We start from the raw sequence: 57,451 nt of genomic DNA, 5'->3' as shown, positions 1-57,451 counted from the left end.
GCGTCCGTCGCGGGCATGCAGGGCCGCATCGCGATGTGGCACGCGCTGGGGGAGGCGGTGCAGCCGCTCAAGCTCGGCTGGGTCGCGTCCAACATCTTCACGGACCCGGAGGTCGCGTCGGTCGGCGTGACGCAGCACATGGTCGATTCCGGCGACGTCAACGCCCGGACGGTCATGCTGCCGCTGTTCACCAACGCGCGCGCCAAGATGCAGGGCTTCGAGGACGGTTTCGTCAAGGTGTTCTGCCGCCCGTCCACGGGGATCGTGCTCGGCGGCGTCATCGTGGCGCCGCGCGCCAGTGAGCTGATCCTGGCCGTGTCGGTGGCCGTCCAGCAGCACCTGACCGTCGACCAGGTCGCCCAGACGTTCGCGGTGTACCCGTCGCTGTCGGGCAGCATCACCGAGGCGTCCCGGCGGCTGATGGCCGAGCACGCCTACTAGAGGACGTGCCCGGCCCCAGCCCCGCGGAGCCGCGCTAGAAGTAGCGCAACGCCACGTACACCCACGCCATCAGCGTGCTCAGCACGGTGACGACGATGCCGTAGCGGGTGAACTGCCAGAAACTGATCGGGTTCCCGGTCCGGGCGGCGATGCCGATCGCGACGACGTTGGCGCTCGCCGCGACGGCGGTGCCGTTGCCGCCGAAGTCGGCGCCCAGCGCGAACGACCACCACAGCGCCTCGGCGGTCGTCGGGTCGGGGGCGCCCGCCGCCATCCCCTCCACGATCGGCGCCATCGTCGCCGCGTAGGGGATGTTGTCGAAGAACGCGCCGAGCACGGCGGACCCGAACAGCAGGCTGGTCGCGGCGGCGAAGTAGTTGTCGCCGACCGCGTCCGCGGCCCAGACGCCGATCTTCTCGATGACGCCGGTGTGCCCGAGGCCCGCCACCATCACGAACAGGCCGACGAAGAACACCAGGACGGGCCATTCGACCTCGTCCAGGACCTCCCCGACGTCGACCCGCGACACCAGCAGCATCACCCCGGCGCCGACGAGCGCGACGATCGACGGCTCCATGTGCACCACCGAGTGCAGCATGAACCCGACGATGACGAGCCCGAGCACCGCCAGGCACCGGACGAGCAGCGCCGGGTCGGTGATCGCCTTCCGCTCGTCCAGCGACATCACCTCGGCGACGTACCGCTCGTCGTAGGTGAACGACTTGCGGAACAGCACCCGCGCCAGCAGCACGAACGCGATGAAGATGACCACCACGATCGGCGCCATGTGGACGAGGAAGTCGTTGAACGTCAGCCCCGCCCGGCTGGCGATGATGATGTTCGGCGGGTCCCCGATGAGGGTCGAGGCGCCGCCGATGTTGGACGCCAGCACCTCGGCGATGAGGTACGGGTGCGCCGGGATCCGCAGCCGGTTGCAGACCACCACCGTCACCGGCGCCACCAGCATGATCGTGGTGACATTGTCCAGGAACGGGGAGGCGACCGCGGTGATCGCCATGAGCATCACCAGCAGCCGGTACGGCCGGCCCTTGGACCGTTTGGCCGCCCAGATCGCCAGGTAGTCGAACAGCCCGGTGCCCTTGATGACCCCGACGATGATCATCATGCCGAGCAGCAGGAAAATGACGTTCCAGTCGATCCCGTCGTGCTCGGAGAAGAAGACCCCGGCGCCGGGAGTGAGCCCCAGCACCGTCATGGCCCCGGCCGCGATGAGGACGACCTTGACCTTGTCGGCCTTCTCCGTGGCGATGAAGAAGAAGGCGACGACGAAGATGGCGAGCGCCGCCACCGCCGTCATCGCGGGTCCTCCGTCCGGAGGCCGCCGCGCGGCGGAGGGTCGGGGCGTTGCCGGAGGGTCAGTCGTCGGGCTGGCTGAGCGCCAGCGCCGACAGCAGCCGATCGAGGATCACCGCGCCGGTGAGGAGGCCGGCGTCGTCCACGACCGCCACGATGGGACTGCGCTGCCGGGCCATGAGCGCGGCGAGTTCCAGCAGCGTCGCGGAGGATTTCACGATGAACGGGCGGGGAGTGTGCGTGCCGAGGCAGTCGCCCACTTTCCTGTCGCGGATCTCGTGCCAGAAGACGTCCGCATGCGTCTCGTCCACGACCCGCGTCAGCGCCGGGTCCTCCTGGTAGGCGACGGGGACCGCCAGCCGCAGCACCTGCGTGCCGGGCAGGACGACCCGGGGGCGCTGCGCCTCGTCCACGACGATCAGTCCCGGCAGCCGGCCGAGCGCCATGACCTGTATCGCGTGCGCGATCGAGTCGTCCCGCGTCACGGTCGGCACCTTTATGGCGATGTCCCGCGCTTGCATTGCTTCCTTTCGGCTTCCGGAAAGCCTGGCTCTTCGGGTTGATAGATTCCTCCTTCTGACGCCGGGGGCGCTCCCTTCGCAGGACGGCCTCCGCGGCGCCTTGGGCGGGTGAAGGTGCCCGCCGGTCGTTCGGTGTGCCATGCGTCCGCCCCTTTCCGCGTACGGTGTCCAGTCTTTGTGCCGGGGGCCCCGCGCTTTATCGGGTCTGACCCCCATATCGGCGCCATGGAGCATGTATCTGCAGGTGGAGGAGAAGCTGCTCGCGGGGCCGCGCCTAGGATGGATCCGAGACCGGAGGTGATCGGGTGCACACTCGCGAGTCCGCCACCCGGATACTGCTGGCCGACGATCACGCGCTGGTGCGCCGCGGGCTGCGGCTGATCCTGGACGCCGAGCCCGACCTGACCGTGGTCGCGGAGGCGGCGGACGGGGCGGAGGCGATCGACGCGCTCGCCGCGGGCGGCGTCGACCTGGCGATCCTCGACATCGCGATGCCGCGGATGACGGGGCTGCAGGCCGCGCGGGAGATCTCCCGGCGCTTCCCCACCGTGCGGACGCTGATCCTGTCAATGTACGACAACGAGCAGTACCTGTTCGAGGCCCTGAAGGCGGGCGCCTCCGGGTACGTGCTGAAGTCCGTCGCCGACCGCGACCTGCTGCACGCGTGCCGCGCCGCGATGCGCGGCGAGCCGTTCCTGTACCCGGCGGCCGTGACGGCGCTGATACGCGAGTACCTCGGCCGGGAGCGGGACGGCGGCGGCCCCGACAGCATCCTCACCCCGCGCGAGGAGGAGATCATCAAGCTGATCGCGGAGGGGTACTCGTCCAAGCAGATCGCGGAGACCCTCACGATCAGCGTGAAGACGGTCGACCGGCACCGCGCCAACATCCTCGGCAAGCTCGGCATGCGCGACCGGCTGGAGCTGACGAAGTACGCGATCAGGGTCGGGCTCGTCGAGCCCTGACCCGGCGGCTCAGCCGGTCACCGCGGGCCGGGTGCCCTCCGGCGGCACCTCCAGCCGCACCTCGGTGCCGCCGCCGTTCGCCGGCCCGATCGTGAGCCGCGCCCCGATGAGCATCGCCCGCTCCCGCATGCCGTGGATGCCGGAGCCGACCTCGGTGGGCGGGCCCACGCCGTCGTCGACGACGCGCAGGACGACGCTCCCGTCCTCCTCCTGCGTGAGCGACAGCTCCGCGTTGCGCGCGCCCGAATGCCGCCACACGTTCGTGAGGCCCTCCTGCGCGATCCGGTAGATCACCAGTTCGGCGTCCGGGCCGAGGCCCTCCAGCCCCGTCTGGACGCGGCGCGTCACCCGCGGCCCGCCGGTCCCGGAGAAGTCCCCGGCGAGCGCGGTGAGCGCGCTGGTCAGGCCGAGGTCGTCGAGGACGCCGGGGCGCAGCCGCCGCGCCACGCGCCGCACCTCGTCCAGGCTGGACCGGACGACCTCCTGGACGCCCCGCAGCTCCTCCGCCACCTCCTCGGGCGCCCGGTCCACCACCGACTTCAGCTCCAGCAGCACCACGGTGAGGGACTGCCCGATCTCGTCGTGCAGTTCCTGCGCGATGCGGCGCCGCTCGGCCTCCTGCGCGTCCAGCACCACGGCGGTGCTGATGCTGCGGTCGGCCTCCAGCCGGTCCAGCATCGCGTTGAACTGGTCGACGAGGTGGAACAGGTCGCCGTTGCCGGTGGCGGAGAGCCGGTCGCGGGAGCGCAGCGAGTCCAGCCGCGCCATCAGGGCCGTGAGCCGCTCCAGCGGGGACAGGCTGGCGCGCAGCAGCAGCGCGTTCGCCGCCGTCATCACGACCAGCCCGACCACCAGGACGGGCAGCTCCCGCAGCAGGATCGGCGAGGATATGGTGACGGGCGCGACCGCCAGCAGAGCGGTGCCGATCGCGAAGATCAGCCCGTTGATGCCGAGGATGCGCCAGTACAGTGCCGAGGCGGGTGTCCTGCTCATGGGACCACGTCATCGCATGCGGCGCCCTTTTGTCCATGTGGGGCGGCACCCGTGCCGACCTGCATGTCCGTCCCCCTCTCTTATGGGCATCGGACCCGATGGCGGGCCCCCGCCCCATCGCCGACGGTGGAAGGTGAGAACAAGGGGGAGGAGGTCGGATGGTCCCGCTCGCCGCGCGAGAGAGCCCGCTGGCCCCGTCCACCGCGTTCCTGATCGTCCTCGGACTGGCGGTCGCCGTGGCCGCGCTCTCCGGGCTCCGGCGCGTCGGGTCGTGCGAACGGCTCGTCGTCCGGCGCTTCGGCAGGACGCGCGGGGTCCGCGGGCCCGGGCTGCGCTACCTGCTGCCGCTCGCCGACAGCGGCGTGCGCGTCCCGGTGGGCCCACGGCCGCACGACCTGTGGTTCCGGGCGATGACCAGGGACGGTGTGCCCGTGCGGCTCAAGGCCCACGCCCTGATGGGAGCCGACGACCCCGTCAGGTACGCCGCGGCCGCGGACACCTCGGGCACGCCGTCCTCCGCCGCGCAGGCGGTGACCGAGGTCGCGCTGCGCGGTCTGATAGCGGACCGGGACCTGGCGGACCTGCCGTCCCTGCTGGCGGGCGGGGACGACCCGGAGCTGGTCCGGCGCGTCGACGAGGCGGTCCGGCCATGGGGAGTGGCCGCGACCCTCGTCTCCATCACCGACGCGACGGTCCCGGTCCGCTCCGCCACAGGCAGTGCCACTGCCGCGACCGGCGGCGCCGCGCGCTGATCGCCGCGGCCCGCCGGGGCGGCGGCGGTCAGAAGCCGCCGAAGTCGCCACCGCCGCCGAAGTCGCCGCCGCCGAAGTCCCAGCCGCCGCCGATGTCGCCGCCGCCGTCGCCGAACCCGCCGTCCATGCCGCCGTAGCCCATGCCGCCGCCCATCATCGAGCCGAGCGCGGTACCGATCATCAGCCCGCCGAGCAGGTCGAACCCGCCGTAGCCGTAGTAGTAGCCGCCGGCGTAGGGCGCGTACGCGGGGCCGGCGTTCCAGTACGGCTCCCGCGCGCCCCGGTACGGGACCATCCGGATGTCGGGGTCGCCCCCGCGCAGGACGGCCTCCGCGTCGGCCTCGCACGCCGGGACCGAGCGGATGCTGCCGCCGGGCGGCGCCCACATGACGTCCCGCACGGACGGGCCGTGCTGCGGGTTGAAGAAGCAGGGCGCGCGCCGCTCGGGCACCGGGTCGCCGGCCAGCCGGGCGCGGGTGGCGGTCATGTAGTAGCGGCCGTCCTCCAGCGCCGTCGTCACCGACGACATGTCCTGCGGTCTGGCCGCGCGCTCCGTCGCCGCCTTCGCCTGGTCGTAGGAGTTCATGGCGTGCTCGTAGTCGGCGCGGATCGCCGGGTCGAGGCCCTTGTCCATGACGTTGAGGTCGAGGCGGGCGATGTCCTCGCCGAGCAGGGTGACGTCCTCCTGGACGCCCTGCTTGAGGTCCTGCATCTCACTGGCCTCGCGGGCCAGGCGCCGCTTGCGGGCGCCGAGGAACACGACCGTCGCCACCCCCACGACGAGCACCACCAGGCCGAGGGCGACGTATCCGATGAGCGCGCTGGACCGGGCGTTCTGGTCGACCTTCGTCTCCGCGCGGTTCCCGAAGTCGACCAGCCGCTGCTTGAGCGGCATGCCGTTCGTGCGGGTGACGATCTGGTTGATCTCGCGGGCGTCCAGCTTCTGGGAGATCGCCGCCATGCGGCTGCCGTCGGCGGTGACGGCGACGAACGTCTCGCCCTTGCCGACCCGCTGCGCGACGGCCGGGAGCAGCTGCCTGACCTGGCTCGCGGTCGCGCTGTTGCTGATCACCATGGCGCGGACGTCGGCGTCGTGGTCCCCGGCGAGGGACTGCTTGATCTGGTTCTGGTCGGCCGCCGACAGCACGTTCCCGGCCTCGCTCGTCACGTAGAGGCGGGAGTTGATGAGGCCGTTCGCGATCTGCCCGACCGTGTCGGCCCGGAGCTGCGCGGGCTGGGCCGCCCGGGCCGCCTGGGGCTGCGCGGCCTGCGGGTGGACGGCCTGGGCGGTCTGGGCGGTCTGGGCGGTCTGGACGGCGGCGGGCCGTGCCGGGGCGGCGGCGGACGCGGACGCGGACGCGGGGGCGGAGAAGGCGAACGCCGGCACTGCGACGGCGCCGATGATCGCCGAGACGGCGCCCCGGCGTGCCGCTCGGATGGCCCGGTTCTCGGTGCTCATACCTACTATCTGCCCACGTGGGCGGCCTGATGCCTCCTCCGTTGGACGGATTTGCACCGGCCCGGCATGGGGCCCGGCACCCATGCGGGCCGCCCGCTCCGCCCGGCGCCGACCGGGCGGAGCGGGCCGCCGGTCAGCTGTCCTTGATCTCGCAGATCACGGCGCCGGCCGAGACCGTCTGCCCGACCTCGGCGGACAGGCCGGTGAGCGTCCCGGCCTTGTGCGCGGTGAGCGGCTGCTCCATCTTCATGGCCTCCAGGACCACGATGGTGTCCCCGGCCGCCACGGTCGCGCCGTCCTCGACGACGATCTTGACGATGGTGCCCTGCATCGGGCTGACCAGGGAGTCGCCGGACGCCTGCGCGCCGCCGCCCTTCGTGCCGCCGCGCCGCCTGGCGGGCTGCGCCTTCCCGGCCGCGGGGGCCGCGGACGCGCCGAGCCCGGCGGGCAGCACGACCTCGATGCGCCTGCCGCCGACCTCGACGGTGACGCGCTCCCGCTCGCCCGCCTCGTCCTCGTCGCCCGCCGGGGCGTGCTCGAACGGCGGGATCCGGTTGTCGAACTCGGTCTCGATCCACCGGGTGTGGACGGAGAACGGCGTCTCGTCGTCCTCGGGGACGAACGCCGGGTCGTCCAGCACGGTCTGGTGGAACGGCAGCACCGTCGGCATGCCGTCGATGACGAACTCGGCCAGCGCCCGGCGGGACCGCTCGACGGCCTGCCGCCGCGTCGCGCCCGTCACGATCAGCTTGGCGATCAGCGAGTCGAACGCCTGCGGGACGGTCTGCCCCGCGCCGTACCCCGCGTCCAGCCGGACGCCGGGGCCGGTCGGCGGCTCCCACGCGGTCAGCGTGCCGACCGCCGGCAGGAAGCCGCGGCCCGCGTCCTCGGCGTTCAGCCGGAACTCGATCGAGTGGCCGCGCAGCTCGGGGTCGCCGTAGCCGAGCTCCTCGCCGTCGGCGATCCGGAACATCTCGCGGACGAGGTCGACGCCGGCGACCTCCTCGGTGACCGGGTGCTCGACCTGGAGCCGGGTGTTGACCTCCAGGAACGAGATCGTGCCGTCCTGGCCGACGAGGAACTCGCACGTCCCCGCGCCGACGTACCCGGCCTCCTTCAGGATGGCCTTGGACGAGCTGTACAGCAGTTCGAGCTGCTCGTCCGACAGGTAGGGGGCCGGGGCCTCCTCGACGAGCTTCTGGTGGCGGCGCTGCAGCGAGCAGTCGCGGGTGGATACCACGACCACGTTGCCGTGCTTGTCGGCCAGGCACTGGGTCTCGACGTGCCGGGGCTTGTCCAGGTACCGCTCGACGAAGCACTCGCCGCGCCCGAACGCGCCGACCGCCTCGCGGACGGCGGAGTCGTACAGCTCGGCGACCTCCTCCAGCTTCCGGGCGACCTTCAGCCCGCGCCCGCCGCCGCCGAACGCGGCCTTGATCGCGATGGGCAGCCCGTGCTCCTCGGCGAACGCGACGACCTCGTCCGCCCCGGACACCGGGTCCTTGGTGCCGGCGACCAGCGGCGCGCCGACCTTCTGCGCGATGTGCCGGGCCTGCACCTTGTCGCCCAGCGCGGTGATCGCGGCGGGCGGCGGGCCGATCCAGGTCAGCCCGGCGTTCTCCACCGCGGCGGCGAAATCGGCGTTCTCCGCCAGGAACCCGTAGCCCGGGTGGACGGCGTCGGCGCCCGCCTCGGCGGCGATCTTCAGCAGCTTCTCGATGTTCAGATAGCTCTCGGCGGCCGTCTGCCCGCCCAGGGCGAACGCCTCGTCGGCGACCCGAACGTGCAGCGCCTCCAGATCGGGTTCGGCGTACACCGCCACACTGGCCAGCCCCGCATCACGGCAGGCACGGGCTATACGGACCGCGATCTCACCGCGGTTGGCGATCAGGACCTTGCGCACGTGGGTCTCCTCCCTCAACCTCGCAGGCAGTCTAGATAACGGCCGAACCAGCTTTTCGTAAGGCCCTCCTTATAGGGCTCCATGTCCCGGATAGTGGGAGGTTTCGCGAGATAACGGTCTGGTGACCGGGGGAGCGCCACCGCGCCCGCCGCCGTCTCATCCGCGACCCGCACACCGACGGGGCGGGCGCGAGAGGAGTGGTCGTGGCCAAGAAGGAGTCGTCCGGCAAGGACCGGGCCGGAGCGGGCAGCCGGCTCTCGGGGCTCAGCAGGCCCCGGCGGCGCACCGCCGTCATCGCCGCCGTGCTGCTGGTCGTCGTCGGCTGGCCGGTGCTCAGCGCCCTGTTCGGCGGCTACGAGCGGACCAGCGGGGGCGAGATCGCCGTCATCCGCAACGGCGGGTTCTTCGACAACAACAAGATCCGCCAGGTGATCAATCCGGGTTCGGGCCGGGTCTGGATCGGCCTGTACTCCCAGGTCCACAAGTACCCGGCCCAGCAGCGCTTCTACACGATCACCTCGGACTCCAAGAAGGGCGACGAGACCGGCGTGGACGTCGTCACCGTGCCGAGCTCCGACGGCGTCAACATGGGCATCGAGGGCACGCTGTACTTCACCCTCAACCAGGACCACGCGGCGATCAAGGAGTTCGACGACAAGTACGGCACCCGCAAGTTCCGCAGCGCCGGCGGCGAGATGTACAACGTCTTCGACGGCGACAAGGGCTGGTCGGCGTTCCTCGACCAGATCGTCCGGCCGGTGATCGACAACGACCTGCGCAGCCAGATCAACAGCTTCCGGTGCGCCGAGCTCGTCTCCTCCTGCGCGCTCGTGCAGAACTCCTCCGCGCCGCGCGGCGTCCAGCCCGTCGGGGCGAAGGCGCAGAGCAACAACGCCAACATCGCCAAGGTGCAGAACGCGATCAACACCAGCCTGGCCGCCGACCTGGAGCAGACGCTCGGCGGCAAGTTCGTGACCAACATCCACTTCAACCTCGTCCGGATCACCCTGCCGGAGAAGGTGCAGGACGCCGTGGACCGCGCCCAGGCCGCGTTCGCGCAGGTCAGCGAGGCGCAGGCGAAGGTCGCCACGGCCAAGGCGGAGGCCGCCGCCAACAAGGCCCGGCAGGACGGCTACAACAAGTGCCCGACCTGCGCGAGGATCGAGGAACTGAAGGCGCTCCCGCAGGGCATCACCGTGTACGCGCCCGGCAACCCGAACGGGTCGCTCCTGCGGGGCCGGTGACGGGGAGGCGGTCATGCGGTTCCTGATCGTGCTGGTGGCGCTGGCGGTGGCCGCCGCCGTGGTCGTCCTGCTGGTGTACGCGTTCGCCGACCGCTCCGCCGCGGGCGGGGCGGCGCTGGAGCGCGGCGCCCGCTGGGAGACGCACACCGAGTCGTCCGGCGGCGTCACCACGGTCGTCGTCCGGCAGGTCACCCGCGACGACGCCGGCGACCTGCTCGCCGAACTCGGCCGGCAGACGGTCGCCGCCATCGAGGACGGCGACGCGGAATGGGAGGAGCGCTATCACGAGGCGATGGCGCAGGCCCGTTCCCGCGTCGCCGCGCTGCAGAGCGAAGCGAGCTGACCTGCCATTACCCGGAAATGCCCGCGCCCCTTGTGCGGGGGGCGCGGGCTTTGCCGCGAAAGGGCGCGCCCACCCGGTGTACCCTCGGCTCGAATCCGCTCGCACATGATCACTCACCGGAGCCGCCGATGGTGCGCCCCTGGCGCCGGGCCGGCCTGGCGGTGGTGCTGGCCGCCTGCCTGGTGGCGCCCTCGTCCGCCGTCCACCGGGAGCCCCCCGCCGTGGAGGACTACGTCACCGAGCAGCTGACCGTCGCCGCGCGGGCCTTCCTGGCACGCCGCTCCCAGGCCCTCGTCCACGCGCAGGACCGCCGCGCCATGCCGGTCGAGGTCCAGGGCGTGCGGATCTCCCCGACGCTGGCGCGCGCGCAGGAGCGGGCCGTCCGCGAACTGGAGACCCGCAACCGCGCCCCCGTGGCGGGCGGCCCCGCCTACACCGGCGCCCGCACCCGCCTGGACGCGAGCCGCGCCGTCCGCGACGGGAACCGCATCACGCTGGAGGCGGTCGAGCACACCGAGGTGAAGTACGGCGGCGGCAAGTTCACCCAGTCGGTGCGCCGCCGGTTCGAGTTCCGCACCCGCGGCGAGCAGATCATCATGGTCGCCGAGCGCGTCCTGGACCCGGGCGCCCGCCCGGTCAACGACCCCGTCACCCCGGACCGCTGACCGCGCTTTCGGCGCGATCTGAAATTCCCTTGACGCACAGTAAGTATGCGCGTCACAAGCCCGTGGTGGCCACATCCGGACAAGCCGAGATGGCGGGAATATGGCCGTTTCGGGGGAGGTGCGGCTGGATTGACGTGATCGATGGGGCGTAAGCTGGCGCCATTCTTTGCGCAGCACACGGCAAAACGTTCGGCGATCAGCGACGAAAGGGCCGGAGCGATGGGCGACAAGCGCGGAGCCAACCTCGGCGAACTCGAGGAACTGTCCCGCATCTTCAGCAAGCACTCCCGCAACCTCGACGCCCTGATCAAGGACCTCAACGGCCGCACGGTCAGCAGCAGCGCCGCCTGGTGGGGGCCGGGCGCCGACCGCTTCCGCGCCGCCTGGGCCGAGGCCAAGACCGCCTTCGACAAGATGGCGCTGGCCCTGGAGCAGGGCAGCCAGGACATCCGCAAGTCCCAGCAGAACATCGAGGCCGCCACCCGCTGACCTCGTCCTGAGCCGCGGGTCCCGGCCCATCCCCCCGAGGTCGGGACCCGCATTCAGCCCCCCGCCTTAGCTCCCGCTCCCGGCGACCCCGCGGCCGGACCCACGCCAGAGGGATCCTCGTGAGCACACCATCGCCGCTGCAACTGCAGTTCCTCCTCGGTCGCATCCAGATGCTGTCCGACGAGCACTGGCACCTGTTCACCGCGTCCCGCCGGGCCATGGACGACCACGCCTGGGTCGGCGGCACCGCCTCCCGGGCCTTCGCCCGCGAACTCGACCGGAGCGACGCCGCCCTGCACGCCGAACTGCGCAGGGCGCTCCAACTCGTCCGAGATGAACTGAACCGCCCGTGACCTGGTTAGACCCCGACACCTGCGGCGTGAAGCTGGCAGAGTTCGAACAGATGACCCGCCAGCTGACCCAGGCCGCCCCCAAACTGGCCGACCTCGCCGACGAACTCTGGCAGGCGCTGCACGCCGCCCAGGTCAGCACAGCCCCCGCGATGGAGATCAAACGCATCGCCGCCTGGGCCGACCGGGCCGCCTCCGACCTGCGCCGCCGCAACCAGCTCGCGCACGACCTCGACCGCCAGCGGCTCGCCTTCACGATCTGCCGCCCGGACGGCGACTACCTGAAGCTCCCCGACCGCTACACCGACCAGGTCGGCTACGCGGCCGGCCGCCGCAGCGCCGACCTCTTCCGCCGCGCCGCGTCCGGCGACCCCGCCGCCAAGGCCGCCCTGCGCGCCCTCCGCCCAGACGACATCACCCCGATGTTCGCCAAGGGCCTCCTGGAGTCCCTGGGCCCCGAGGCCCTCCTGAAGCTCCCGATGGACCTGACAGTCCCGCTCACCGCCGACGTCCGCCACGACCGCGAAGGCGTAGACGCACGGGCCGCCGAAACCCGAGCGATCCTGGCCCTGTGGGGCCGCAGCCTCGCCCTGTCGACCCGTCCAGGCACCGCCGCGTACCTGGGCGACGACTACCTGCGCAACCTCACCCGCGCGGGCCGCGCGAACTTCCCGCCCCTCAGCACACCCCCGCACGGCACGGCGGGCTACCAGTCCCTCTCAGCCCTCCTGGCCGCCGCCGGCGACACCCGCTTCTCCGCCCACTTCATCGACACCGTCGGCAGCGACATGATCGCCTACGACGGCCGCCTGCGAAAAACCCTCGGCGAAGAACCGCTCCCGACCCTCGCCGGCAAGGCGGGCCTGGGCAACGCCTTGGACCCGACCACAACAAAGGTCGTCCCCAACGACAACAAAACAGACTTCCTAGCGGCCCTCCTCACCGCCGCCGCCCACTCCGGCAAGGAAGCCTCCCAAGCCCTCCTCACCCACACCTACATGGGCCCCTTCGAGCCGGGCACCGAACCAGGCTTCAAGGCCACCACCCTCCAATACCTCCTCCACGACCGCCGCCCCGTCTGGTCCAAGACCGACCACGGCACCGCCCTAGGCGAAGCAATCCAAACCGCCGCCACCGGCCAGGACGCAGAGTCGACCCGCCTGGCCTTCGACGCCGCCAAGATCCTCATAGCCGACGCCCGCAAGAACTTCGTGGTCAAGAACGGGATCCTGCAGATCCCCGAACGGGGCCCGGCCGACGCCCTGGCGCATGGTGAACTGGGCGACGCGATCGCCCGCCCGAAGCACTACGACGAACTCTCCGGCCTGCGCCCCGCCATGGCGAACGTCCTCGTCGCACACCTGGAGAAACTGCACGAGATCGTCCAACTCTCCGAGTACACGGCCAAAGCGCCGCCGGGAGAGCTCACCGGTGATGATCTGGACTACCTTCTCCTGGACGTGACCCGGGACGCCGCCGCCTACGAGCGCCTGCTCATGGGCCAGATCGCCCATTCCAAACTCGCGATCGACCGGGCGGTCGCCGGCCACGGCAGCCTGTCCGACGCCATCGCGCACGAAGGGCGCATGTTCGGCCACCTGCTGGAAGCCCGCAACCAGGCGATCGGCGCGGAGGAGGCACGGCTGACTGAAGATCTCAACCGCATGCGCAAGTACGTCGGCACGGCGGTCGGACTGGTGCCGATCGCACCGACGCTGGTCGCTGAGCGACTCCCGGGCGCGGGCAAGGCAGCGGAAGCCACCATGCTGGCGATGACCGGAAAGTTGACCGATATCGCGGCGAAAAGGCTGGCGGACAAGGCAGACCGAACGATCGTGACTCCGACGACCGAGACGGAGGCAGTGGAACAGTTGGTCAATCAGATGGTCCTCTCCTCGATGGTGAGCCATGGCCGCTTTGACGCCTTGCGGGTGGACGGGGAGCCTTTCGCCACACAGGGACCCGATCCCAAAGTCCGGCCCGTCGACTCGCTGAGCGCTAAGGAGTTGCGTGATCTTCTGCAGTGGGCTCAAAATAGGCTGCATCTAGATAATCTGAATAATGAAGTGCAAAACTCCATGCGGAACGGGCGGGAGAAGACCGCCGGACACTACAAGGACCCGGAGGGCAAGAGCGTGACTCCGAGCCCCCAGCGGTGACCACGGTGCTTAAAGTTTTGGGATTCCTCTCGGCGTCGATGCTTCTGGTTGCCGGGTGTAATGACGGTGTTCCACGCGAACCGAGTCCGCCGTCGGCTGCGCTGCCTGTGGAGGACGGGGCGCCCTATCTCTGTGACCTCGTGCCCGAGGCCGCTTTCCGTCGCTCTACGGGGATCACCGCCCCGCTGAAGAGCGATTGGGGTAAGCGGCAGCCGGGAGGAGGTCTATGTCTGGTATCTCCCCAGGGAGGTCATGCACCACTGGGGATCGAGTGGTCTACCAGTGATGGGGAGTACATTCTACGGACCCAGCGGGAGAATTGGGCGGAGGAATCATCGCATCAACTCCCGTCCGAATTGGGGCGCGGGTTGGCGGGATACCGCCCATCCGGCGGGCTCACCGGGCTCCCCAACTATGTCGTGGCGTTGTTCAGATGCGGAAAAAAGAAGCCGTGGATCAGTATTAACTTTGTATCCGTGGCGCGGGGGCGGGATGCGGTGCAGGACATGTTCGACTTCATGCGGATCGCGCAGAAGCGGTTCGGGGAGCTCCATAAGTGCACGCCGAGGGCGTCATGAGCAGGGGTCCTGCGTTAGGCGCCGCCGAGTTCGAGCGTCGGATCCGGTGTGCGGTGTGGGGGATGGCCGTGACGATGGCGCTGACGGGTTGGACGATGGCGCCGTGGATTGATGTGAGCGGCACACCTCACGTGCTCTGGGAGTTGGCCGCAGTCGAGGTGATAGACGGACCGGCCAGGTTGCTGCCCGCCTTGTTGGTGGTCACGCTCCTTCTGGGAGTGGCGGCCAGCGCGGCGGCCACCCGAGGGATGGCGTGTGCGGCATGGCTGGTCGGGCTGGTCACCACGGTCTCGACCTTCGCGTTCTCCTTCGACCCTGGTGAGAAGTACGACATCGGGTACGGCGCCAACTACGCGGTGACGCTTTCAGCGGCCTATGCGGTCGTGTTCTTCTGCGTGTGGCGCTCGGCCAAGCGGAAGCCGTCGCCGGAGAAGGTCGCGGAGTGGATGGACCCCTCGTTCGGGACGGTTGACCGGCAGTACCGCCGGCGGTGAGGCTCATGGTCATCGCTGACCTGTGCAAGGCGAATCGGGCGGTGCGTAGATCGCACTCCGCGTACCCGTCGCTGGATGAGTACGGGCCCGTCCAGCCAGAACGCCTTCCGATGCTCTTGAAGGCCCCGCACCAGCACGGCCGGACCGACCACGGGAAGGCCAGCAGCACGAAAGCCGCGGTGCCCTGCCCGGTGAGCCGCCCAGCGCCCGACCGCCGCCCCTCTCCGTTTCCGCGCATACGGCCAGCGTTGGGCCGGCGAGCCTGGCGGCGATTAGGAGTCGGACGGTGTCGGGGCTGGGGTGACGCGCCATGCGTTGGTGGGTGGGCCCGGTTATCGTCGCTCTGGAACGACTTTCCGTCCTCCCCGCGTCGGACGGAGGAAAACGCCGTCGCCCCGGAGGACGCCGATGCCCCTTGAACCGCGTTTCCGGCGGGTCGCCGCTCTGCACCGGCCGTTCGTGGACAGAGAAGCGGTGATGGCCGCGTTCGCCGACGTGTTACTGGTTCCGCACGGTTCGCCCTGCGTGTTCAACCTGGTCGGAGTCGGCGGCATCGGCAAATCCCGGCTGCTGCAGGAACTCGGGCAGCGCAGCGCTGAGACCCACCGGACCGCGACGATCGACCTTCAGGTTCCCGCGATGCGGCAGCAGGAGGACGCCCTCGCGGTCCTGCGCGTCGAGCTCGGCCGCCAGGGCATCCGCTTCGACCGCTTCGACATCGCCTATGCCGTCCTCTGGCAGCGCCTCCACCCGCACCTGCGCCTGTCTCCCAAAGAGCTTCCGTTCGTGGACGAGAGCGAAGCGCTGTCCCAGATCATCGACGGCGCGGCCGGCGTGCCGGTGTTCGGCACCGGTGTCGGGTTGCTGCGCCTGCTGGGCAAGGCGACCAGCGGGATGCGGCAGCGGCAGCGGATCAAGTCCGACGACACGCTCAGCCAGCTGGACGACCTCACCAACGCCGAACTCGCCGACGCCGTCACCTACCTGTTCGCCGAGGATTTGCGCGACGGTTCCGACCGCCCTTACGTCATCTTCGTGGACGCCTACGAAGCGCTCGTCCCCGCATCCGCGCGCTCCGGCCGGGCCGCGGCCCAGGACGTCTGGCTCCGCGACCTGATCGCCCAGCTCGACAAGGGAGCGGTCGTGGTGGCCAGCCGTGAACCGCTCGCGTGGGCCCGGCAGGACCCCGCCTGGGCCGACGTCATCCGCCACCAGCGTGTGGACGGCCTGCCGATGGCGGCGCGCCTGCAACTCCTGACCGAGGGCGGCATCACCGACGACGCCGCGCGCCAGGCGATCGCCACCGCTAGTCAGGGCCTGCCGTTCTACCTCCACCTGGCCGTGGACACGCGCACGACGGCCCGGCAGGCGGCGGCCGTCTCCTCCGAGGAGATCCTGCAGCGCTTCCTGGCCCACGTCGCGCCCGACGAGATCCGCACGCTCGAACTGCTGAGCGTCGCCCGGATCTTCGACTACGAGATCTTCCAGACGCTGGCGGACGCGTTCGACCTGCCCCGGCACCGCATGGCCTGGGAGTCGCTCACCGCCTACTCCTTCGTGTATCCGGCGGGTGTCCACGGCCGCCGCCTCCACCAGCTCATGCGCGCGGCACTGCACCGGCGGCTCTCCCACGGGACGGCTCGGGACGTGCAGGCCGTCCTGCAGAAAGTGTGGGACGCTCGCGCCGCCGAAGCCCACGCGGCGGAGAACGGTGTCGCGACTCGGGCCCGTGCCGTTCGGGAGGCGGCGTACTGCGGCCTTCATGCGGGTGCGCTGCGCGGCGAAGACGTCCTGGCCTACGCCGACCGGGCCATGACGTACGGCGGGAAACAGGGCGTGGACGGCATCGCTCAGGACCTGCGCGAACACCTCGACTCGGGCGGCGACGCCGATCTCGCCCAGACGGCCCGCTGTCTCGAAGCCGAGGCGGCCGTCCTCCTCGGGGACGCCGAGACCGCCACCCGCCTCACCCCGTCCATCGACTGGCCCTTGGACGACGTCCCCGGCGCACGCCTCGCCCTCGCGGGCGCGCACGGCCGCCGCATCGCCGGAGCGACCGGCGAAGCGCAGCGCCTCTTCCGCCAGGTCTGGGACCACCACTCCGGCCCCGTCCGGCTGCGGGCCGGCTTCTGCATGGCGGATCTCGACATGTGCCAGGGCCGGTTCGGCGACGCGCTGTCGATCACGCAGCAGATCCTTGCCGAGGCCCCCGACGACGACCTCGTGCTGCGCGGCGACGTGGTCCGCCTCCAGCACCTCGGCTACCGCTTCGGTTTCGACCTCGACACGTCCGCGCAGTCCTTGGAGACCGCCGCCGCGCTCTACGCGCAGGCCGGCGCCATCATCGGTCAGGCGGACATCAAGACCAACCGGGCGGAACTCCTCGCCTGGACCGATCCCGCCCGTGCCGTCGACGCCGCCGCCGACGCTCTCGACGCGCAGACCGACCTGGGCGCCCACCACGAGATCGGTAAGGCGTTCACCGCGCTGGCCATCGCACAGGTCCGCCTCGGGCAGTACGCCCCGGCGGCGGCATCGTTCCAGGCGGCGACCGATGCCCTGGAACGGGCGCGCTACCGATCCGGCCGGGCCCGCGCGGAGCTCTTCCGCGCCTTCCTCCACGCCAGGACGGGCGACGCGTCCGCCGCCGTGGCGTCCGCCCGCTGGGCCGTCGCCGAACTGGTCGCCGCCGAGGTGTACCCCACGCTCCTCATGGTCGCCGGGCACCTCCTGGACGCCCTCGACGCCGCCGACGAGCACACGACGGCGATCACCGCCCGGGCCCGCGACCAGATCAGCCCACCGAACCTGCTGCCATTCTTGGACGACCAGGCGCGCGCACTCGTGACGGCCATGCTGGAGGACGGATGAACTGGCGGAGCCTGTACGAGCGCGCCCGCGCGCACGGCGAATCCGCGGCCGGCTACTACAACGACAACATCCGCGTCGACACCCCCGACGGCCCGGTCATCGTCCGGATACCGATCCACGGCGCCGACATGATGGACCTGCGGCCCTGGCGGGAGGACCGCGTCCTCGCCGCCATCGCCGCGCACGTGCGCGACGCCCCCCGCCTGCTTCACTCCTCTGACGACCCACCGTTCCAGATCCACGAGTTCATCACCGGAGACGTCCTCAACGATGTGGCGCCGCGGGGCGTCGCCGTCCCGCCCCACGTGGTGGACGACGTCGTGAGCCTCTTCGCCCAGCTCACCAACGTCCCTCGGCTCCCCTGCGTCCCTGCCGGCTGGCCGGCCGACAGCGACACGACCGCCTTTGCGCGCCTCCTCTCCGACCTGACGCAGCGCGTCTACGACACCTTCAGCGCCGAGTACGCCGAGCTCTTCACCGCCCTTGCGATCCCCGCCGATCCCCTCGCACCGGTGGACGATCTGTGGCGCGGCCTCACTCCGCGACCCTTCACCTGCGTCCATGCCGACGTCCATCGCCGCAACGTGATCGTCGGTAACGGCAAGACCACGTTCCTCGACTGGGAACTCGCCCTCTGGGGCGACCCCGTGTACGACCTCGCCGTGCACATCCACAAGATGGGCTACCTGCCCGACGAGCAGGACGCCCTCATCACCCGCTGGCAGGCCGCCATGCCGTCCGACCACACCACGGGCTGGCGGCGGGACCTGGACGCCTACCTGACGCACGAACGCATCAAGTCGGCCATCGTCGACTCCGTCCGCTATTCGCAGCTCTTCGCCGCCGGTGGCCCCTATCCCTATCCGGAGCAGCAGCTCATCGGCTCGCTGGTCGCCAAGCTCGACGCCGCTCGTCCCTACTGGCACATCGCCGCCCCGGCCGATCCCCGGAGCGTTGGGGGGGCCCTGCGCGTCCGCTGAGCCGCCTCTCGGCGTCCGGGGGCACCCCGGGATGTCGGTAGGCGGGGCGGTTAGTCGGTTGGGGGGAGGGCTACTTGGATTTGGGTTGTGGTGCCGGTGGCTACGAAGAGGCCGCGGCCGGTGGGGCCGCCCAGCGGGGCGTTGCGGGGGAGGCGTAGGCCGAAGAGGTCGCCGTCGTCGGGGGAGTCGATGGACAGCAGGACGCCGGAGCGGGAGCGGCGGGTGTCGGAGAGGAAGCCTCGGTAGCCGCGGCCGAGGTCGGCGGTGGTGCCGCCGATGACGACGGCGTGCTCGCCGTCGCGGGCGGTGCGGAGGACGTCGCGGAGGGCGTCGTCCAGGTCGGTCTCGTCGAGGAGTTCGGCGTCGTCGACGATGACGGCGTAGCGGTGTTCGTCGCCGATGGCGTCCGCGAGGTCGTCGGGGTCGGAGTCGGCGGTGAGGACGCCGAGGACGCCGGGGCGGTCCGCGAGGGTGCGGAGCGGGGAGCGGCGGGGCGTGACCAGGACGACGGGGACGAGGCCGCCGCCAACGGCCGGGTCGAGGAGCGAGTGGACGATCGTGCGGAGGGTCGTGGAGCGGCCCGAGCGGGGCGGGCCGGCGACGGCGAAGCCGGGGCCCTCGTTGAGGAGGTCGACGCCGACGGGGGCGAGGGTGTCGCCGCCGACGCCGACCAGGGCCCACAGGGGCGAGGGGGCGGTGAACTCGGGGTCGAGGGACATGGCCTCGCGGTAGGTGACGCGGACGGGCAGTTCGTCCACGTGGAGGGGGCGTCGGCGGCGGGGGAGGCGGCCGTAGCGGGAGACGCAGGTGCGGGCGATCTCCTGGAGGACGGCCACCTGGGACGTGCCGGACGGGTCGTCCCCGAGGAGGCAGATCTGGGATTCGCGCGGGGGCGCGTTCGGGGCGGTGGGTTCGAGGGCGCGGCCGGGCGGCATGGCGGCGGGGATCTGGCGGTCCTGGAGGCCGCCGTAGCCGTAGTCGTTCGGGTCGGCCATGCGCAGCAGGAGGCGGCGGTCGAAGACGGTGGAGATCTGGCCGCCGAGGCCGGAGCGGTCGCCGGTGAAGACGGCGCGGAGGCCGACGGCGGCGCCCTCGCGCAGGAGGTGGACGGCCTGGTCGACGAGGCGGCCGTAGTCGTAGTGCTCGAACGCGCCGAGGAAGCCCTCCCAGCGGTCGAGGAGCAGCACCATCCAGGGGAGGCGGTCGGTGGCGGCGACGGCGGCGCGCTGCTCGGCGAGGGTGGCGAAGCCGGCCTCGGCGAGGAGCTGCTGGCGGCGGGCGACCTCGGCGGTGAGGGCGGTGAGGAGGCGTTCGCAGCGGTCGAGCTGGTCGCGGGTGACGACGGCGCCGCAGTGCGGCAGGGACACCAGGGGGAGCAGCGCGTTGGCGCCGCAGTCGATCGCGTACAGGTGGGCGTCGTAGGGGGAGCAGGACGAGGCGAGGGAGCCGGCGATGGTGCGCAGCGCGGTGGAGCGGCCCGACTGGGCGGACCCGGCGAGGTAGAGGTGGCCGCCGGCGGTGAGGTCGAGGGCGAGTTCCTCGCGGGACTGGACGGCGGGCAGGTCGGTGATGCCGAACCGGATCGGCGGGACGTCCACGACGGAGCCGCCCGCGGCGGTGCGCGGCGTCAGCTTGATCATGTCCGGCAGCGGGCTCAGCCACGGGGACGGCCGGCGGGCGATGCCGGCGCGGCGGGCGGCCTCGTCGACGGCCTGGACGAGGACGCCGAGGTCGGTGGCGAGGGTGGTGTCGTCGGCGGCCTCGCGGGGCGCGGGCAGCGGGTGGCCGAGGCCCTGCCAGGGCAGCGCGAGGACGGTGGTGCCGGGGCCGGCGGGGCCGCCGCGGCGGCCGCCGATCCGCGCGGACTGGACGGGCTGCGGCGCCGCCATGCCGGAGCGGACGTAGCAGCGGCCCGGGGTCGACTTGGAGATCTGCGCGGCCTCGGGCGAGTCGAGGACGTCGGTCGATTCGTCCGGGTCGGTGACGCGGAGCGCGATGCGCAGGTTGGTGTTGGCGCGGATGTCGGCGGTGACGACGCCGGCGGGGCGCTGGGTGGCGAGGATGAGGTGGACGCCGAGGGAGCGGCCGCGGCGGCCGATGTCGACGAGGCCGGTGACGAAGTCGGGCAGTTCGGTGACCATGGCGGCGAACTCGTCGATGATGAGGACGAGGCGCGGCATGGCGGGCAGGCCGGGGTCGGCGGTGCGCAGGTCGTTGTAGTCGTCGACGTCCTTGGCGCCGGCGTCGAGGAGGATCTCCTCGCGGCGGCGGAGTTCGGCGGCGAGGGATTCGAGGGCGCGTTCGGTGGCGTGGCCGTCGAGGTCGGTGACCATGCCGACGGTGTGGGGGAGGCGGGCGCAGTCCTTGAACGCGGCGCCGCCCTTGTAGTCGATGAGGACGAACGTCATCTCGTCCGGGCGGTTCGCCACGGCGAGGGACGCGATGAGGGTTTGCAGTAGTTCCGACTTGCCCGCGCCTGTGGTTCCTGCGATGAGGCCGTGGGGGCCGTCTGTGCGGAGGTCGATCTCGTAGGGCTGCCCTGAGCCGAGGCCGATGGGGACGCGTGTGGTGCGACCCGTCCTGCCCCATGACTGGAGGATGTGCTCCGCTGTGGGTTCGGGCATGCCGAGGATGTCGAGGAGCCGTACGTCGGCCGGGATGGAGTCGGCCGGATCTTCGCGGGACACGTCCCGGACGGGGGCCAGCGCGCGCGCCACCCGGTCTGTCCAGGCCGGGGAGACCTGGTCGGCGAGCACTGGGCCGACTACTTCGAGCCCTTGCCCTTGGAGGCGGAGCTGGGACGGGCGCTGCGGGTCCCAGGCGGCGACCAGTTGGCACTCTTCGGGGAGCAGACGTTCCTCGTCGTCCACGCAGATGGCGTAGAGGCCGTACTCGGCGCCTCGTGACAGGAGCATCGGCATGCCGGGCAGGCGACGCAACGCGCGCGCGCCGTCGAGCACGATCAGGATGTTGTACGGGACGGACGGCACCGCGTCCTGCCCGAAGAACGACGACTCGGCCTGTGCGGTACGGCGCCGTTCGGTGACGCGGATCGCGAGTTCGGTGATGCGGTGCGCGGCCGACTCGGTGTCGGCCCCGACGAGGGCCACGCAGTCCTCGCCTTCGCGCGGCGCGCAGTGCGGCAGCCAGCGCACCCAGTTCCACTCGTCCCCCGCCTGCTGGTCGGCGGAGAGGACGACGATGGCGAGGTCGCGGGGGCTGTGCAGGACGGCGGCCTGCGCGACCATCCACCGGGCGAGCGCGCGGGAGGCGTACCGGGGGCCGGTCAGCCCGACGACGCCGAGCTCGCGGAGCGGCAGCGCCACCGGGACCCGCCGGGCCGCCGGGATCGGCACGGCGCGCGGGTCGCCGGTCAGCTCGATGCGGGCGGGCAGGTCGGCGAGCCCGACCCGCAGGTGCAGGACGTCGGCGTCGTCGCGGCGCCGCTCCCACAGGCGGCGGCGCGGGCCCGTGGCGGTGAGCAGCACCTCGGCGGGGTCGGGGTGCAGGGCGCGCCGCTCGGCCTCGTCCGCGCGCCGCAGCCGCTCCAGCTCGCCGTCGAACTCGCCCGCTCTGCGGTGGTACTCCTTCAGCGCCTTCTTGTACGACTTGCGGCCGTGCAGCCGGTCGCCGATCCACTCGCCGACCGTCATCACCGGCCAGGCCAGCGCGAACAGCGCCCACCACCACTGGCCGAGCGCGAACGCCATGACCAGGCCGAACGCCGAGAACAGCAGCGCGCCGAACAGCCGGAGCCGTTCGCGCGGGTTGCGTTCGGGGCGCTTCGGGACGTCCAGCGTCCGCACCCGGTCGGCCGGGTGCAGCCGCGGCGGCCGGTTGAACGCGAGCCCGCCCTCGGGGAGCGGTTCGAGGTGGGTGTCGGGCGCGGCGCTCGGGGCGAGGGCGAGCACGCTGTCGCCGACCGTCAGCAGCGCCTCCGCGGGCCAGGCGGTCTTCGCGCCGAGCGGCGTGCCGTCCAGCGCGGCGGCGCCCTGCATCGTCATCGCGGACGCCTCGACCTCGACGGTGTCGCGCGCGACCGTGAGCCGCAGGGACCGCGCCGGGACGGACGGGTCGTCCAGCACGACGTCCACGTCGCGCCCGGAGCCGATGGTGCTGGTGCCGAGCCCGAGCCGGTGCACCGACCCGGCGGCCGGGCCGCCGATGACCCGGACCTCGACGAGGCCGGTCGGCTCGGCGAGGACGGTGGCGGCGGCGCCGCGCTGCTCGACGGCGACGACGGCGCCGTCCCGCAGCTCCTTGACGGCGAGGGCCTGCGGGTCGAGCATCCGGCCGTCCATCCACAGCGCCCTGCGCGGGCCGCGCCCGTCCTTGGCGAGCAGGGCGGCCTTGGAGAAGCGCGGCGTGAGGGCCGGCGGGGCGCCGTCGAGGACGGCCGCGAGCGACTGCGCGATCCCGCCGACGGTGGCCTCGGCGTCGACGTCGATGACGACATCGCGAGGACCGCCGCCGGTCAGCGCCGTGAACGAGATCCGCATCCGAGCCTCCGACGTCCGCTGGTCGACCGGAGTCAGCTTAGGCATCAACCCCGGCGGACTTCCGGTAGGCGGCGATGATCGTTTCGAGGGCGTCGTCCAGCGGGGTGGGAGCCATCCCGAACGTCGCCTGAAAAGCGGAAGAGTCGAGAACGTACGGTTCGTCGAACTGGTAGCGGGTCTCCCGCAGTTCCTTCAGCAGCGGGGAGAACAGCCCGAGCGCGCGGAACACGGCGCGCGGCACCTCGGTGACCCGCGGCTTCGGCGCGCCCGCGATCGCGCACAGCCGCTCCGCGACCTCCAGCGTGGACACCGCCGGCGCCGTCGGGACGTGCCAGACGCGGCCGAGCGCCCGCTCGTCCGTCCCGGCGATGGCGAGCGCCTCGGCGACGTCCGGCAGGTACGTCCACGAGTGCGGGACGGACGGGTCGCTGAAGTACAGCACCCGCTTGCCCGCCAGCAGCGGCTTCACGAACCGGGTCTCGCCGATGTACGCCTGGTCGGTGCTCCGGGGCCCGTAGTAGTCGGACGGTCGCAGCTCGGTGGTCCGGATGCGGCCGGCCTCGTGCGCGGCGAAGGCGTCCCGCGACATCTTCGCCCGCACCTGCCCCTTCGTGCCGGGCGCGGCGAGCGGCAGGTCTTCGGTCATCGGCCCGTCGACCGGCCCGTACAGGTAGAGATTGCTCAGCGTGACCAGGACGGCCCCGGTGTCCTCGGCGGTGCCGAGGAAGGACGCCGCCATCGGCGGCCAGTCCTGCACCCAGCGGTGGTACTGCGGGTTGACGCAGTTGTAGAGGGCGTCGGCGCCCCTGGTGATCTGCGTCAGCCGGGTCCGGTCCGCGACGTCGGCGGCGATCCGCTCGACGCCCTCGGGCCCCGATCCCGACCGCGTCACGACGACGACGTCATGCCCGCGCGCGGTGAGCCGCTCGGCGAGGTGCGCCCCGACCTGCCCCGCTCCGACGATCACGTGCTTGCCCATGTCCCCACTCCTTCGGTTCGGTGCTCTGCAACGAGAGCGATGCTCTCTCGCGAGAGCAGTGTTGTCAAGAGCAGTGCTCTCACTTCAGTGCATCGCTCTGTTAATCTCGGGGCATGAGCGAACCGAACCGGGGCGCGACGGCCCCGCACGGGAGGCCCGCATGAGCGCGGGACGGACGGCGCGCGAGCGGGTGCGGGCCGAGCTGATCAGGGAGATCACCGAGATCGCGCGGCGGCAGCTCGCCACCGAGGGCGCGGCCGGCCTGTCGCTGCGCGCGGTCGCCCGCGAGATGGGCATGGTGTCGTCGGCGATCTACCGGTACTTCCCGAGCCGCGACGACCTGCTGACCGCGCTGATCATCGACGGCTACAACGCGGTCGGGGACGCCGTCGAGCGCGCCGACGCGGCGACCGACCCCGGCGACTTCGCCGGAAGGTGGCTCGCGGTGTGCAGGGCCGTCCGGGGGTGGGCCCTGGAACACCCGCACGAGTACGCCCTGCTGTACGGGTCGCCCGTCCCCGGCTACACGGCGCCGCAGGACACTGTCCCCGCAGCCGTCCGTGACACGCTGGTCTTCACGCGCATCATCAGCGAGGCGCACGCCGCCGGTGCGCTCGACCCCGCAGGACCGCTCCCGCCCGCGCCGCCCTCACTCGCCGCCGACCTGGCCCGCGCGCGCGCCGCGCTGCCCATGGATCTCCCCGACGACGTGATGACTCGGGCCTTCACCGCATGGGCCGGCTTGTACGGAACTGTCAGCTTTGAATTGTTCGGGCAATTCAACAACGTGATCGAGGAGGAACGGTCCGCCTACTTCGACCACTCCATGTCCCTGCTCGGCCGCCTCGTCGGCCTGGAACCGTGACGCAGCCCGGCCTCTCCGTGCCTCCCGCGGTCTCACGGGGCATCCACGGACGTGTCCAGCATGTGGTCAGTGACGCATGTGACTGGTGGTAAGTAGCCATGTGACCAAAGAATTCGCAGGTCACCACCGTCCGCCCGGATACGGAACGGCTTCACCTCACCGAATCCATTGACGGGACCTTGCCGCCCCCGCAAGCATGGATCGCTCGGCATGCGCGGAATCCCTGGGACGGGGGGCCGCGGAAGGGCGGGAAGGAGCGCGTGGGCAGCGCGATGAAGGCCAACCAGTCGACCATCTCCGGCGGCGGGGCGGCGGGCTCGTCCGGCGGGACCGCGGGGCTCGGCCGGTCGGGGCTCGGCACCTCCGGGGGGCAGCGGCTTCCCACCTCACCGCGCGAGCGCAAGCCCGCGCTGGCGGCCCTCGCGGTGCTGCTGATCCTCGGCGGCGCCCTCGCCAGCGCCTACCTGGTGATGGCGAGCGGCGAGCGGGTGTCGGCGATCCGCGTCGCGCAGCCGGTCGCCGCCGGGCAGCCGATCCCGGCGAGCGCCCTGGAGGAGGTCCAGATCGGCGACACCGGGATCCAGTACCTCGCCTGGACGGAGCGGGCGAAGGTCACCCGGCACATCGCGGCCGTCCCGCTGGTGAAGGGCGCGCTGCTGACCAACGGCATGATCAGCCCGGCGACCGCCCCGGAGAGCGGGCGGGTGATCGTCGGGCTCGCGCTCAAGGCCGGCCAGCTGCCGTCCGGGGACGTCGTCCCGGGCAGCCGCGTCACCCTCTACGCGGTCGGCGGCGGGCAGAACGGCGGCCCGCGCGCCGGCACCGTCCTCGCCCAGGAGGCCGTCGTGGTCGGGATCGGCGGCCGCGACGACGGCGGCCCGACCCGGCTCCGCTCCGACCAGACCAGCGTGGACGTCGCCGTCCTCCCGGCGGACGCCCCGCAGGTGGCGCAGGCGGCCTCCGCCGGCGCGGTCGCGCTCGCGCTGCTGCCGCCCGGGACGAAGCCGGCCCCGGCCAAGAAGCCCGCCCGCCAGGACTCCGGCGGCACCGGGGGCGTCGATCCCGTCCCCGGCGGGACGCCGAACACCGGCGGCACGCCCGGCACGGGCGGCACCCGCCAGGGGACGGGCACGGGCCCAGGCACGGGCGGTAACTGACGGTGGCACTCATCGCGCTCGCGGCCGACAAGGGGGCGCCGGGCGTCACGACCGCGGCGGTCGCGCTCGGCGCCGTGTGGCCCCGGCCCGTGCTGGTCGCGGAGTGCGACCAGGCGGGCGGCGACCTCGTGTACCGGCTGCCCGCCGCCGCGTCGGACAGCGGCGACGGCGACGGCGGCATGCTGAACCCGTCCCGCGGGCTGCTCAGCCTCGCCGCGACGGCCCGCCGCGGCCTGCGCCCCGACCAGATCGCCGAGCACTGCCAGCGGCTCGTCGGCGGCCTCGACGTGCTCGTCGGGCTCACCAACGCCGAGCAGGCGCAGGCGATGACGTGGCTGTGGGGGCCGCTCGGCCGGGCGTTCGCCGGGCTCGCCCCGGTGGACGTGATCGCCGACTGCGGCCGGCTCGGCGCGGGCGGCCCGCTGCTCGACCTGCTGCGCGAGGCCGATCTCGTCGTCCTGCTCACCCGCGCCACCCTGGAGCAGGTCGCGCACCTGCGCGAGCGCGTCACCGCGCTCACCGAGGAGCTGCGCGGCGGCCCGCCGATCGGGGTGCTGGTCCTCGCCGACCCGCGCGACTTCCGCGGCTCGGTCGCCGAGGTCGACCGGATCATCGCGCGCAACCGCGTCCCGGCCCCCGACCCGGGGCAGGGCCCGCCGCCGCCCGGCGTGACCGTCCTCGGCGGTCTCGCGCTCGACCCGAAGGGCGCCGAGCTGCTGTCCGGGCGGTGGGGCGGCCGGCTGGACCGGTCGCTGCTCATCCGGTCGGCGCGCGAGGTCGCGGCCGACCTCACCGGCCGGATCACCGCCACCGGGCCGGCGCACGCCGCGCCGATGGCGCCGCCCCCGGAGGTGGCCGCGCACGTCCCGGCGGGCGTTCCGCAGGAGGGGAGGCGCTAGATGGACCACGGGCTCGTCAAACGCCTCCGCCAGGAGGTCGGCGACCGGCTGGCGCAGCAGCGCCGGCTGGACGCGGCGAACGGGCTGCAGCCGATGTCCGCCGAGGACGAGCGGCAGTTCGCCCGCGCGCTCATCGGCCAGGTGCTGGAGGAGTACGCGCGCGGCGAGATCACCTCCGGGCGGCGCCCGCCGAACGCCGAAGAGGAGGAGGCGCTCGCCGCCGGGGTGCACGCCGCGCTGTTCGGCGTCGGCCGGCTCCAGCCGCTCCTCGAGGACCCCGAGATCGAGAACATCGACATCAACGGCTGCGACCGGGTGTTCATCGGCTACGCCGACGGCCGCGAGGTGATGGCCGAGCCGGTCGCCGAGAGCGACGAGGAGCTCGTCGAGCTGATCCAGATCCTCGCCGCCTACAGCGGGCTGTCGTCGCGCCCGTTCGACACCGCGAACCCGCAGCTCGACCTGCGGCTGCCGGACGGCTCGCGGCTGTCGGCCGTGATGGACGTGACCGTCCGCCCCGCGCTGTCGATCCGCCGCGCCCGGCTCGGCAAGGTGTTCCTCGCCGACCTGGTCGGCAACGGCACGTTCACGCCGGAGATCGGGCAGTTCTTCCGCGCCGCCGTGCTCGCCCGCAAGAACATCATGATCGCGGGGGCGACGAACGCGGGGAAGACGACGCTGCTGCGCGCCGTCGCCAACGAGATCCCGCCGCACGAGCGGCTCATCACCGTCGAGCGCGCCCTCGAACTCGGCCTGGACGCCTTCCCCGAGCTGCACCCGAACTGCGTCGCGTTCGAGCAGCGCCTGCCGAACTCCGAGGGGCAGGGCGCGATCTCGATGGCGGAGCTGGTCCGCCGGTCGCTGCGGATGAACCCGTCCCGCGTGATCGTCGGCGAGGTGCTCGGCGACGAGATCGTCACGATGCTGAACGCGATGACGCAGGGCAACGACGGGTCGCTGTCCACGATCCACGCGAACTCCTCGGTCGAGGTGTTCAACCGCGTCGCGACGTACGCGATCCAGTCGGAGGAGCGGCTGCCGGTCGAGGCGACGCACATGCTGATCGCGGGCGCGATCGACTTCGTCGTGTTCATCGAGAAGCGCAACGACTACGCCTCCGGCGGGCGGCTGCGCCGCTACGTGGCCAGCATCCGGGAGGTCACGGGCGTGGACGGGCGGGTCCTGTCGTCGGAGGTGTTCGCGCTGGGCCCCGGCGGGTTCGCCGTGCCGTCCGCGCCGATCGCGTGCGCCGCCGAGCTGGCCGAGCACGGCTACGACCCCGCCGCCGGAGGTGCGTGGTGACGGGGTGCCTGGTGAGGGCCGGGGGTGAGCGCTGATGTACGCGCCGGACGTCCTCCTCGCCATCGTCGCGGGCGCCGTGGCCGGCGGCGGCCTCCTGCTGCTGGTCGTCGCGCTGCGCGGGCTGCCGCCGCGGCGCGGGCCCGCGCGCGGGCGCAGCCGCGAGGACCTCGTCCGCACCCTCACCACCCGCACGGCCGTCGCCGTCATCGTCGGCTTCCTCGTGCTGATCGTGACGCAGTGGCCGATCGCCGCCGCCGGCACCGGGGCGCTCGTCCTCGCCTGGGAGGGCCTCGCGGGCGGCGCCGCCGAGGAGCGCCGGGGCATGGCGCGGCTGGAGGGCCTCGCCGGCTGGACGGAGTCGCTGCGCGACACGATCGCCGGCGCGGTCGGCCTCGAACAGGCCATCCCCGCCTCGCAGCGCGCCGCCGCGCCCGCCCTCCAGCAGCCGCTGCGCGACCTCGTCGACCGGCTGCACACCCGCGTCCCGATGCCGGAGGCGCTGCGCCGGTTCGCCGACGACATCGACGACCCGTCCGCCGACCTGGTGATCGCCGCGCTGATCCTGAACGCCAAGCTGCGCGGCCCCGGCCTGCGCGACATGCTGAGCGCCCTCGCGGCGTCCGCCCGCGCCGAACTCGACATGCGGCGCCGCGTCGAGGCCGACCGGCGCGCCACCCGGCGCAGCGTCCGCATCGTCGTCGCCGTCTCCGTCGGGACGGCGCTCGCGCTCGCCGTGTTCAACCACTCCTACGTCGAGCCCTACGACGACTTCCTCGGGCAGCTCGTCCTGTGCATCGTCGTCGCGCTGTACGGGGCGGCGTTCCTGTGGCTGCGCCGGCTGGCGCGCTACGAGCTGCCGGGGCGGTTCCTCAGCGAGCCGCGCCGGACGGCCGAGCCGGGCGTGCCCGGCGAGGTGCCGAGCACGGTCGCCGGCTGGCAGGGCTCCGACGGCGGCCGGCAGGGCGCGCAGGAGCCGCCGCTGCGCGGCCGGCACACGATGGACGCCGGAGGGGGTGGCGCCGCGTGAACGGTGCGATGCTCGCGGGCGCCGTCGTCGGCCTCGGCCTGTACGTGCTGGTCCGGGCGCTGTTCCCGGCCCGTCCCGGCCTCGCCGCGCGGATGGCCGCGCTCGACGCCGCCCGCCGCCGCGACCTGGAGGAGCAGCGGCTCGGCCGGATGTCGCCGACGCTGGAGCGCGTCGGCGGGATGCGCGCCAAGATCGGCCGGGAGCTGGCGAAGCTCTGCGAGTCGCGCGGCTGGCGGCTCCGCTCGGTCCGCGCCGACCTGGCGATCACCGAGCGGTCGCTGGAGGCGTTCCTCGCCACCAAGTTCCTGCTCCCGGCGGGCGCGCTGCTGTTCATCCCGCTGATCCTCGCCTACTTCACGCTGCTCGGGCTCGGCTCGTCCGTCGCCGTCCCCGCGTGGATCTGCGTGCTGTTCGCCGTGCTGTTCTTCTTCTACCCCGACATGCAGCTCCGGCAGGAGGCGCAGGCCCGCCGGCAGGACTTCCGGCACGTCGTCGGCGCGTTCCTCGACCTCGTCTCGATGAACCTCGCGGGCGGTCGCGGCGTCCCCGAGGCGCTGATGACCGCGTCGAACGTCGGCGAGGGCTGGGCCATGCACCGCATCCGGGACGCCCTGTCCAACGCCCGCATCACCGGCCAGACGCCCTGGCAGGCGCTCGGCCGGCTCGGCGAGGAGCTCGACGTCGCCGAGCTGCGCGACCTCGCCGGGGCGCTCGCGCTCGTCTCCGACGACGGCGCGCAGATCCGCAAGTCGCTCGCCGCCCGCGCCGCGTCCATGCGCAGCCGGGAGCTGTCGGAGCTGGAGGGCAAGGCCGGCGAGCGCTCCCAGTCGATGCTCGTCGCGCAGCTGTTCCTGTGCGCCGGATTCCTGATCTTCCTCGCCTACCCGGCCCTGATGCGGGTGCTCGCGTCATGACCCGCCGCGCAGCAGCCCAGGGCCCGTGCCCGAACCCCGTGGAGGTGTCCGAATGGAACCGCTGAACCCCCTGGACCATCCGTCCGTCCTGTACCTGCGGGCCGTGCTCGGCGCGCGGGTGGCCCGGCTGCGCGCCGAGGAGGACCGCAGCCGCGGCGCGTCCGCGATCGAATGGGCGATCATCACCGCGATCCTCGCGCTGATCGCGATCACCATCGGCGCGGTGATCCAGAAGAAGATCCAGGACAAGGCCAACAGCATCAACACGGGCTGACCGCGATGCGGCCCCGGGACCGAGCGGCCTCCCTCCTGCGGTCCGACGCCGGCGTGTCGTCGATGGAGTGGGCGCTGCTCACGCCGATCCTCATCCTGGTGATGCTCGTCGTCGTGCAGTTCGCCATGGTCTTCCACGCCCGGCACGTCGCGCTCGCCGCGGCGCAGTCGGGCGCCCGCGTCGCGCGGACCTCCCCGGTCGGCGGCGGCTGGGAGGGCGCGGCGACCGCGAAGGCGGCCGGGTCGGTCCGCGAGATCGGCCCGGACCTGCTGAGCGGCCTCCAGGTGCGGGCGGGAGAGGAGAACGACGAGCGGTGGGTGGAGGTCAGCGGCGAGGCCGTCCAGGTCGTGCCGTTCATGACGTTCCACGTGTCGCAGCGCTCGCAGGGGCCGATCGAGTGCTTCCGGCCGGACGTCGGCTCCGGCACCGCCTGCCAGCGGGGAGCGGGGCCGTGACGGGCGGCGCCGCCGAGCGGGGCTCGATGTCGCTGGAGATGGTGCTGGTCACGCCCATCTTCATCGCGTTCCTGCTCTTCCTCGCCGGCGCGGGCCGGATGGTCGACGCCAAGAGCCAGGTGGACGGCGCCGCCCGGGACGCCGCCCGCGCCGCGTCCATCGCCCGCAGCGCCGGGTCCGCGCAGGACCTCGCCGCCGACACCGCCGCCGCCGGGATGCGCGGCACCGGCTGGTGCTCGGGCGGCCCCGTCGTCCGGACCGACGTGTCCGACTGGGGGCCCGGCGGGAGCGTCGGCGTGACCGTCACCTGCGACGTCGACCTCGGCGACCTCGCGTTCATCGGGCTGCCCGGCAGCAAGCGCCTGCAGGGCCACGCGATCGCGCCCGTCGACACCTTCACCAACCGCGGCACGGACGAGGGCGGCACCGACGACCCGGGAACCGCGCCATGAGGCCCGTCGAGCGCGGGGACGACCGCGGCACGATCGCGATGTACACGGTGCTGTTCACACCGGTCGTCCTGCTGCTGGCGGGGCTGCTGGTGGACGGCGGCCTCGCCATCCACGCCCGGCAGCGGGCCGCCGACATGGCCGAGCAGGCGGCGCGGGCGGGCGCCAACCAGATCGACGACGCCGCGCTGCGCGAGACCGGCGACCCCGTCCTCGACCCGGGCCGGGCCCGCGCGGCTGCGTGCGACCTGCTCGCCGCCTACCCGGACCGGGTGACCGCGTCGCGGTGCGACGCCGACGAGCAGGAGGTCGCGGTCTCCGTTCAGATCAGCGTGCGGCCGCAGCTCCTCGGGATCATCCCGGGCTTCGGCGAGTTCCAGATGACCGCCGGCGCCACCGCCCGGCCGGTCACCGGAGACGAGGGCCCGTGAGCGAACGCGACGACACATCTACGATGAGGGCGACCTCCGGCGGAACGGCAGGGACGCGATGGTGACGCGGCATGGTCGGCGGGCTCCCGTCCGGGTGAACGGGCGCCGCAGCGCGGGCGACGTTCTGGCCGGGATCGGCGCGGTCGTCGCGCTGGCCGCACTGCTCGTCGGGGTCCCGTTCGCGCTGTTCACGGCGTTCGGGTCGCCGCTGCCCGACCACCTGCCGACCGCGTCCGACCTCACCCAGAAGGTCGGGCCGGGCTCGCTGATCGCGATCCTGGTCGCGCTGGTGTGGCTCGCCTGGCTGCAGCTCGCGGCGTGCGTCGTCGTCGAGGTGTACGCGGGGGTGCGGGGCGTCGGCGTGCCCGCGCGGGTGCCGCTCGCGGGCGGCACGCAGTCGCTCGTGCACCGGCTCGTCGTGGCCGCGCTGCTGCTGTTCACCGCCACCACCACGATCATGCCGGCGTTCACGGCCGCCGGGCTCTCCCAGCGCCCGGCCGCGGCCGCCGAGGCGCCCGTGCAGGCGCAGCCGCAGGCGCAGGGGTTCCGCCAGGTGGCGGACGCCCCGGAGCATCCGGCCGCCGCCGCCGAGCGGGTCGCGGCCGACCTCGCCGCCGACCCGGTGGAGAAGTCCGCCACCACGAAGATCTACCGGGTGCAGCCGCCGGAGGGCCGGCACCACGAGAGCCTGTGGGAGATCGCCGAGAAGTGCCTCGGCGAGGGCCGCCGCTACAAGGAGATCTACGCCCTCAACAAGAACCACATCCAGCCGGACGGCACGCGGCTGACGATCGCGAGCCTGATCCGTCCGGGCTGGATCCTGGAGATGCCGGCGGACGCCAAGGGCGCGAAGGTCGTCCCGGTCAAGGACCTGAACGACTACTTCCGGTACGGGCACGCCGTCCCGGACGAGCCGGAGCAGCCCGCGCCCGAGCCCGCCCCGGCCCCGCCGAAGCAGCAGCAGCCCACCCAGCCCCCCGCGAGCCAGCCCCCCGCGAGCCAGCCCCCAGCGTCCCAGCCGCCCGCGTCCCAGCCTCCGGCCTCGCAGGCGCCTCCCGCGACGCAGACCCCGGCGCCCGAGAACACCCCCGCGCCGCAGCGGAGCCAGACGCCGGAGCAGCAGGCGCCGCGCGAGTCGGAGCCCGCGCACCCGCCCGCGCACGCCGAAGGCCCGTCCGGCGAGATGGGCGGCGAGGCCGGCAGCGGCGGCGCGGACGTCCCCGGCCAGGGCGGGCAGCAGCAGGAGGACACCGGCGCCGCGTTCGACCTCGGGTGGCCGCAGGGCCTCGCCGCCGCGTCGCTGATCGCCGCCGGGCTGCTCGGCGTGCTCGGCCGGCGCCGCCGCACCCAGCTGTGGAACCGCGCGTTCGGGAACATGGTCGTCCGGCCCGAGGGGGCGGCGGCCGAGGCGGAGCGGGCGCTGCGGATCGGCGCCGACGACGACGCGGCCACGCTCCTCGACCTCGGGCTGCGGCACATGTCGAAGTCGATGGCGGCGGGCGGCCGCGCGCTCCCCACCGTCTACGGCGTGCACATCGGGCGCGGCAGCCTCGACCTGTGGATCGCGCCCGCCGACCGCAACCCGCCCGCCCCCTGGCAGGCGTTCGACGACGGCCAGGTGTGGCGGCTGCGCGACGACGCGCTGCCCATGCTGGAGGCGTCCGACCTCGGCGACGTCCTCGCCCCCTACCCGGGCCTCGTGTCGATCGGCACCAACGCCAACGGCCGCATCCTCGTCGACCTGGAGGCCGCGCACGGGCTGATCGCGCTGCGCGGCGACGAGGACGCCCGCCGCGCCGCCCTGTCGGCGATCGCGCTGGAACTGGCCACCAACCGCTGGTCCGACCACATGCGGATCACGCTCGTCGGGTTCGGCGCCGAGCTGGGCGAGGGCCTCACCGAGATCGCCCCCGACCGCGTCCGCGCCGTCCCGACCCTGCACGACGCGCTGCCGGAGCTGGAGGGACGCAGCGAGGAGGTGCGGCAGGCGCTCGCCGCGTCCGGCGTCGACTCCGTGCTCACCGGACGCTGCCGCGGCGTGTTCGGCGAGGCGTGGATGCCGCACTACCTGATCATGGCGGACCGCCCCGACGAGCAGGAGGCCGACCGGCTCGTCGCGCTCGCCCGCACCGGCACCCGGATGGCCGCCGGCTACATCGTCCCCGGCGACGTGCAGGGCGCCACCTGGACCTGGGACGTCGACGCCGCCGGCCGCCTCCAGGCCGGCGTGCTCGGCTTCGACGTCGAGGCGCAGCTCGTCCGCGACGACGACTACCGCGGCGTGTTCGAGCTGTTCCGCACCGCCGGGCGGCTCGAATCCGTGCAGCTGCCCGGCCTGGCGGGCGGCGCCGAGCCGCCGACGGCGCAGCAGTCCTCGGTCGACATCCGGCTGCTCGGCCCCATCGAGGTCGACGCGCCGGGGCCGATGGACGAGAGCCGCCGCGAGCTCTGCACCGAGGTGCTGGTGTTCCTCGCCGCGCACCCGGAGGGCGTCCACCCGACGGTGCTGTCCGGCGCGGTGTGGCCGCGCGGCGCCAGCGCCGGCGTCCGCGACGCGACCGTGGCCCGCGTGTCGGACTGGCTCGGCCGGGACGCGCGGGGCCGCCCCAACCTGTACCACGACGAGCGCGGCCGGATCCGGCTCGGCTCGGAGGTGCGGGTCGACATCGCCGTGTTCCGCTGGCTGGTGTGGCGGTCGGCGGCCGAACCCGCGTCCGAGACCGCCTACATGGCGTACGCGCTGGACCTCGTCCGCGGCCCGCTGCTCGCCGACCGGCCCCGCGGCCGGTACGCGTGGCTGGCGAACCACGACCTGGAGTACGAGACGCCCGCGCGGATCATCGACGTCGCGCACCGGCTCGTCGTGCTGCGGCTGGAGGAGGGCGACCCGCGCGGCGCCGTGAGCGCCGCCCGCGCCGGGCTGCGGCTCGCGTCCGACGACGAGGGCCTGTGGCGCGACCTGCTCCGCGCGACCCACGCGACCGGTGACGTCGCGCAGGTCCGGGTGGTCGTGGACGAGCTGCGCTCCCGCATCGCCCGCGACCCCTACCTCGACCAGCTCCAGCCGGAGACGGAGGCCCTGGTGGAGGAGCTCGTCCCCGACTGGCACCGCGTCGGGTCGCGCTAGCGGTAGAGGCCGGTGCCGCCGAGCGAGTACCGGCCCGGCTGCGGGTGGACGCACAGCCCCACCGGACGGCCACCGACCCGCACCGTCCGCAGGACGCGGCCGGTGCGGGTGGACACGGCGTAGACGATCCCGGCGGGGTCGGCGAGCCACAGCCTCGTCCCGTCCGACGACACGCCGCCCGGTACAGGGGAGCCGCCGCCGGGCAGCGGCCACCGGGACACCACGCGCCGCGTGCGGAAGTCGACGGCGGTCAGCGTGCCGTCGCCCACCACGAACAGCCGCCGCGCGTCGCGGCTGACCGCGAGGCCGCGGGCGCCCGGCGCGGTCCGGACGAACCCCAGCAGGGCGAACCGCCTTGCGTCGACCAGCCACACCCCGCCTTGCGCCGCGTCCGCGACGAGGAACACGGTGCCGTCGGGCGACAGCCGCAGATCACCGGGCCGCGCCCCCTCCGGGAGCCGCAGCGTCCCCGCGACGCGCCGCCCCGCCAGATCGACAAGTGCCAGTTCACCGGCGGCCGTGCACGTCGCGACCAGGGAACGGCCGCGCAGGGAGAAGTCGGCGTGGCCCGCCGAGCACGGCATCGGCACCGACGCGCGCAACGCCATCGTGCGCGGGTCGCGCACGTCGATACGGCGGGGCCGGTGCGCCGGGACGAGGGCGTCCCGCCCGTCCGGCGTGAAGTACAGCCCGGCCGGACCGGGGACCCGCACCGGCCGCCCGCGCCGCCCGCCGTGCGGCCGGATCGGGACGAGCAGGCCGCGCCGCCGGTCGGCCGCCCACAGCCGCCGCAGATCCCACGACGGCACCACCCGCGACGCCGCCGCCCCCGTGCGGTACCGCCCGACGACCCGGGCCGCGGCGGGATCGACCACGTCGATGTACCGCCCGTTCGCGACGTAGATCCGCGGCGGCAGCCCGCGCGCGTTCGGCGCGATCATGCCGGGCCCGGTCGCGGCGTACACCCGGCCGCCCGCCGGCGCGAGCGCCACCCCGCCGGGATCGGCCGCGCCGCGCTTCCCGTCCGGCCGCACCCGCTGGTACGGCGCCGGCCCGCCCAGCCCCACCACGGGATCGTCCGCGGACGGCTCCGCGGGACGGTGGAACGGCACGGGCGACTCGCACCCGGCCAGCACCCCGGACGCCATCGTGAGGGCCGCGGCGAACGGCAGCGCGGCGGCCCGTGCTCGTGCCCGCATCACGGCCGGACCCTACCGACCGACGACGCTCAGTGTCCGCCCAACAGCAAAACGTATCTACCGACGCCTGTCCGTGAGTCGCGCGCCGGTCAGTCGCTGTTGCCTGTGGGGGACGACCCCCACACCCCCGAGGGGCTCCGACTGCCCGTCGCCTTCCGCTCCGCTGGCGCTCCGCTCCAGGCGCCGGTCAGTCGGAGGTACCGATCCCTATGCCGAACTCGCGGTAGACGCGTTCCCAGAAGCCGTCGCGGAGCCAGGTGCGGGCCTCCTGGTAGGGGCGGAGGGAGGAGCCCAGCTCCTTCTCGGCCTCGATCAGCAGTTCCTTGTCGATGACGGGCGGCAGGATGGGGCCGGGGAGCAGGTCGCGGATGTTGTCGCGGCCGCGCTCGAAGATCCACTTCTGGGCGACGTGCTCGCCTATCTCCAGCATGTGGTCGCGGTCGGGGCCGAGCTTGCCGTCGGTCTGGGCGGCGGTGGAGTTCAGCGAGGCGGCGACGGTGGCGGGGGTCGCGGCGCCCGGGACCGGGACGGTCGCGCGGACGGCGGCGGGGACCGGCTTCACCGACGGGGGCTTGCCCGCGAACACCTGGGACGGGGACGGGACGGGGTTCGCGCGCTGCGCGGCGGCCGCGGCGTCCCGGACGGCGGCGGCGCTGCCCGGGGCGGGCACCGGCAGCACCTTGGCCTTGGTGAAGTACGGGCGCAGGAACTCGGCGGGCAGCACCTCGACGGTGTCGGACTCCCACACCAGCCATTCGGCCTGGTTGGAGCCGTGCGTCGGCTCGACGCCCCACAGGTGCACGCGGACGCCGTAGCGTTGCGCGGCCTCCACGGCGGGCAGCATGTCCTCGTCGCCGGCCAGCAGCACCGCGTCGGTGATCGCGCGGTGCCGGGCCAGGGCCTCCAGGTCGGCGCGCAGCTGCGCGTCCACGCCCTTCTGCTGGCCCTGCGCGTTCAGATTGCCGAGCCGCAGCTTCACCAGCGGCAGGTTGGCGATCACGCGCTGGTCGACCGTCGGCTGCTTCTTCGGCGCGGCGTCGAACCAGTACACCCGCAGCAGCTCGCCGCGCCGCTGCCCGTCGGCGTGGTCGGTCAGCGCCTTGATCAGTTTCTCGGCGGCGACCCGGTACTCGCGCCGGGATCCGCAGCCGAGCAGCAGCGCACCGGAGGCCGCGTAAAGGTATCCCGCGTCGACGAAGATGGCGTATCGCGCGGGCTGGGCAACGTACTCCGAGGTGGCCATGGCCTTCCACCTTATTCGTGCGGAGGCCCCCACTGGGTGCGAACCACGGTTACATCTCGCTACGGGCGGTCCGCGGGGAGTCGGCGCGCGGCCCGCCGCGGGCGGGCCGCGCCGCGGCTCATCGGGCAGGTCAGCGCGGTAGGGCGCTCGCCCGCCAGGCACCCGGGCCGCGCGGCCCGAGGTCGCCCGCGAACGTGTTGCGGACGAGCCGTGACCGGTCCGCCCACCGGGACGGGCGGGCCGGGCCGCCGCCGTCCCGCGCCGCCGCCGCGGCCTGCGCGCGGGCGGTCAGCACGGCGACGAGCGCGGCGATCTCCTCCGGCCCCGGGTCGCCCCGGACGATCTGCAGGAACGGCTTCTGCTCGGAGCTCACGAAAACCGGCCTTCCAGGAGAGTCCGGGTCACAGCGGGATGTTCCCGTGCTTCTTCGGCGGCAGCGTCTTGCGCTTCTCGCGCAGCGACCGCAGCGCCCGCACGACCTGCCCGCGCGTCTCCGACGGCTTGATCACGTTGTCGACGTAGCCGCGCTCGGCCGCGATGTAGGGGTTGGCGAGCGTGTCCTCGTACTCGGTGATCAGCTCGGCGCGGCGGGCGTCCGGGTCGTCCGCGGCGGCCAGCTCGCGCCGGTACAGGATGTTGACCGCGCCCTGCGCGCCCATCACCGCGATCTGCGCGGTCGGCCACGCCAGGTTGATGTCGGCGCCGAGGTGCTTGGACCCCATGACGTCGTAGGCGCCGCCGTACGCCTTCCGCGTGATGATCGTGACGAGCGGGACGGTGGCCTCGGCGTAGGCGAACAGCAGCTTCGCGCCGCGCCGGATGATGCCGTTCCACTCCTGGTCGGTGCCGGGCAGGAAGCCGGGGACGTCCACGAAGGTCAGCACCGGGATGTTGAAGGCGTCGCAGGTCCGGACGAACCGGGCGGCCTTCTCGGACGCGTCGATGTCGAGCGTCCCGGCGAACTGCATCGGCTGGTTCGCGACGATGCCGACCGAGTGGCCCTCGACGCGGCCGAACCCGACGATGATGTTGGGCGCGAACTGCTCCTGGACCTCCAGGAACTCGCCGTCGTCCAGCACCCGCTCGATCGCGGTGTGCATGTCGTAGGGCTGGTTCGGCGAGTCGGGGATGAGGGTGTCGAGCTCCTCGTCCAGCTCGGTCACGTCCACCGGCACGTCGAACGCGGGCGCGTCGGACAGGTTGTTGGACGGCAGGTACGACAGCAGCGCCTTGACGTACTCGATCGCGTCGTCCTCGTCCGACCCCTGGTAGTGGGCGACGCCGGACTTGGAGTTGTGCGAGTGCGCCCCGCCCAGCTCCTCCATCGTGACCTCTTCACCGGTGACCGTCTTGATCACGTCGGGGCCGGTGATGAACATGTGGGACGTCTGGTCGACCATGACGATGAAGTCGGTGATCGCCGGGGAGTACACCGCGCCGCCCGCGCACGGGCCCATGACCAGCGAGATCTGCGGGATGACGCCGGAGGCGTGCACGTTCCGCTTGAAGATCTCCGCGTACAGGCCGAGCGCGACCACGCCCTCCTGGATCCGCGCGCCGCCGGAGTCGTTGATCCCGATCACCGGGCAGCCGGTCTTGATCGCGTGGTCCATGACCTTGCAGATCTTCTCGCCGAAGACCTCGCCCAGCGATCCGCCGGAGACGGTGAAGTCCTGGCTGAACACCGCGACCGGGCGCCCGTCCACCGTGCCGTAGCCGGTGACGACGCCGTCGCCGTAGGGCCGGTTCTTCTCCATCCCGAAGTTGGTGGAGCGGTGCCGCGCCATCTCGTCGAACTCCACGAACGAACCGGGGTCGAGCAGCGCGTCGATCCGCTCCCGGGCCGTCATCTTGCCCTTGGCGTGCTGCTTCTCCACGGCGCGCGCGGATCCGGCGTTCACCGCCTCGTAGCGCCGCCGCTCCAGGTCCGCGATCTTCCCCGCCGTGGTGTGGAGGTCGTAGTCCACGGGGGGCTCAGGGGCTTCCGTCGCCATGCCGGTCAGGGTAACCGGCGACTGATGCGGCTCTTGCGGCCGGGTGCCGGTGACCGGGACGAACCCCGCCCCGGCCTCGCTCGTTAGGCTTGGTCGGGTGGCTACGAAGACACGTGACCGAGCGCAGCGAGGGCACCAATGAGCAGAGCACACCAGGTGTCAGGGGGCCGACGAAGGAGGCCCCGTGACACTTTTCGGCAGGACATGCCCGAGCCGCTGCGCCGCGACGTCCGGCTGCTGGGCGCGATGCTCGGCGACGGGCTCGTGGAGTACGGCGGGAAAGAGCTGCTGGACGACGTCGAACGGCTCCGCCACGCCGTGATCGCGGCGCGCCGCGGCGAGACCGGCATCGACGAGGTCGCCGCGCTCGTCGACGGCTGGACGCTGGAGCGCGCCGGGCTGGTGGCCCGCGCCTTCACCGTGTACTTCCACCTGACGAACCTCGCCGAGGAGCACCACCGCATCCGGACGCTGCGGGAGCGCGACACCGGCGACACCGTGCCGGGGTCGGTGGCCGCCGCGATCGAGGAGATCCGCGCCTCCGGCGACGGCCGGCCGGCGGAGATCGTCGAGGGCCTGGAGTTCCGGCCCGTCTTCACCGCGCACCCGACCGAGGCGCGCCGCCGCGCCGTGGTCACCGCGATCCAGCGGATCAGCGACCTGCTGACCCGGCTGAACGAGGCGCCCGGCGCGTCGGAGCGGGAGGAGACCGAGCGCAGCCTCCGCGAGGAGATCGACCTGCTGTGGCGGACGGCGCTGCGCCGGCACACCCAGCTCGACCCGCTGGACGAGGTGCGCACCGCGATGGCCGCGTTCGACGAGACGATCTTCCGGGTCGTCCCGCACATCTACCGGGCGCTGGACCGCGCGCTCGACGGCGCGGAGACCGGCACCCGGCCCCCGAAGGCGCACCCGTACCTGCGGTTCGGCAGCTGGATCGGCGGCGACCGCGACGGCAACCCCTACGTCACCGCGCAGGTCACCCGGGACGCCGTGATGATCCAGGCCGAGCACGTCCTGCACGCGCTGGAGAACGCGACCGCCCGGATCGGCCGGGAGCTGACCGTCCACGAGACGACCACGCCCGCCTCGCCCGGCCTGCTGGACGCCCTCGCCGCCGCCCGCACCGCGCAGCCGGGCCTGATCGCGGAGATCGCCAAGCGCTCCCCGGGCGAGCCGCACCGCCAGCTCCTGCTGCACGCCGCCGCCCGCATCGCCGCGACGCGGGAGCGCAACGCCGACCTGGCCTACGCGTCCCCGGAGGAGCTGCTCGCCGACCTGCGCGCCGTCCAGGACTCCCTCGCCGCCGCGGGCGCCGTCCGGCAGGCGTACGGGCGCGTCCAGCAGCTGATCTGGCAGGTCGAGACGTTCGGCTTCCACCTCGCCGAGCTGGAGATCCGCCAGCACTCCGAGCTGCACGAGCGGGCCCTCGCCGAGCTCGACGGCGAGCGCTCGGAGATGACCGAGGAGATCCTGGAGACTCTCCGGGTCGTCGCCTGGATCCAGCGGCGCTTCGGCGTCCGCGCCTGCCACCGCTACATCGTCTCGTTCACCCGCTCCGCCCAGGACATCGCGAACGTGCACGCCCTTGCCGAGTCCCTCGGCGAGGGGGCGCCGGTGCTGGACGTCATCCCGCTGTTCGAGACCGGCGAGGACCTGGAGCACGCCCCGGCCGTCCTGGACGGGATGCTGGAGATCCCCGCCGTGCGGCGCCGCCTGGACGACACCGGCCGCCGCCTGGAGGTCATGCTCGGCTACAGCGACTCCGCCAAGCAGCTCGGCCCGACCAGCGCGACCCTCCGCCTGTACGACACGCAGGAGGCCCTCGCGGCGTGGGCGGCCCGCCACGACATCAAGCTCACGCTGTTCCACGGACGTGGCGGCTCCCTCGGCCGCGGCGGCGGCCCCGCGAACCGCGCGATCCTCGCGCAGGCGCCCGGCTCGGTCGCGGGCCGGTTCAAGGTCACCGAGCAGGGCGAGGTCATCTTCGCCCGCTACGGGCACCGCGAGATCGCGCGCCGCCACGTCGAGCAGGTGACCAGCGCGGTCCTCCTCGCCTCGACCGATCCCGTGCAGGACCGCGCCCGCGAGGCCGCCGCCCGGTTCCGCCCGCTCGCCGACAAGATCAGCGACGCGGCGCGGTCGGCGTTCCGCGCCCTCATCGAGACCCCGGACTTCGCCGTCTGGTTCGCCCGGGTGAGCCCCCTCGAAGAGATCTCCGAGCTGCGCATCGGCTCCCGTCCCGCCCGCCGCAAGGCCGCCCGCGGCCTGGAGGACCTGCGCGCCATCCCCTGGGTGTTCGCCTGGACGCAGACCCGCGTCAACCTGCCCGGCTGGTACGGCCTCGGCAGCGGCCTCGCCGCCGTCTCCGACGACGGCCGCGACCTCGCCGAGCTCCGCGAGGCGTACGAGGCGTGGCCGCTGTTCAACACCCTCCTCGACAACGCCGAGATGAGCCTCGCCAAGTCCGACCGGGCGATCGCCGAGCGCTACCTGGCCCTGGGCGAGCGGCCCGAACTCTCCGAGACCGTCCTGGCCGAGTACGACCGCACCCGGCGCCTGGTGCTCGCGGTGACCGGCCACGAGCGCCTCCTGGAGAACCGCCGCGTCCTGTCCCGCGCCGTCGAGCTGCGCAACCCGTACGTGGACGCCCTCTCCCACCTGCAACTGCGGGCCCTGAAGGCCCTCCGCGCGGGCGTGGAGAACGACGACGAGCGCGCCCACCTGGAAGAAGTGCTCCTCCTGTCGGTCAACGGCGTCGCCGCGGGCCTCCAGAACACCGGCTGACCGGGGCAGAATCGGCTGCATGAGGTACGCACTGCTGATCTGCGACGACGAGAAGGTCTCGCCGTCCAACGCGGAGATCGCGGCCGACCCGGGGCACCGGGCGTGGCTCGCCGACCTGGAGCGGCGCGGCGCGGAGCGCTTCGGCGTGCGGCTGCGTCCCGTCGCGGACGCGACGACGGTCCGGGTCCGGGACGGGGAGACCCTCGTCTCGGACGGGCCGTACGCCGAGACGAAGGACTTCGTCGGCGGCGTCGTGGTCATCGAGTGCGCCGATCTGGACGAGGCCATCCATATCGCCGCGGGCCACCCCTACGCGCGGTGGGGCGGAGTCGAGGTCCGTCCCGTCTGGGAATGACCGCGCCGGACGGCGTGCGCGCGGCGGTCGACGCCGCCTACCGGGACGAATGGGGCCAGGTCGTCGCGACCCTCATCGGCCTGACCGGGGACTGGGACCTCGCCGAGGACTGCGCGCAGGACGCGTTCGCCGCCGCCCTCGCCACCTGGCCCCGCGACGGCGTCCCGGACCGCCCCGGCGCCTGGCTCACGACGGCGGCCCGCAACCGCGCCGTCGACCGGCTGCGCCGCGACGCCGCCGGCGCGGCCAAGCTGCGCGCCCTCGCCGCCCCGGCCCGCGACCCCGGCCCGCCGCCGGACGACGACATCCCCGACGAGCGGCTGCGGCTGATCTTCACCTGCTGCCATCCGGCGCTGCCGCTCCCGGCCCGGGTCGCGCTGACCCTGCGCACGCTGGCCGGGCTCAGCACCGCCGAGATCGCCCGCGCCCTGCTGACCGCCGAGCCCGCGATGGCGCAGCGCCTCGTCCGCGCCAAACGCAAGATCCGGGAGGCGGGCGTCCCGTACCGGGTGCCGCCCGCCGAGCTCCTCCCGGAGCGGCTCGACGCCGTCCTCGCCGTGCTGTACCTGATCTTCAACCAGGGGTACGGCGAGCCGGACCCGGCCCGCCCCCTGGCGGCCGAGGCCGTCCGCCTCGCCCGCGTGCTCGTCCGGCTGATGCCGTCCGAACCCGAGCCGAGCGGCCTGCTCGCGCTGATGCTCCTGCACGGGGCCCGGCGCGCGACCCGCACGGCCGGCGGCGTGCTCGTCCCGCTGGAGGACCAGGACCGCTCCCGCTGGGACCGCGCGCTGATCGACGAGGGGGTGGCGGTGCTCGACCGGGCGATGGCCCTGCGGCGGCCCGGGCCGTACCAGGTGCAGGCCGCGATCGCCGCCTGCCACGCCACCGCGCCCGACACGGCGAGCACGGACTGGCCGCAGATCGCCGCCCTCTACACCGAACTGGCGCGGCTGGCCCCGTCCCCGGTCGTGGACCTCAACCGCGCCGTCGCGATCGCGATGGCGGACGGGATCCCGGCGGGGCTGGCCCTCGTCGACGAGTTGACGGCGTCCGGCCGGCTCGCCGGCTACCACCTGCTCCCCGCGACCCGGGCCGACCTGCTCCGCCGGGCGGGCCGTACCGCCGAGGCCAGGGCCGCGTACGAGGAGGCGCTGGAGCTGGCGCCGACCGAAGCCGAGCGCCGCTACCTGGCCGGACGCCTCCGCGAACTCTGATTCCAAGATTTTTCCCGGCGATGTCGATCCGGGGCGGCCGCCCTTCGTCGGTGGGGTGAAAGTCCATCGAGAGCGAGGGAAGATCCCATGAACAGCGACACGACTCCGCTGCCCGACGTGGTCGACCGGGCCGCCTTCCAGGCCGAACTGGACGCGCTGCGCGTCCGCGAGAAGGCGCACACCCGCGCGGGTGACGCGATCGCGGCCGCCCGCCGCCGGCTGCCGATGGTCGAGGTGGACGCCAAGGCCCCGCTGACCGGCCCGGACGGCGCGCTGACCCTGCTGGACGCGTTCGAGGGACGCCGCCGGCTGATCGCCTACTACATGATGTGGCACACCGGCCACCCCGCCGCGGAGCAGTGCGAGGGCTGCACGTACTACAACGGCCAGGTCCGCGAGCTGTCCAACCTGCACGCCGCGGGCATCACCTACGCGACGTTCTGCCAGGGCCCCTACGAGGAGAGCGTCCGGTACCGCGACTTCATGGGCTGGACCATGCCCTGGTACTCCGTCCAAGACTCCGCCGAGGCCCTGCTGACCGGACGCACCGCGGGCATGTTCCACCTGGTCTGCTACCTGCGCGACGGCGACCGGGTCTTCGAGACCTACTGGACGAACGGCCGCGGCGTGGAGGCCATGGACATCGCCTACTCGCTGATGGACATGACCGTCTACGGCCGCCAGGAGACCTGGGAGGACTCACCCGCGGGCTGGCCCAGGGCGGGCTCGGTCGACGGCGGCTTCTTCCGCACCGACGGCCGTCCCACCGCCCAGTGGCCCCGCCTGCGAGCAGGCCACTCCGACGACCTGGGCACCGCCTGAGCGGCAGCCCGCGCCCGGTCAGCCCGCGTCCGATCAGCTCGGCCAGTTCGGCTTGCGCTTCTCGTTGAAGGCGGCGATGCCCTCGCGGCGGTCGGGGGAGAAGGCGACGGTGCGCCAGGCGTTCTCCTCCAGGTCGAGGCCCGCGTCCAGGCCGACGCCGCCGCCGAGGCGCATCGCGCGCTTCGCGGCGCGGACGGCGGCCGGGGAGTTGCGGGCGATCGTCTCGGCGATGCCGAGGGCCTCCTCGCGGGCGGCGCCGGCGGGGACCTTGCGGTCGGCGAGGCCGTAGGCGAGGGCCTCGTCCACGGCGAGGCGGCGGCCGGTGAAGACCAGGTCGGCGGCCTTGCCGGGGCCGAGGCGGCGCAGCGCGAGCTGGGTGCCGCCGCCGCCCGGCACGAGGCCGACGCCCACCTCGGGCAGCCCGAACACGGCCGTCTCGTCCGCGACGATCATGTCGCAGGAGAGCGCGAACTCGCAGCCGCCGCCGAGCGCGTAGCCGTGCACGGCCGCGATGACGGGCTGCGGCAGGTTCAGCACGCCGCCGAACGCGGCGCGGAAGACGGGCCGCTGCGCGAGGATCTCGTCGTCGGTCATCGCGTTGCGTTCCTTGAGGTCGGCGCCCACGCAGAACGCCTTCTCCCCGGCCGCGCTCAGCACGACGGCGCGGACGGCCGGGTCCGCCGCGACCTCGGCGCAGGCGCCGGTGAGGCGGCGGGCCATCGCCGTCGACAGGGCGTTGAGGGCCTCGGGGCGGTCCAGCACGATCTCCGCGACATGCCCGTCGCGCCGCAGCGTCACTCCATCCATAAGCCGCACCCTAACGAGGACCGGGCCCCCTACCCGACGTCCGGCCCCAAGATCAAGACCGTCATCGGGTTGGATGGAGGCGTGGACTCAGCGTATGGGGATCTCGGACGGCCGCCGCTGCACGAGGGCGCGCTGCGGCGCGCGCTCGTCCGGGAGGGCGGGCTGTGGCGGGAGATCGGGATCGTGGACGAGACCGGCTCCACCAACGCCGACCTCGCGGCGCGGGCCCGGGAGGGCGCGCCGGAGGGCACCGTGCTGGCCACCGAGTGGCAGACGGCAGGCCGGGGCCGCAAGGGGCGGGCGTGGACGGCGCCGCCGCGGTCCGGGCTGGCGTTCTCCATGCTGGTGCGGCCCGCGGTGCCGGTGCAGCGGCTGGGCTGGGCGTCGCTGCTGACGGGTGTCGCCGTCGCCACCGCGATCCGCCGGATGACCGCCTGGTCGCAGCGGGGGGAGCGGTTCCTCGGCGCGGACGCCGACGGCGACACGGCCGTGGACGCCCGCCTCAAATGGCCGAACGACGTGCTCGTCGGCGACCGCAAGCTCGCCGGGATCCTCGCCGAGCGGGTCGACGACGGCCTGGTGATCGGCGTCGGGCTGAACGTGGGCCTGCGGGCCGAGGAGCTGCCGGTGCCGACCGCGACGTCGCTGGCGATCGAGGGCGCGCCGCTCAGCGACCGGGCGCCGCTGCTGCGCGCGATCCTGCGCGAGTTCGAGACCTGGTACCGGGAGTGGACGGCGCTCGGCGGCGATCCGGACACCAGCGGGCTGCGCACCGCCTACCGGGACCTGTGCGTCACGCTCGGCCGCGACGTCCGGGTGGAGCTGCCCGGCGACCAGCGGCTGACCGGGCGGGCCCGGGACGTGGACGAGACGGGCCGCCTCGTCGTCGCGGGGCCGGGCGGGGACAGCGCGGTCAGCGCCGGCGATGTGGTGCACGTCCGTTGAACGGGGAACGAGGATCCGCGGTCCGGGCGTTGATCCGAGTGCTGATCTGCAACGATGTGCACGGCGAGTTCCAACTCTTGGGGTTGCTGGTGAGCTGCACTGATATGTCCGGAGATCGAATGATGACGCCGCCGCCGCGGCCCCCGGCGGCGGCGGGCTGAGGGGCGGGAGATGGCGGCCGGATTGCCCGATCCGAAGGAGATCGAGGAGCTCCTGCTCGGCGGCGAGCTGCGGTACAACCGCGTCCAGGCCGTCCGGCTGGCCGGGGTCACCCGCGACTTCGCGGGCCGGATCTGGCGGGCGTTCGGGTACCCGTCCATGCCGGACGAGACGATCGCCTACACCGAGGGCGACGTCGCGGCGCTGGACCGGCTGCGCCGGCTGGTCGACGACGGGATCCTGGACGAGGACGGCGTGGTCCGCCTGGTCCGCGCCTACGGGCAGACGATGACCCGGCTCGCGGAGTGGCAGGTCAACCTGCTGCGCAGCATGCTGACCGGCGACCCGCACGAGACGCCGTCCGCGGAGGCGGTCGACACGGTCGTGGACATCGCCGAGAAGCACATCGGCGAGTTCGAGCCGCTGGTCGTGCACGCCTGGCGGCGGCAGCTCGCGGCGGCCGGGACCCGGGCGCTGGCCGCGGCGGCGAGCCGCGACAACGGCGACCCGGCGGGCCGCCCGATGACCACCGTCGGGTTCGCCGACATGGTGTCCTTCACCCAGGTCAGCCGGGAGCTGGAGGAGATCGAGCTGGCCCGGGTGGTGGAGTGGTTCGAGGAGACCGCCGCCGACATCATCGCCTCCTGCGGCGGCCGGCTGGTGAAGACGCTCGGCGACGAGGTGCTGTTCAGCGCGGAGTCGCCGGAGGTCGGCGCGGAGATCGCGCTGACGGTCGCGGCGGCCATCCAGGACGAGACCGAGGTCCCGGACGTCCGGGTCGGCGTGGCCCACGGTCCCGTCCTGCCGCTGATGGGCGACGTGTTCGGGACCACGGTGAACCTCGCCGCCCGGCTCACCTCGCTGGCCCGCCCCGGCTCCGTCGTGATCGACAGCGAGCTGGCGGCGTGCCTGGAGGGCTCAGCGGCCTACGAGGTGACGCGGATCGTGCGGCGCCCGGTCCGGGGCCTCGGGATCGTCCAGCCGTTCGTGCTGCGCCGGAAGGCGGCGTCCGCGGAGACGCCGCGCGACTAGGCGCGGGTCAGTAGGCGCTGGAGCCGCTCTCGGTGGGGGAGTCGGTGAGGCGCTGCAGGTAGTTCTGCTCGCCCAGCGCCTCGACGAGGCTCAACTCGGTCTCCAGGTAGTCGATGTGCTCCTCCTCGTCGGCGAGGATGTGCTCGAAGAGCCGGGCGGACGTGACGTCGCCGCGCGAGCGCATCAGCTCGATGCCGGGGCGGAGCCGCGCCACGGCCTCCATCTCGATCTCGAGGTCGGCCTTGAGCTGCTCGAAGATCGTCTGCCCGATGCGCAGGGTGCCGAGCTTCTGGTAGTTCGGCAGCCCCTCCAGGAACAGGATCCGGTTGGTGAGCCGCTCCGCGTGCCGCATCTCGTCGAACGACTCGTCGCGGGTGTGCTTGGCCATGCGGAGGAAGCCCCAGTTCTCCTGCATCTTGGAGTGCAGGAAGTACTGGTTGATCGCCGTGAGCTCCGCGGTGAGCTGCTCGTTGAGCAGCGCGATGATCTCTCTGTCGCCTTCCATGGCCCCCATGCTTCCATGGCCGCCGAGTTGGGGACAGCACTAACCCCCGCACGGCGCGTGTCCGCCTCCCTCGGCGGGCCGTGCGGGGCCGCGGTTTCGCTCAGGCGGCGGTCGGCGGGGCGGCCCCCTCGGCGGTCGGTTCCGCGGCGAGCTCCGCGGCGATCTCGGACGGGGCCGGGGCGGCCTGCTCCGGCACGGCCTGCTCCGGCACGGCGGTGAGCGCGAGCGGGCCGCCGGTCAGGGCGTCCGCCAGCTCGTTGGCCGTCCGGTACTGGCTGACCATGGTGTGGATGCGCTTGGTGCACATGCCGCAGCCGGGCTTGAAGCCGCAGGCGGCCTTGACCGCCTTGGCGGTCGTGCAGCCGCTCGCCATGCAGCCGTGGACGTCGTCCTCGGTGACGGCGTTGCAGATGCAGACGTACATGCCGGTGGGAGACCTTCCGTGCGGCTGGAGCTGGCCCGACGCGCCTTCCCTCGGGCACTTAGGGCGCCCTTATTGAGGTTAGGCTCCCCTAACGTAGCTCAGGAGTGTCCGTTCTGGCCAGTGGACTCCCAATCGGTGTGACTCAAGCCTCAGGGGGAAGGGCTTCCGGCGTGCGCCGCCGGGCCCGCGTCGGCAGCCGTGCAGTCGCCATGGCGCCGGGGCCCGTCGCGGTCCGGACGGGAGGGCGGGACAAGTGGCACAGGTTTGGCCGGGCGACGCGTATCCCCTCGGCGCCCGGTTCGACGGCGCGGGGACGAACTTCGCCGTGTTCTCCGAGGCGGCCGAGCGGGTGGAGCTGTGCCTGTTCGACGGGCCGGCGGGCGACGGCGAGGAGACGCGGCTGACGCTCCCCGAGGTGGACGCGTTCGTCTGGCACGGCTACCTGCCGGGCGTCATGCCGGGCCGGCGGTACGGGTACCGGGTGCACGGGCCGTTCGATCCGCGCCGCGGGCAGCGCTGCAACCCGGCGAAACTGCTCCTCGACCCGTACGCGCAGGCCGTCGAGGGGACGATCGACTGGGACGAGTCGTGCTTCGGCTACGAGTTCGGCGACCCGTGGTCGCGCAACGACGCCGACTCGGCGGGCCACACGATGCGGTCGGTGGTCGTCAGCCCGTACTTCGACTGGGGCGACGACCGGCCGCCGCGCATCCCGTACCACGAGACCGTGATCTACGAGGCGCACGTGAAGGGCCTCACCGCCCGGCATCCGGAGATCCCGCCGGCGCTGCGCGGCACCTACGCGGGCCTCGCCCACCCGGTGATCACCGATCATCTGCGCTCGATCGGGGTGACGGCGGTGGAGCTGATGCCCGTCCACCAGTTCGTCCACGATGACGTGCTGGTGCGGCGCGGCCTGCGCAACTACTGGGGCTACAACACGATCGGGTTCTTCGCGCCGCACAACGAGTACTCCTCGTCGGGGCAGCGGGGCGAGCAGGTGCTGGAGTTCAAGGCGATGGTGAAGGCCCTGCACCAGGCCGGGATCGAGGTGATCCTGGACGTCGTCTACAACCACACCGCCGAGGGCAACCACCTCGGGCCGACACTGTCGTTCCGGGGCATCGACAACGCGTCCTACTACCGGCTGGCCGACGACGACCCGCGCTACTACACCGACACGACGGGCACCGGGAACAGCCTGCTGATGCGCAGCCCGCACGTCCTGCAGATGATCATGGATTCGCTGCGGTACTGGGTGACCGAGATGCACGTGGACGGGTTCCGGTTCGACCTCGCCGCGACGCTGGCCCGCGAACTGCACGCGGTGGACCGGCTGTCGGCGTTCTTCGACCTCGTCCAGCAGGACCCGGTCGTGTCCCAGGTGAAGCTGATCGCCGAGCCGTGGGACGTCGGCGAGGGCGGCTACCAGGTCGGCAACTTCCCGCCGCTGTGGACGGAATGGAACGGCCAGTACCGCGACACCATGCGCGACTACTGGCGCGGGCAGCCCGGCGCCATGCCCGACTTCGCGTCCCGGCTGACGGGCTCGTCCGACCTGTACGCCGACGACGGCCGCCGCCCGATCGCCTCGATCAACTTCGTGACCTGCCACGACGGGTTCACGCTGCACGACCTCGTCTCCTACGACCACAAGCACAACGAGGCCAACGGCGAGGGCAACCGGGACGGCAGCGACGACAACCGCTCGTGGAACTGCGGCAACGAGGGCCCGACCGACGACCTCGACATCGTCGCGCTGCGCGAACGGCAGAAGCGCAACTTCCTGACCACGCTGTTCCTGTCGCAGGGCGTCCCGATGCTGCTGCACGGCGACGAGATCGGCCGCACCCAGGGCGGCAACAACAACGCCTACTGCCAGGACACCAAGATCTCGTGGGTCGACTGGACGGGCCTCCGCGACGACACCTTCTTCGACGAGCGCGGCCCGATGCTCGACTTCGTCCGGCGGCTCTCCAGGCTGCGCACCGCGCATCCCGTCTTCCGGCGCCGCCGGTTCTTCCTCGGCGACCAGCGGACGAAGCGCGCCCGCAGGGCGGCGCGGCGGATGGGCGAGGCCGAGGCGGAGTCCGAGGAACTGCCCGACCTGGTGTGGTTCACGCCGGGCGGCCGGGAGATGGCCGACCGGGACTGGTCCGCGGGCTTCAACAAGTCGCTGAACGTGTTCCTGAACGGCGACGCGATCAGCGAGCCCGACCCGCGCGGGCGGCCGGTCCGGGACGACTCGTTCCTGCTGCTGTTCAACGCGCACGACGGCGACCTGACGTTCACGCTGCCGCCCGCCGTCTACGGGCAGATGTGGATCAAGATGCTGGACACCGCCGACCCGCTGCTCGCCGAGGAGGAGTCGCCCGTCGTGAAGGCCCGCGAGAACGTCCCGGTCGGCGCCCGCTCGATCCAGGTCCTGCGCCGCGTCTGACCCCCATGCGCCCCGCCGCCGAGAGCCCCGCCGCCGAGAGCCCCGCCGCCGAGATCCACGCCGCCGCCGAGACGAACGACGAGATGGACGCCGAACCCGCCGCCGAGGAACCGCTCCCCGCCGACCCCCCAGAGGAAGCCGTGTCCGAGGACCACAGCACCGAGAAGGACCAGGCCGACACCCCCGGCCCCGACCCGCTGACCGCACCGCCGTCCGGCACCTACCGCCTCCAGCTCCGCGGGACGCCCGAGGAGCGCTTCGGCTTCGCCGAGGCCGCCGCGCTCGCGCCCTACCTGGCGTCCCTCGGCGTGTCCCACGTGTACCTGTCCCCGATCCTGCAGGCTGCGCCGGGCTCCGCGCACGGCTACGACGTCGTCGACCACTCCCGGCTGTCCGAGGAGCTGGGCGGCGCCGAGGCGTTCGGCGCGATGGCCACCCGGTTCCGCGCGCACGGCCTGCGGCTGCTGGTCGACGTCGTCCCGAACCACATGGCGATCCCGGACCCCCACGACCTGAACCTGCCGCTCGCGCGGGTCCTGGAGGACGGGCCGGGCTCGCCGTTCGCGCGGTGGTTCGACGTCGACTGGGACGCGGGCGGCGGCCGGATCGCGCTGCCCGGCGAGGGCGAGCCCAACTACCGGCGGTTCTTCGACATCTCCGGGCTGATCGGGCTCCGCCAGGAGGACCCCGAGGTCTTCCGGCGCACGCACGCGCTGCTGCTCGGCCTGGTCGAGCGGGACCTCGTGGACGGCCTGCGCGTCGACCACCCGGACGGCCTCGCCGACCCGCGCGGCTACCTGCGCCGGCTGGCGGAGGCCGCGCCGGGCCGCTGGCTGCTCGTCGAGAAGATCACCGAGGGGGAGGAGCGGCTGCCGCCGGACTGGCCGTGCGCGGGCACCACCGGCTACGACTCGCTCGGCATGGTCGGCGGGCTGTTCGTCGACCCGGCGGGGGAGAAGCCGCTCACCGACTACTACGTGTCGCTGACGGGCAATCCGGCCGAGTTCGAGGAGGTCGAGCACGAGGCCCGCCTGCACGCCGCCACACACGGGCTCAAGCCGGAGATGGACCGGCTTTTGCGCGTCCTCCACCGGGTCGTGGGCGAGCGTCGTCCCGGCATGGAACGGGCCTTGGTCGAACTGCTCGTCGCCATGCCCGTGTACCGCGCCTACGTCGTGCCCGGTGAGGACGCTCCACAGCAGGCCGTGGACGTGTTAACGGAGGCCGCAGACCGTGCGCGAACTCACCTTCCCGAGGAGTTCCACAGCGACCTGGAGGCCGTCGTAGACCTCGCTCTGGGACGCGGTGAGCGCACCGATGCCGAGTTCATCGTGCGGTTCCAGCAGACGTCCGCGCCGCTCGCCGCCAAGGGCGTCGAGGACACCGCGTTCTACCGGTGGAACCGGATGGCCGCGCTGAACGAGGTGGGCGGCGCCCCAGAGCGGTTCTCCGTCAGCCCGGAGGACTTCCACGCGTACTGCATCAGGCTCGCCCGCGACTGGCCGCAGACGATGACGACCCTCTCCACGCACGACACCAAGCGCGAAGAGGACGTACGGGCGTGGCTGTCGGTCGTGGCGGAGATCCCGGGCGAGTGGAGGGAAGCCGTGGAGCGCTGGCGGACGTGGGGGCCGACCCCGTCACCGCTGGAGCCCGACCTTGAATACCTCCTCTGGCAGACCCTCGTCGGCGCCTGGCCCATCACCCAGGATCGTCTGGAGGAGTTCCTCACCAAGGCGATGCGGGAGGCCAAGACCCGCACGTCCTGGGTCGAGCAAGACGCCGACTACGAGAAGGCCGTGCTCGCGTATGCGCGGGGCGTCCTGTCCGACCCCGACCTCATCACCGACATGACGTCGTTCGTCGCCAGGCTGGCCCCCTACGCGCGCGTGAACACGCTGGGGCAGAAGCTCGTCCAGCTGGCCATGCCGGGCGTCCCGGACGTCTACCAGGGCTGCGAGCTGACCGGCCTGGCGCTGGTCGACCCCGACAACCGGCGCCCGGTCGACTACGGGCGGCGCCGCGAGCACCTCGCCCGGCTCGACACCGGCCGCCGCCCGAAAGAGGTCGACGACGAGAAGCTGCTGGTCACCTCGCGGACGCTGCGGCTGCGGCGCGCCCACCCCGAGTGGTTCGGGCCGGGGTCCCGGCACGAGCCGGTCGCGGCGCGCGGGCCGGCGGCCGAGCATCTGATCGGGTTCGCGCGGGGCGGCGCGGTCGCGCTCGCCACCCGGCTGCCCGTGGGGCTGGAACGCCGGGGCGGCTGGAACGGGACGCGGGTGGACGTCCGCCACCAGGGCTGGCGGGACGTGCTGACCGGCTGCACGCACATGGGTCCCTTCCTGGACGCGGACCGCGTCTTCGAGCATCTGCCCGTCGCTCTGCTCGTCCCCAGGGAGTTCGGTAGTTGAGCACCAGGTTCACCGTGTGGGCACCGGCCGCCGACCGCGTCGAAGTCGTGGTCGGCGGCACGGGCCATCCGATGGAGGCGCGGCCCTCCGGCTGGTGGGAGGCCACCGTCGCCGACGCCGTCCATGGGACGGACTACGGCTTCGTCTTGGACGGCTCAGACGAAGTACTGCCCGACCCTCGCTCGCCTTGGCAGCCCAACGGCGTGCACGGCCAGAGCCGTGTCTACGACCACGGACGGTTCGCATGGACGGACCAGCATTGGCACGGCCGTCCGCTCCCCGGGAGCGTCCTCTACGAGATGCACGTCGGCACGTTCACGCCGGAGGGGACGTTCGACGCCGCTACCGACCGCCTCGACCATCTGGTGGCGCTCGGCATAGACGCGGTGGAGCTGCTGCCCGTCGCGTCCTTTCCCGGCCGTCACGGATGGGGGTACGACGGTGTCCACCTGTGGGCGCCCCATGAGCCCTACGGTGGCCCAGACGGTCTGAAGCGCTTCGTGGACGCCGCCCATGCGCGCGGCCTGGCCGTCGTCCTCGACGTCGTCTACAACCATCTAGGCCCGGACGGTAACCGCCTGGGCAGCTTCGGGCCGTACTTCACCAGCGCCCACGCCACCCCCTGGGGCGACGCGGTGAACTTCGACCAGGAAGGCTCGGACGAGGTCCGCGCATTCGTCGTGCAGAACGCGCTCATGTGGCTGCGTGACTACCACTTCGACGGGCTGCGGCTCGACGCCGTCCACGCCATCACCGACCACAGCGCAACGCACCTCCTCGAAGAGCTGGGGCGGGCCGTGGCGGCGGAATCCGCCCACCTTGGGCGGCAGCTCTTCCTCATCGCCGAATCCGACCTGAACGACCCGCGCCTGGTGACGTCCAGGGAGGCCGGCGGATACGGCCTGGACGCGCAGTGGAGCGACGACTTCCACCACGCGCTGCACGCCGCGCTCACCGGTGAACGGCAGGGCTACTACTGCGACTTCGGCTCTCTGGAAACGCTGAAGAAGGCCCTTACCAGAGTCTTCGTTCATGACGGGACCATGTCGACCTACCGGGGCCGGCACCACGGGCGGCCGGTGAACGTCCGGGAAACGCCCGCACACCGTTTCCTCGGCTTTCTGCAGAACCACGACCAAGTCGGCAACCGCGCCTCCGGTGACCGCATCGGCGCGCTCTTGCCGTCCCCAGGGCTACTCAAAGTGGGCGCGGCACTGCTTTTGCTCGCGCCCTTCACACCGATGCTGTTCATGGGCGAGGAGTGGGGCGCGTCCACCCCCTGGTGCTACTTCACCGACCACCGCGATCCGGAGCTGGCCCGCGCCGTCAGCGAGGGGCGCCGGCGGGAGTTCGCGCGGCACGGCTGGGCGGGCGAGGTCCCCGATCCACAGGCTGTGGACACCTTTCGCCGATCCGTCCTCGACTGGACCGAGCCGGACGACCCGTACCACGCTGACCTGCTCGAATGGCATCGCGCCCTGATCGCGCTGCGCCGCTCCGAACCCGACCTGAACGACCCCCGGCCGGCCGCGGTGCAGGTCGGGACGGACGAGAGCACGGCGCGCTGGCTGGTGATGCGGCGCGGCGGGATCGGTGTGGCGGCGAACCTCGGGGACGTGCCCGTCGCCCTCCCGGCGGGGCCGCCCGGGGCGCGCCCCCGGCTGCTGCTCGCGTCGGATCCGGCGATTCACCTCGACCCCGGCGCTCTCGGCGATTCCGGAAGGGCCGCCGTGGAGCTGCCCGCGGCCTCGATCGCGATTTTTCGCTGACCCGTGGACGCGTCTATTGCGGCGAAGATACGGGTACTGACGGATATGTCGTGTTCGGTAATGTACTACGAGTGGCAAACCGCAGGTCAAGAGCGCGGCGGCAGCCCGGTAATGGTCAAGAATGGTCATACGATCGGTTCATGACCTCAGTACTGCTCGCCGAGGACGACACGTCCATCTCCGAGCCTCTCGCCCGCGCGCTGCGTCGCGAGGGGTACACCGTCGAAGTAAGCCCGGACGGCCCGCAGGCGCTGGAGCGGGCGCTCGGCGGCGGGGTTGACCTGATCGTCCTCGATCTCGGCCTGCCCGAACTGGACGGCCTTGAGGTGGCCCGCAGGGTGCGGGCCGAGGGGCACGGCGTGCCCATCCTGATCCTGACCGCCCGGGCCGACGAGGTCGACACCGTCGTCGGGCTCGACGCGGGCGCCGACGACTACGTGACCAAGCCGTTCCGGCTGGCCGAGCTGCTCGCGCGGGTGCGCGCGCTGCTGCGCCGGGGCAGCACCGAGACCCCGATCGTCCAGGGGGTGCGGATCGACGCCGAGTCGCGCCGTGCCTGGATGGGCGACCAGGAGCTCCAGCTGACCACCAAGGAGTTCGACCTGCTGCGGGTGCTCGTCCGCGACGCCGGCAAGGTCGTGACCCGCGAACAGATCATGCGCGAGGTGTGGGACACCAACTGGTGGGGTTCCACGAAGACGCTCGACATGCACATTTCCTGGCTGCGCCGCAAGCTCGGCGACGACGCCGGCAGTCCCCGCTACATCACCACGGTGCGGGGCGTCGGCTTCCGGTTCGAGCGCGGCGACTAGCACCGGCCGCCGCGGCCGGGCGGAACGACCGGGGGCCTTCCCGAGAGGCCCCCGGGCAGCGTGCTGCGCCGTCCGCGGCCCCACCCCTAAGGAGCCCTGATGAGGCGCCGACTCCTCCTGTCGACGCTCGCGGTGGCGGTGGTCGCGATCCTCCTGCTCGGCATACCCCTCGCCTACGCCGCACACAAACTCGTCTACGAGGAGGCCGGCCGGTCGCTCGACCGGGAGGCGTCCTCCATCGCGGGCAGCGTCGGCTACAGCCTGGAGAAACCGCAGCCCGTCACCGGCGCGATCATCGCCCGCGAGTACCCCGGCCGGCAGATCACCGTCACGCTGCCGGACGGCCGCACCCTCAACGCCGGGCCGCCGCGCCGCGGCCCCGTCCTCAGCGCCACCGCCGCGCACGGCGCGGTCCGGGTCCGGGTGGCGCGCCCGGAGGCGGAGGTCCGCGACGCCGCGCTCCGGCTGATCCTGCTGATCGGCAGCCTGGCGCTGCTCGGCGTCGCCGTCACCGTCGGCCTGGCCATGGTGCAGGCCCGCAAGTTCATGCTGCCGCTCCGCGAGCTCGCCGAGACCGCCGACCGGCTCGGCAGCGGCAACGCCCGGCCCCGCCCCCGCCGCTACGGCATCCCGGAGATCGACCAGGTCGCCGAGGTGCTGGACCGCAGCGCCGTCCGCATCACCGACCTCGTCGTCGCCGGCCGCCAGTTCGCCACCGACGCCAGCCACCAGCTCCGCACGCCGCTCACCGCGCTGTCGATGCGGCTGGAGGAGATGATCGAGGCCGCCGAGTACCCCGACGTCGTCCGCGAGGAGGGCGCCGCGGCCGTCGCGCAGACCGAGCGGCTCGTCGCGGTCGTGGAGCAGCTGCTCGCCCGCGCCCGGCACGACCCGACCGGCGGCGCCGTCCCGTCCCCGATCGACGAGATCATCACCCAGCAGGTCAAGGAGTGGCGGCCGAGCTTCCGCAAGGAGGGCCGGGACGTGCGGATCGTCGGCGAGCAGGGCCTTATCGGCCTGACCAACCCCGAGGGCCTCTCCCAGATCCTCGCGACCCTGCTGGAGAACTCGCTCACCCACGGCGCCGGGACCGTCACCATCCACACCAAGCCGGGCGCCGGGTCGGTGGTCGTCGAGATCGGCGACGAGGGCCCCGGGATCCCGGCCGAGCTGGAGCCCCGCATCTTCGACCGCAGCGTCAGCGGCGGCCACGGCACCGGCCTCGGCCTCTACCTGGCCCGCTCGCTCGCCGTGGTGGACGGCGGCCGCCTCGAACTGATCCAGTCCCGTCCCGCGGTCTTCGGGGTCTTCCTCCGCCAGCCCGCCGAGGCGCGCCTTGCCGCCGAGCGGGTGGTCATGGGCCCCGCCTGACGGTCGGGCGGCCGGGCCGTTCAGATCTCGGCGTAGTCCTCGCTGGGGGCGTCGAGGGGGTGGCCCAGGCGCGGGGAGCGGCCGTTCGCGCGGTGGACGCCCGGCGCCTCCGGGCCGGCGAGGCCCGCGGAGCCGGCGGCGCCGGCGGCCCCGGCGGCGGGGGCCACGGGCAGGCCCGACGAACATCAATCGGTTGACAAAGATATACCGAGAACACCGCGGATGACAATTCCAGCACTCCCGAAGAACCGGCACTGGGAACG

At 72.9% G+C, this 57,451-nt stretch carries 49 protein-coding genes (1 of these 49 cut by a window edge); 34 read left to right on the top strand and 15 right to left on the bottom strand.

Annotated elements, in window-relative coordinates; translation table 11 throughout:
- Positions 1–441: the final stretch of an NAD(P)H-quinone dehydrogenase gene (locus AB0K34_RS23005; RefSeq protein WP_301175185.1), read on the top strand. 945 nt of this gene lie to the left of the window's left edge; the window shows 441 of its 1,386 coding nt (coding positions 946–1,386); its start codon lies beyond the left edge, outside the window; the stop codon is at positions 439–441.
- A gap of 34 nt (positions 442–475) precedes the next feature.
- Here the strand turns inward: AB0K34_RS23005 and AB0K34_RS23000 are convergent, their stop codons facing one another.
- Complete coding sequence (locus AB0K34_RS23000) at positions 476–1,759, bottom strand: ArsB/NhaD family transporter (protein ID WP_364550730.1); 1,284 nt, start codon at positions 1,757–1,759, stop codon at positions 476–478.
- Between the two features lie 58 nt (positions 1,760–1,817).
- Positions 1,818–2,240, bottom strand: a complete 423-nt coding sequence (locus AB0K34_RS22995; protein ID WP_364550728.1) for a CBS domain-containing protein — start codon at positions 2,238–2,240, stop codon at positions 1,818–1,820.
- 341 nt (positions 2,241–2,581) lie between these two features.
- On the opposite strand from AB0K34_RS22995, the gene AB0K34_RS22990 reads away from it, so the two are divergent.
- The gene (locus AB0K34_RS22990; protein WP_364550726.1) at positions 2,582–3,241 is read left to right on the top strand and encodes a response regulator transcription factor; all 660 of its coding nucleotides are present in this window, start codon (positions 2,582–2,584) and stop codon (positions 3,239–3,241) included.
- Positions 3,242–3,250: 9 nt separating this feature from the next.
- Here AB0K34_RS22990 and AB0K34_RS22985 read toward each other — a convergent pair whose 3' ends face one another.
- The gene (locus AB0K34_RS22985) at positions 3,251–4,234 is read right to left on the bottom strand and encodes a sensor histidine kinase (RefSeq protein WP_364550724.1); all 984 of its coding nucleotides are present in this window, start codon (positions 4,232–4,234) and stop codon (positions 3,251–3,253) included.
- Between the two features lie 158 nt (positions 4,235–4,392).
- Between AB0K34_RS22985 and AB0K34_RS22980 the strand changes: the two genes are divergently transcribed.
- Positions 4,393–4,986: an SPFH domain-containing protein gene (locus AB0K34_RS22980; protein ID WP_364550722.1), complete on the top strand. Its 594-nt coding sequence runs from the start codon at positions 4,393–4,395 to the stop codon at positions 4,984–4,986.
- A gap of 28 nt (positions 4,987–5,014) precedes the next feature.
- Here the strand turns inward: AB0K34_RS22980 and AB0K34_RS22975 are convergent, their stop codons facing one another.
- On the bottom strand, positions 5,015–6,445 hold the full coding sequence (locus AB0K34_RS22975; RefSeq protein ID WP_364550720.1) for a hypothetical protein: 1,431 nt from the start codon (positions 6,443–6,445) through the stop codon (positions 5,015–5,017).
- Positions 6,446–6,578: 133 nt separating this feature from the next.
- On the bottom strand, positions 6,579–8,348 hold the full coding sequence (locus AB0K34_RS22970; RefSeq protein ID WP_364550718.1) for a biotin carboxylase N-terminal domain-containing protein: 1,770 nt from the start codon (positions 8,346–8,348) through the stop codon (positions 6,579–6,581).
- A 203-nt stretch (positions 8,349–8,551) separates the two neighbouring features.
- Here AB0K34_RS22970 and AB0K34_RS22965 point away from each other — a divergent pair, with 203 nt between their 5' ends.
- The 9 genes from AB0K34_RS22965 to AB0K34_RS22925 all read left to right on the top strand — a co-directional run bounded on the left by AB0K34_RS22965 (position 8,552) and on the right by AB0K34_RS22925 (position 18,521).
- Entirely contained in the window at positions 8,552–9,592 is a 1,041-nt protein-coding gene (locus AB0K34_RS22965; protein ID WP_364550716.1) for an SPFH domain-containing protein, read from the top strand.
- A 13-nt stretch (positions 9,593–9,605) separates the two neighbouring features.
- A complete protein-coding gene (locus tag AB0K34_RS22960) occupies positions 9,606–9,935 on the top strand; it encodes a hypothetical protein (protein ID WP_364550714.1) in 330 nt (109 codons plus the stop codon).
- Between the two features lie 128 nt (positions 9,936–10,063).
- Positions 10,064–10,600 carry a hypothetical protein gene (locus AB0K34_RS22955; RefSeq protein WP_301175163.1) on the top strand — a complete coding sequence of 179 codons (537 nt, stop codon included), beginning with the start codon at positions 10,064–10,066 and terminating at the stop codon, positions 10,598–10,600.
- Positions 10,601–10,819: 219 nt separating this feature from the next.
- The gene (locus AB0K34_RS22950) at positions 10,820–11,089 is read left to right on the top strand and encodes a WXG100 family type VII secretion target (protein WP_067795563.1); all 270 of its coding nucleotides are present in this window, start codon (positions 10,820–10,822) and stop codon (positions 11,087–11,089) included.
- Positions 11,090–11,208: 119 nt separating this feature from the next.
- On the top strand, positions 11,209–11,442 hold the full coding sequence (locus AB0K34_RS22945; RefSeq protein WP_301175164.1) for a hypothetical protein: 234 nt from the start codon (positions 11,209–11,211) through the stop codon (positions 11,440–11,442).
- Positions 11,443–11,468: 26 nt separating this feature from the next.
- Positions 11,469–13,598: a hypothetical protein gene (locus AB0K34_RS22940; protein WP_364550711.1), complete on the top strand. Its 2,130-nt coding sequence runs from the start codon at positions 11,469–11,471 to the stop codon at positions 13,596–13,598.
- 640 nt (positions 13,599–14,238) lie between these two features.
- On the top strand, positions 14,239–14,670 hold the full coding sequence (locus AB0K34_RS22935; RefSeq protein WP_301175166.1) for a hypothetical protein: 432 nt from the start codon (positions 14,239–14,241) through the stop codon (positions 14,668–14,670).
- Between the two features lie 408 nt (positions 14,671–15,078).
- On the top strand, positions 15,079–17,541 hold the full coding sequence (locus AB0K34_RS22930; protein ID WP_364550709.1) for a hypothetical protein: 2,463 nt from the start codon (positions 15,079–15,081) through the stop codon (positions 17,539–17,541).
- Positions 17,538–18,521, top strand: coding sequence for an aminoglycoside phosphotransferase family protein (locus tag AB0K34_RS22925; RefSeq protein WP_364550707.1), 984 nt, complete (start codon positions 17,538–17,540; stop codon positions 18,519–18,521). The genes AB0K34_RS22930 and AB0K34_RS22925 overlap by 4 nt, the downstream gene beginning before the upstream one ends.
- 50 nt (positions 18,522–18,571) lie before the next feature.
- On the opposite strand, the gene AB0K34_RS22920 is transcribed toward AB0K34_RS22925, so the two are convergent.
- Both AB0K34_RS22920 and AB0K34_RS22915 read right to left on the bottom strand, forming a co-directional pair.
- On the bottom strand, positions 18,572–23,065 hold the full coding sequence (locus AB0K34_RS22920) for an FtsK/SpoIIIE domain-containing protein (RefSeq protein ID WP_364550705.1): 4,494 nt from the start codon (positions 23,063–23,065) through the stop codon (positions 18,572–18,574).
- On the bottom strand, positions 23,058–23,999 hold the full coding sequence (locus tag AB0K34_RS22915; protein WP_301175170.1) for an NAD-dependent epimerase/dehydratase family protein: 942 nt from the start codon (positions 23,997–23,999) through the stop codon (positions 23,058–23,060). Before AB0K34_RS22915 ends, AB0K34_RS22920 begins: the two co-directional genes overlap by 8 nt.
- Before the next feature lie 160 nt (positions 24,000–24,159).
- On the opposite strand from AB0K34_RS22915, the gene AB0K34_RS22910 reads away from it, so the two are divergent.
- The 11 genes from AB0K34_RS22910 to AB0K34_RS22860 all read left to right on the top strand — a co-directional run bounded on the left by AB0K34_RS22910 (position 24,160) and on the right by AB0K34_RS22860 (position 34,899).
- Positions 24,160–24,864: a TetR/AcrR family transcriptional regulator gene (locus AB0K34_RS22910; RefSeq protein ID WP_301175171.1), complete on the top strand. Its 705-nt coding sequence runs from the start codon at positions 24,160–24,162 to the stop codon at positions 24,862–24,864.
- A gap of 260 nt (positions 24,865–25,124) precedes the next feature.
- Positions 25,125–26,021 (top strand): hypothetical protein, encoded by an 897-nt coding sequence (locus AB0K34_RS22905; RefSeq protein ID WP_301175172.1) that lies wholly within the window; start codon positions 25,125–25,127, stop codon positions 26,019–26,021.
- A gap of 2 nt (positions 26,022–26,023) precedes the next feature.
- Positions 26,024–26,920 carry a hypothetical protein gene (locus AB0K34_RS22900; RefSeq protein WP_364550702.1) on the top strand — a complete coding sequence of 299 codons (897 nt, stop codon included), beginning with the start codon at positions 26,024–26,026 and terminating at the stop codon, positions 26,918–26,920.
- Positions 26,921–28,222 carry an ATPase, T2SS/T4P/T4SS family gene (locus AB0K34_RS22895; protein WP_364550700.1) on the top strand — a complete coding sequence of 434 codons (1,302 nt, stop codon included), beginning with the start codon at positions 26,921–26,923 and terminating at the stop codon, positions 28,220–28,222.
- Positions 28,223–28,256: 34 nt separating this feature from the next.
- Complete coding sequence (locus AB0K34_RS22890; RefSeq protein WP_364550698.1) at positions 28,257–29,249, top strand: type II secretion system F family protein; 993 nt, start codon at positions 28,257–28,259, stop codon at positions 29,247–29,249.
- Entirely contained in the window at positions 29,246–30,163 is a 918-nt protein-coding gene (locus AB0K34_RS22885) for a type II secretion system F family protein (protein WP_364550696.1), read from the top strand. Before AB0K34_RS22890 ends, AB0K34_RS22885 begins: the two co-directional genes overlap by 4 nt.
- 52 nt (positions 30,164–30,215) lie before the next feature.
- Positions 30,216–30,437: a hypothetical protein gene (locus tag AB0K34_RS22880; protein WP_301175177.1), complete on the top strand. Its 222-nt coding sequence runs from the start codon at positions 30,216–30,218 to the stop codon at positions 30,435–30,437.
- Positions 30,438–30,442: 5 nt separating this feature from the next.
- Entirely contained in the window at positions 30,443–30,892 is a 450-nt protein-coding gene (locus AB0K34_RS22875; protein ID WP_301175178.1) for a TadE family protein, read from the top strand.
- The gene (locus tag AB0K34_RS22870) at positions 30,889–31,344 is read left to right on the top strand and encodes a TadE family protein (protein ID WP_364550693.1); all 456 of its coding nucleotides are present in this window, start codon (positions 30,889–30,891) and stop codon (positions 31,342–31,344) included. Before AB0K34_RS22875 ends, AB0K34_RS22870 begins: the two co-directional genes overlap by 4 nt.
- A complete protein-coding gene (locus AB0K34_RS22865; protein ID WP_364550691.1) occupies positions 31,341–31,772 on the top strand; it encodes a pilus assembly protein TadG-related protein in 432 nt (143 codons plus the stop codon). The genes AB0K34_RS22870 and AB0K34_RS22865 overlap by 4 nt, the downstream gene beginning before the upstream one ends.
- Positions 31,773–31,830: 58 nt before the next feature.
- Entirely contained in the window at positions 31,831–34,899 is a 3,069-nt protein-coding gene (locus AB0K34_RS22860) for a hypothetical protein (RefSeq protein WP_364550689.1), read from the top strand.
- Here AB0K34_RS22860 and AB0K34_RS22855 read toward each other — a convergent pair.
- The 4 genes from AB0K34_RS22855 to AB0K34_RS22840 all read right to left on the bottom strand — a co-directional run bounded on the left by AB0K34_RS22855 (position 34,896) and on the right by AB0K34_RS22840 (position 39,335).
- The gene (locus AB0K34_RS22855; protein WP_364550687.1) at positions 34,896–36,101 is read right to left on the bottom strand and encodes a YncE family protein; all 1,206 of its coding nucleotides are present in this window, start codon (positions 36,099–36,101) and stop codon (positions 34,896–34,898) included. The two genes, AB0K34_RS22860 and AB0K34_RS22855, sit on opposite strands and share 4 nt — an antisense overlap.
- A 184-nt stretch (positions 36,102–36,285) precedes the next feature.
- Positions 36,286–37,341 (bottom strand): NYN domain-containing protein, encoded by a 1,056-nt coding sequence (locus AB0K34_RS22850; protein ID WP_301175183.1) that lies wholly within the window; start codon positions 37,339–37,341, stop codon positions 36,286–36,288.
- Positions 37,342–37,471: 130 nt separating this feature from the next.
- Entirely contained in the window at positions 37,472–37,714 is a 243-nt protein-coding gene (locus tag AB0K34_RS22845; RefSeq protein ID WP_138641635.1) for an acyl-CoA carboxylase subunit epsilon, read from the bottom strand.
- Between the two features lie 28 nt (positions 37,715–37,742).
- On the bottom strand, positions 37,743–39,335 hold the full coding sequence (locus AB0K34_RS22840) for an acyl-CoA carboxylase subunit beta (RefSeq protein WP_138641634.1): 1,593 nt from the start codon (positions 39,333–39,335) through the stop codon (positions 37,743–37,745).
- Positions 39,336–39,539: 204 nt separating this feature from the next.
- Between AB0K34_RS22840 and AB0K34_RS22835 the strand changes: the two genes are divergently transcribed.
- From AB0K34_RS22835 to AB0K34_RS22820, 4 genes are all read left to right on the top strand, one after another.
- A complete protein-coding gene (locus tag AB0K34_RS22835) occupies positions 39,540–42,122 on the top strand; it encodes a phosphoenolpyruvate carboxylase (protein WP_364550685.1) in 2,583 nt (860 codons plus the stop codon).
- A gap of 19 nt (positions 42,123–42,141) precedes the next feature.
- The gene (locus AB0K34_RS22830) at positions 42,142–42,477 is read left to right on the top strand and encodes a YciI family protein (protein ID WP_301178207.1); all 336 of its coding nucleotides are present in this window, start codon (positions 42,142–42,144) and stop codon (positions 42,475–42,477) included.
- Positions 42,474–43,691, top strand: coding sequence for a sigma-70 family RNA polymerase sigma factor (locus tag AB0K34_RS22825; RefSeq protein WP_364550683.1), 1,218 nt, complete (start codon positions 42,474–42,476; stop codon positions 43,689–43,691). Before AB0K34_RS22830 ends, AB0K34_RS22825 begins: the two co-directional genes overlap by 4 nt.
- An 87-nt stretch (positions 43,692–43,778) precedes the next feature.
- Positions 43,779–44,513, top strand: a complete 735-nt coding sequence (locus AB0K34_RS22820; protein ID WP_364550681.1) for a DUF899 family protein — start codon at positions 43,779–43,781, stop codon at positions 44,511–44,513.
- A gap of 33 nt (positions 44,514–44,546) precedes the next feature.
- Here AB0K34_RS22820 and AB0K34_RS22815 read toward each other — a convergent pair whose 3' ends face one another.
- Entirely contained in the window at positions 44,547–45,320 is a 774-nt protein-coding gene (locus AB0K34_RS22815; RefSeq protein ID WP_364550679.1) for an enoyl-CoA hydratase-related protein, read from the bottom strand.
- 81 nt (positions 45,321–45,401) lie between these two features.
- Between AB0K34_RS22815 and AB0K34_RS22810 the strand changes: the two genes are divergently transcribed.
- On the top strand, positions 45,402–46,265 hold the full coding sequence (locus AB0K34_RS22810; protein WP_364550677.1) for a biotin--[acetyl-CoA-carboxylase] ligase: 864 nt from the start codon (positions 45,402–45,404) through the stop codon (positions 46,263–46,265).
- Positions 46,266–46,436: 171 nt separating this feature from the next.
- Positions 46,437–47,456: an adenylate/guanylate cyclase domain-containing protein gene (locus AB0K34_RS22805; protein WP_138641022.1), complete on the top strand. Its 1,020-nt coding sequence runs from the start codon at positions 46,437–46,439 to the stop codon at positions 47,454–47,456.
- A 7-nt stretch (positions 47,457–47,463) separates the two neighbouring features.
- On the opposite strand, the gene bfr is transcribed toward AB0K34_RS22805, so the two are convergent.
- Entirely contained in the window at positions 47,464–47,961 is a 498-nt protein-coding gene (bfr, locus tag AB0K34_RS22800) for a bacterioferritin (protein ID WP_138641021.1), read from the bottom strand.
- 100 nt (positions 47,962–48,061) lie between these two features.
- Positions 48,062–48,385, bottom strand: coding sequence for a (2Fe-2S)-binding protein (locus AB0K34_RS22795; protein ID WP_364550674.1), 324 nt, complete (start codon positions 48,383–48,385; stop codon positions 48,062–48,064).
- Positions 48,386–48,638: 253 nt separating this feature from the next.
- Between AB0K34_RS22795 and glgX the strand changes: the two genes are divergently transcribed.
- From glgX to AB0K34_RS22770, 5 genes are all read left to right on the top strand, one after another.
- Complete coding sequence (gene glgX / locus AB0K34_RS22790; protein WP_301177505.1) at positions 48,639–50,825, top strand: glycogen debranching protein GlgX; 2,187 nt, start codon at positions 48,639–48,641, stop codon at positions 50,823–50,825.
- A 5-nt stretch (positions 50,826–50,830) separates the two neighbouring features.
- Positions 50,831–53,236: a malto-oligosyltrehalose synthase gene (gene treY, locus AB0K34_RS22785; protein ID WP_364550672.1), complete on the top strand. Its 2,406-nt coding sequence runs from the start codon at positions 50,831–50,833 to the stop codon at positions 53,234–53,236.
- Positions 53,233–55,005 carry a malto-oligosyltrehalose trehalohydrolase gene (treZ, locus tag AB0K34_RS22780; protein WP_364550670.1) on the top strand — a complete coding sequence of 591 codons (1,773 nt, stop codon included), beginning with the start codon at positions 53,233–53,235 and terminating at the stop codon, positions 55,003–55,005. The genes treY and treZ overlap by 4 nt, the downstream gene beginning before the upstream one ends.
- Before the next feature lie 140 nt (positions 55,006–55,145).
- Complete coding sequence (locus AB0K34_RS22775) at positions 55,146–55,817, top strand: response regulator transcription factor (protein ID WP_019629095.1); 672 nt, start codon at positions 55,146–55,148, stop codon at positions 55,815–55,817.
- Positions 55,818–55,916: 99 nt separating this feature from the next.
- Entirely contained in the window at positions 55,917–57,188 is a 1,272-nt protein-coding gene (locus AB0K34_RS22770; protein WP_301177502.1) for an ATP-binding protein, read from the top strand.
- A 20-nt stretch (positions 57,189–57,208) separates the two neighbouring features.
- Here the strand turns inward: AB0K34_RS22770 and AB0K34_RS22765 are convergent, their stop codons facing one another.
- The gene (locus AB0K34_RS22765; RefSeq protein ID WP_364550668.1) at positions 57,209–57,355 is read right to left on the bottom strand and encodes a hypothetical protein; all 147 of its coding nucleotides are present in this window, start codon (positions 57,353–57,355) and stop codon (positions 57,209–57,211) included.
- Between the last annotated feature and the right edge of the window lie 96 nt (positions 57,356–57,451).

Source organism: Actinomadura sp. NPDC049382 (genome assembly GCF_040677125.1).
GTDB classification, from domain to species: Bacteria; Actinomycetota; Actinomycetes; order Streptosporangiales; family Streptosporangiaceae; genus Spirillospora; species Spirillospora geliboluensis.
Note: the sequence above shows the minus strand (reverse complement) of the source record. Positions and strands in the feature narration are given on the sequence as shown.

What these genes read in the sequence shown, in the direction of transcription:
- AB0K34_RS23000 (WP_364550730.1), bottom strand. Translation starts at nt 1,759, where the DNA reads ATGACGGCGGTGGCGGCGCTCGCCATCTTCGTCGTCGCCTTCTTCTTC.
- AB0K34_RS22930 (WP_364550709.1), top strand. Translation starts at nt 15,079, where the DNA reads ATGCCCCTTGAACCGCGTTTCCGGCGGGTCGCCGCTCTGCACCGGCCG.
- AB0K34_RS22925 (WP_364550707.1), top strand. Translation starts at nt 17,538, where the DNA reads ATGAACTGGCGGAGCCTGTACGAGCGCGCCCGCGCGCACGGCGAATCC.
- AB0K34_RS22935 (WP_301175166.1), top strand. Translation starts at nt 14,239, where the DNA reads ATGGCCGTGACGATGGCGCTGACGGGTTGGACGATGGCGCCGTGGATT.
- AB0K34_RS22950 (WP_067795563.1), top strand. Translation starts at nt 10,820, where the DNA reads ATGGGCGACAAGCGCGGAGCCAACCTCGGCGAACTCGAGGAACTGTCC.
- AB0K34_RS22830 (WP_301178207.1), top strand. Translation starts at nt 42,142, where the DNA reads ATGAGGTACGCACTGCTGATCTGCGACGACGAGAAGGTCTCGCCGTCC.
- AB0K34_RS22775 (WP_019629095.1), top strand. Translation starts at nt 55,146, where the DNA reads ATGACCTCAGTACTGCTCGCCGAGGACGACACGTCCATCTCCGAGCCT.
- AB0K34_RS22910 (WP_301175171.1), top strand. Translation starts at nt 24,160, where the DNA reads ATGAGCGCGGGACGGACGGCGCGCGAGCGGGTGCGGGCCGAGCTGATC.
- AB0K34_RS22975 (WP_364550720.1), bottom strand. Translation starts at nt 6,445, where the DNA reads ATGAGCACCGAGAACCGGGCCATCCGAGCGGCACGCCGGGGCGCCGTC.
- AB0K34_RS22955 (WP_301175163.1), top strand. Translation starts at nt 10,064, where the DNA reads ATGGTGCGCCCCTGGCGCCGGGCCGGCCTGGCGGTGGTGCTGGCCGCC.
- AB0K34_RS22835 (WP_364550685.1), top strand. Translation starts at nt 39,540, where the DNA reads ATGCCCGAGCCGCTGCGCCGCGACGTCCGGCTGCTGGGCGCGATGCTC.
- AB0K34_RS22770 (WP_301177502.1), top strand. Translation starts at nt 55,917, where the DNA reads ATGAGGCGCCGACTCCTCCTGTCGACGCTCGCGGTGGCGGTGGTCGCG.
- AB0K34_RS22875 (WP_301175178.1), top strand. Translation starts at nt 30,443, where the DNA reads ATGCGGCCCCGGGACCGAGCGGCCTCCCTCCTGCGGTCCGACGCCGGC.
- AB0K34_RS22850 (WP_301175183.1), bottom strand. Translation starts at nt 37,341, where the DNA reads ATGGCCACCTCGGAGTACGTTGCCCAGCCCGCGCGATACGCCATCTTC.
- AB0K34_RS22795 (WP_364550674.1), bottom strand. Translation starts at nt 48,385, where the DNA reads ATGTACGTCTGCATCTGCAACGCCGTCACCGAGGACGACGTCCACGGC.
- bfr (WP_138641021.1), bottom strand. Translation starts at nt 47,961, where the DNA reads ATGGAAGGCGACAGAGAGATCATCGCGCTGCTCAACGAGCAGCTCACC.
- AB0K34_RS22825 (WP_364550683.1), top strand. Translation starts at nt 42,474, where the DNA reads ATGACCGCGCCGGACGGCGTGCGCGCGGCGGTCGACGCCGCCTACCGG.
- AB0K34_RS22820 (WP_364550681.1), top strand. Translation starts at nt 43,779, where the DNA reads ATGAACAGCGACACGACTCCGCTGCCCGACGTGGTCGACCGGGCCGCC.
- AB0K34_RS22895 (WP_364550700.1), top strand. Translation starts at nt 26,921, where the DNA reads ATGGACCACGGGCTCGTCAAACGCCTCCGCCAGGAGGTCGGCGACCGG.
- AB0K34_RS22920 (WP_364550705.1), bottom strand. Translation starts at nt 23,065, where the DNA reads ATGCCTAAGCTGACTCCGGTCGACCAGCGGACGTCGGAGGCTCGGATG.
- AB0K34_RS22815 (WP_364550679.1), bottom strand. Translation starts at nt 45,320, where the DNA reads ATGGATGGAGTGACGCTGCGGCGCGACGGGCATGTCGCGGAGATCGTG.
- AB0K34_RS22865 (WP_364550691.1), top strand. Translation starts at nt 31,341, where the DNA reads ATGAGGCCCGTCGAGCGCGGGGACGACCGCGGCACGATCGCGATGTAC.
- AB0K34_RS22890 (WP_364550698.1), top strand. Translation starts at nt 28,257, where the DNA reads ATGTACGCGCCGGACGTCCTCCTCGCCATCGTCGCGGGCGCCGTGGCC.
- AB0K34_RS22805 (WP_138641022.1), top strand. Translation starts at nt 46,437, where the DNA reads ATGGCGGCCGGATTGCCCGATCCGAAGGAGATCGAGGAGCTCCTGCTC.
- treY (WP_364550672.1), top strand. Translation starts at nt 50,831, where the DNA reads ATGCGCCCCGCCGCCGAGAGCCCCGCCGCCGAGAGCCCCGCCGCCGAG.
- AB0K34_RS22880 (WP_301175177.1), top strand. Translation starts at nt 30,216, where the DNA reads ATGGAACCGCTGAACCCCCTGGACCATCCGTCCGTCCTGTACCTGCGG.
- AB0K34_RS22840 (WP_138641634.1), bottom strand. Translation starts at nt 39,335, where the DNA reads ATGGCGACGGAAGCCCCTGAGCCCCCCGTGGACTACGACCTCCACACC.
- AB0K34_RS22915 (WP_301175170.1), bottom strand. Translation starts at nt 23,999, where the DNA reads ATGGGCAAGCACGTGATCGTCGGAGCGGGGCAGGTCGGGGCGCACCTC.
- AB0K34_RS22980 (WP_364550722.1), top strand. Translation starts at nt 4,393, where the DNA reads ATGGTCCCGCTCGCCGCGCGAGAGAGCCCGCTGGCCCCGTCCACCGCG.
- AB0K34_RS22985 (WP_364550724.1), bottom strand. Translation starts at nt 4,234, where the DNA reads ATGAGCAGGACACCCGCCTCGGCACTGTACTGGCGCATCCTCGGCATC.
- AB0K34_RS22860 (WP_364550689.1), top strand. Translation starts at nt 31,831, where the DNA reads ATGGTGACGCGGCATGGTCGGCGGGCTCCCGTCCGGGTGAACGGGCGC.
- AB0K34_RS22960 (WP_364550714.1), top strand. Translation starts at nt 9,606, where the DNA reads ATGCGGTTCCTGATCGTGCTGGTGGCGCTGGCGGTGGCCGCCGCCGTG.